Origin of the sequence: Echinicola jeungdonensis (assembly GCF_030409905.1) — a bacterium.
GTDB lineage: Bacteria > Bacteroidota > Bacteroidia > Cytophagales > Cyclobacteriaceae > Echinicola > Echinicola jeungdonensis.
In genome coordinates, this window is sequence record NZ_JAUFQT010000001.1 from 1,099,043 (window position 1) to 1,156,713 (window position 57,671).

A 57,671-nucleotide genomic window follows, 5' to 3' on the forward strand; every position below is an offset into this window, starting at 1 on the left:
GAGGCAAGGCTTTCAAACATTCCACTTATGGGCAATTAGGCAAATTGGAAACCCAGGATCAAATTGCCGGAGCCCGATATTTGGCTGATTTGCCCTATGTGGACAATAACCGAATAGGCATATGGGGTTGGTCCTATGGAGGCTACCTGTCTTCCCTTTCATTAATGTTGGGAAATGACATTTTTAAAACAGCCATTGCCGTAGCTCCGGTGACCAACTGGAGATATTATGACACCATCTACACTGAAAGGTACCTAAAACCCCCACAGCTCAACCCTTCCGGCTATGATGATAATAGCCCGATAAATCATGTCAAAAAACTAAAAGGAGACTTTCTGCTCATCCATGGCACTGGAGATGACAATGTGCATTTTCAAAATTCCGTTGACTTGGTAAATTCCCTAATTGCCGCAGACAAACAGTTTGAAACATTTTATTACCCCAACAGAAACCATGGAATCTATGGAGGTAATACCACCTGGCACCTGTACAGCATGATGACGGATTTTATCAAAAGGAAACTATAAAGTTATTTAGCTTCCATTTCAACCAACCGCCTTTTCCTTGAAAAAGCGGTTGGTTGTCCTTTTTTCCAAAACATTGCTTTTTCAGGTCCTAAGCCCTATATTAATTTCCATAATAACCCAATTAATCATGAAGGAAAGACTAAATACCTCTTTACAATCCATCAGCCTTTTTGGGGTGGTGGGCCTAACTGCCTGGTCAGTATTTTATGGAAATCTTCCTACCAAAGAATTGCTTACTTACCTGATCATTTTTGTTCTGTTAGTGGAGGTTTTCAGCTTGATTTTGATAAGTAAAATCTATCCAGAAAGCCATACCTCTTTCAAAATAGGAATGATGGCAGCTCTTCTTGTCCTTTTGGGGATCAAAAGAGTTATGCCCGACTTTTTCACACCCCTTACCGTCACCGCTTTTGTGATCAATTTCTTTTATAATTTCTATACCAATCAAAAGCGACGTACAGGAAGGTTTAAAAGGAAGCCTAAGAAGAAAATTAAGTTTTGAGGGGAAAAAAGGTGGGAGTTATTAAGTTATTGGGTGTATTGGTATAATAGTATTTGAAAATACAGCATTCATCAATATAAACCCCATTTTTTTATGATTTCTCAGGCTGCGGAGCCGTCGATTTTTTTGGGGTAGGCTGTGACCTGCGGACAGGGTATAGAAATTACAAATTTCGATTAGCATTATCTATCTTTTATATTTTTTGTCTTTTCGCTATTCTTAACTCCTGGGTCTTTAAAAAGAAAACTGGTGTATTATTGATTTCCTTCAATATTAAAAACCCGCTCTCCATTTACATACTAATCCTGTTGATCGGCACGTTATTTGAAGTTGTTCTTGAAAATAAATTACCCATGAAAAAAATAATACTCCTCTTTTGCTTATTAATCCCATTGGTGACCTTTTCCCAACAAAGGTTGGAAAAATTGGTGGATGAAAGAAAACAACTCCATGAGCAGTGGAAAGACTCTGAAACAAAAAAATCCGGGATATTTGGCCACCGCACCAAAAAAGACATGATCGAAACCAACAACTGGTTGGAACGCATCGTCAAAAAGGACAATCAGATCATCGATGAACTGGAGCTATTGAAAAGTATAGAAACCACAGAAATCACCTACGAAAAGGAGGATTACAAATTTATAGCCCAGAAACAGGAACTTGATATTGGAAAGCTCAAAAGGGCATTGGCTGAAAAAGACGAAAAAATTGCTGAAGAAAAATCCAATAAAAGGACTTATGAGTGGACCACATTAATATTTTTTATCTCTACCCTGACATTGGGTTATTTATTTTATAAAACGAAATTTAAAGCTTAATTAGCAAGCCCATATCTTAGGTTCAAACCAAAAACTAAACCCTCAATTCCTTCTTGAAATTGATTAGATTTCCCTATTTTTGCGGCTATGGCAAAGACAGAACAAGCAACTGAAAATACGCAATTAAAGGATATCATCTCCCATGCCAAGGAGTATGGTTTTGTATATCCATCTTCGGAAATATATGATGGTCTTCAGGCCGTTTATGATTACGGAGCTTACGGGGTTGAGCTGAAGAACAATCTAAAGCGACTCTGGTGGGAATCCATGACCCGTCTCAATGACAATATAGTAGGATTGGATTCTGCCATTTTTATGCACCCCACCACCTGGAAGGCATCAGGTCACGTAGACAGTTTCAACGACCCTATGGTCGACAATAAGGACAGCAAAAAAGATACCGTGCTGATGTATTGATTGAGGAAAAAGCAGCTGCCCTTAGGAAAGAGGGAAAAGAGGAAGAAGCTAAATCGCTTTTGGCTGCCATGGGAAAACTTCTTGATGCAGAAGACCTAAGTGGCTTGAGGGACCTGATCATCAACGAAGATATCACCTGCCCTATCAGCGGAACAGCTAACTGGACCGATGTAAGGCAATTTAACTTGATGTTTTCTACTCAAGTGGGTTCAGTAGCTGAAGATGCTTCCACCATTTACTTAAGACCAGAAACTGCCCAGGGAATTTTTGTTAATTTTCTTAATGTGCAAAAAACTGCTAGGATGAAAGTTCCTTTCGGTATTGCACAGATTGGAAAGGCCTTCAGAAATGAAATTGTCGCCAGACAGTTTATCTTCAGGATGAGGGAATTTGAACAAATGGAAATGCAATTCTTTGTTCGCCCCGGCACAGAAATGGAATGGTACCAGGCTTGGGGAGCTAACCGTTTAAAATGGCACAAAGCCCTTGGCATTCCGGATAGCCACATCAGGACTTATGTCCATGATAAATTAGCCCATTATGCCAATGCAGCCATGGACATTGAATTTGAATTCCCATTTGGTTTTAAAGAAGTGGAGGGTATTCACTCCAGAACTGATTTTGATCTTAAAAACCACCAGGAATTCTCCAAAAAGAAACAACAGTACTTCGATCCGGAGGTAAATCAAAATTACATTCCTTATGTAGTGGAGACTTCCATAGGAGCGGACCGGTTGTTCCTGATGGTACTTTGCAATGCCTATACTGAGGAGGAAGTCGCTGGTAAAATGCGTACCTACCTGAAATTCCACCCAGCCATTGCTCCGGTAAAGGCCGCTATCCTTCCGTTGACCAAAAAGGATGGATTGCCTGAAAAAGGAAAAGAAATTTTTGACAGGTTAAAATACGACTTTAACATTGTTTATGAAGAGGCGGCCTCCATTGGGAAGAGATATACACGACAGGATTTAATCGGAACTCCCTTTTGTATCGCCGTGGACCACCAAACTTTGGAGGACAATACGGTTACCATTAGGCATCGGGATACTACCGAACAGGAAAGGGTATCTATCGATGAGTTACATGGAAGACTGGGAGAAGCTACAAGCTTTAAAAATATCTTCGACAAAATATAAAAACTGGATAGGTCCAGAGAACATAAAAAGCCCCGGAATTAATCAAACCGGGGCTTTTTTTTATGCAAATGCATTTTATTACTCACAAATTTCCAAATCCAAATGGATGGCGTATTAACGGTCATCATTAGTATCAATCACCAAGGTATTACTTTTGAGGGGAGCCAATCTAGGGGTGGGGCGCCCATCTTCATACAGTTCCCCATCTGCAAAGCTATACCACTTTGAGGGGAATAGGTCAGCTCTTCTACTAATATGTCAAGACAAATTTCTTCACAATTTACGGCCAATTCACTGGCAAAACCAGTGCTGGGGTAAACTTCGGAGCTTTCTTCGATTTCAAAAGTGTCAATATGGCTGTATGAAAAAACAGCATAAAGGTTTGGATTCCCAAGAACCCATTTTGCATTTTGTGGAACATAATATTTATCGATTGGCATTCTGCCAAAATATTATTTTTAAAACAGAACAGAAAAATGTACGACTTCATTTTGGGTACAAAGCGAAATTTTAAGGATCTAAAATCAAGGATCAACCAATACCCTGTAAGATTCATAAATACTCATTATGTCCTGAACATAGGCCACAGCCAGGTGTCCTTTGGCATAACCACTGCGAACAATAGGGTCACGGTAAACTTCCGGTTGGGATTTTCGGCTAAGATAGTAAGATACATCCCTCCAATTTTGGGTGTCTTTCCCAAATTTCAAGGCTAACCTCCAGGCATCCTCCACATGACCATGGCCAATATTATAGGAAGCTAATATGAATTTTAACCTTTCATTGATTTCAGGTACCCTTTCCAACCAAAATTTATCGAGATACTTAAGATACTGCACACCTCCCATTAGACTGGCAAAGGGATCATTGGGATTCTCCACACCAAATCTCTCAAGGGTAACCGGCATTAACTGCAGCAGTCCTCTTGCACCTGCATAAGAAGTGGCTGTGGTATCAAACCTTGATTCCTTATATACCAATGAGGCAAGCAACCGCCAATCCCAGCCTAACCTTTCGGAGCCGTCCCTGATGATCCCATCATATACGGATATTTGGTCGCCAGAAATTGAGCTAAAAGGACTTATATTTCGGTAATAGCTATTCTTTTTATTCAAAAAATATTTTCCATACAGGATGGCCAAATAGGTGGATTTTTCACTTTTATCTATCCATTGATTGACCTCTTCCAACAATTGGGGGGCATTTTTCCTCACTACCCATGCCACTTGGGAGGGTTCACTGATTTCAAGGCTTACATCTATTTCATTATAATAGGTGGCATTGACCAAGGCTACATCTTCATCCACAACCGTTAAATCTGCTTCTTCCAATACCACCTTATCAATTAAAGATTCCGTGGTCCCATCTTCTTCAATGATATCAATGTAGATCTGAAGACTGTCTTCCAGGTTTTCCAACTGCTTCTTATAAACCGTTGCCTTTTTGACATGGACTTTTTTACCATCCAATTTTTTCAAACTGTCTATTTGATTTTTGCCCCTGCGTTGGACCAAAACAGTAGACATTTCATTGATGGGTGCTGTAAAACTGGCATATTTTTGCCTTTCGGGGGTTTTTTCAAGGTTGATCGCTACTATGTCTGCTTGCCCTTTGTTAAGCTTGTAAAAAGCTTCATCTAGATCCGTCAGGATAATCAACCTAAGTCTTACATCCAGCTTGCGGGCCAGGTTCCTCAAAAGTTCATATTCATAGCCCATCCTTCTTCCACGGTAGATATAATAGCTGGTAGAAGAATTATCTACGATGGCCCGGATAAATCCCCGCTTTTTGATCTCATCAAGATCAAGTTGTACTGGGTTTTCCCAAAATGCCTTTTCCTTTTTTGCCTTCCTTGCTTTACCACAAGAAGCCAATATCAAGAAGCAGGACAATACAACAAAAATAACCGAAAGATTATGCTTCATTGGGTCTTGTCAAAGATCCTTTGACACATTGGTGATAGTCAATTATAGCATAAATATCCCAGATTGACAAAAGAAAAATCAATGGCAGAAATGTGGAAAGGGCAAGCTGAAACCCAGGTTATTTTTCAGCAATCAATTCATTTAACATTTTATACAGTTCAGTCCCCCATTGGTCCCCTTCCTTGGTAAATATCTCCTGAAAGGCGTTTTAACTCAATCTCAGCCTCTTTTATGGAATAAACCGCATCAATGAGCCTTGTTTCTGCCTCCAGGCTGTTAACCTGAGCATCCCGAAACTCCAAATAGGAAGTCAGCCCGGATTTAAATCGATCAAAAGCAATCTTGGTATTTTCCTCCACCACTTCGTAATTTTCCATTTCGATTTCCAAACGTCTTTTGCCGTTGACATATATATTAAAAGCCCTGTAAATGTCAGCCCTTAACTGATTTTCATATTGGTCCAGAACATAAGCTTGATTGGTCTGTTGGAGTTTTGCCCTTTGTATCCTTCGATTTAGGATAAAGCCATTAAAAAGATTGATGCCTATGGTGGCTCCAAAGCTAAGCCCTTCCCTTTTGTTTTGGATCAAAAAACCTGCATCAGATTCTGACACCGATTGCCTGTAAGTTCCATCCAAGGTCAATGTTGGCAGTCGTTGAGCCTGTAATTCCTTTACCTGCAAATAGGCTACATTTTCTTCCCGCTTCCGGATAAGAAGATCTTTATTGTCATCAAATGCCTGATCCAATAAATCACCCAAAACCAAATCCTCTTGCAACTGTAAGGTATCATTGACCACATATTCCTTTGGAGGGTCGACTACCAAAAGCTCATTGAGATTGATCCTGGCATTTTTGATCACTTGTTCCTGGGACAATAAAAGGGAAAGGTCAGAATTATAGTCCACCTGAGCTGCCAGGTAAGCCCTTTTGGAGGCACTTCCCAACTCATATTGGGATTTTGCAATATCCAATCTGGTTTTTGAAAGCTCTAATGTCTTTTGAAGGACTACATAGCGCTGTTTTTCCAGAACCAATCGGTAATAAGCTGAGGAAATGGCCGCCACTGTATTTTCAATCACCACCTTAGCCTGCAATACCCCGATTTCTTCAAGCTTACCCAATCTTTTTATTGCCACCAGGGCATCTGCCCGGAAACCATATATGGCATTCAGGGAAAAATTTTCATTGTCGGATTTAGCCCCATCAATATTACGAGTATCCGAATCGTTGACAAACTGTTGTTCTACATCTTCCCGGCTAGTGGACTGACCGTAACTTGCATCCAGACTAGGCAACAAAGCACCGGTCCCAATTTTCCGGTCCAATACCGCAATTTCCTTCTCCTGCAAGGCAATCTTAACATCATAATTGTTTTCAAGACCTATTATTACAGCCTTCTCAAAAGTAAGTTCTTCCTGGGCAAAAAGCTTTCCCGTTATGCCAACAAGGGCAATGATTAAAACATAAAATCTGATCATACTCTAGCTAATCTTCCCTTTTTGGATGTCAAATAGGTATATACTGCTGGGATCACAAACAGGGTCAAAATGGTAGAAAACATCAATCCTCCAATTACTGCTACTCCCATTGGCATTCGGCTTTCTGAACCCGCTCCCAAAGCAAGTGCAATGGGCAGGATTCCCAAAATGGTTGACAAGCTGGTCATCAGGATTGGTCTGAAACGGGCAGCTGCAGCTCCTACAATGGCCTCATCTACACTCAAACCATGGGCTTTCCTTTGATTGGCAAATTCCACAATCAAGATTCCATTTTTGGTAACCAGCCCAATCAACATAATGATCCCAATTTGGCTGAAAATATTCAATGTAAAGCCCAGTGCCCAAAGGGACAGCAATGCCCCACACAAGGCCAAGGGCACTGTAAACATGATGGTCAATGGATCCAGGAAACTTTCAAATTGTGCAGAAAGCACCAGGTAAATCAGGATCAAAGCAAAGATGAAAGCAAATATCAAACTGTTGGAGCTTTCCCTGTATTCTTTGGAAACTCCATCCAAATCCGTTGTATAGCTTTCATCCAGGACTTCAGCTGCTATCCTGTCCATTTCTTCCAACCCAACCCCAATGGTATTTTTTGACGCAAGGCCTGCAGAAACTGTGGCACTTACAAAGCGGTTAAACCGGTACAATTGAGGAGGAGTGCTTTGTTCCCTGATACTGACCAAATTATCCAATTGGACCAGCCGCCCATTTTCAGCTCTAACATACAGCATCCTCAGGTTGATGGGTTCATCACGGTCCTCCCGCTGCATTTCCCCTACCACCTGATATTGTTTTCCATTCATGATAAAGTAGTCAAACCGCTGACCTGAATAGGAAAGCTGAAGTGTCCTGGCAATTTCCTGAACCGAAACGCCAATATTTCTGGCCTTATCACGATTAATTTCCACCTCAATCTCGGGCTTGGTAAATTTCAGGTTGACATCAGAAAATGAAAACACCGGACTTTGATTGACCTTGTCCATAAATTCTGGAATTACCGTTTTGAGCTTTTCCAGGGTTTGGGCCTGGATCACATACTGAATAGGCAATCCCCCTCTTCTGTCACCAATGGATTGGGGCTGGGAAGCAAATGCCCTCACATCAGTTTTATCCTTTAGAATAGAAGAAACTTCCTCAAAAACCTCCTGTTGGCTTCTTTCCCTTTCATCGGCATCCACCAGGGAAATCCGCATAAAGCCCGAATTCGTGCTGGCTGTCCCAAACCCCGGAGAAGTCACGGAAATAATACTTTCCCTTTCTTCCTCACCAATAGCAGTTTTAAATTCCATGATCAACTCATCGATCACCCTGTCCATATAATCAAAAGTAGCCCCTTCAGGCCCACTCATGCTGATTCGGATTTCCCCGCGGTCCTCAGTTGGAGCTAGCTCAGTAGGGATATTGGTAAACAAAAGGTAAATCCCAAGGCCCATGCAGGCAATGATGATAAAAGAAGTCCATCGGATCTTCATAAAGGCAGAAAGTGCATTTTCATATTTCCGGTTCAACCAGACAAAAAATGGCTCGGTCACTTTATAAAACCAACTATGCACCTCCCTTTGCTTCAGTAACCTGGAGCTGAGCATGGGCGCCATGGTCAAAGCCACAAAGGAGGAAATGATTACCGCACCTGCCACCACAATCCCAAATTCCCGAAACAACCGCCCGGTGGTTCCTGTCAAGAAAATCACGGGCAGGAATACAGCAGCAAGCGCAACAGTTGTTGCCAGCACGGCAAAGAAAATTTCTTCCGCTCCTTTTTCAGCCGATTTTTGGGGGGATTGGCCTTTTTCAACTTTGGCATAAATATTTTCCAACACCACAATGGCATCATCCACCACCAAGCCAATGGAAAGCACAATCCCTAGCAGGGTGAGTACATTGATGGAAAAATCCATCAGGTACATGATAAAGAAAACCCCAACCAATGAAATGGGAATGGTCAACACAGGAATAAAAGTGGTTCTCCAATCCCTTAAAAACAAAAAGATAATGGCCACCACCAACAAGAAGGCCAATAATATGGTTTCCTGAACCTCACTGATGGAGTCCCGGATATATTCGGTAGTGTCAAAACCAATCCCCAGCTTTACATCTTCGGGAAGGTCTTTTTTGATGTACTCCAACCTCCGGTAAAATTCATCTACAATTTCAATATTGTTGGAGCCTGGCAATGGCACCAGCACCACTCCAACCATTGGGATCCCATCCCTTTTCAGCACCGTCCTTTCATTTAATGGCGCCAATTCTGCTTTCCCCACATCCTGGAAACGGACCACATTATTGTCATTTTCCAGGATGATCAGGCCATTAAATTCATCGGGATTGGAAAGGCGGCTTTTTGTCCTTACGGATAATTCAATAGTATTTCCCTCGATTTTCCCTGAAGGCAATTCTACATTTTCACTTTGCACCTTATTCAGCACATCCAGTGGGGTCACACCATAAGCCGCCATTTTGATAGGATCCATCCGTAAGCGCATGGCATACTGCTTTTCACCCCAAATCTGTACCCGGCTGACTCCAGGAATGGTTTGAAGGCGCTCTTTGAAAATATTATCAGCAATGTCGGATAGCTCCAAAAGGCTTTTTTCATCACTTTGGACATTGAGAAAAACAATGGGCTGGGAATCTGCATCTGCCTTGGACACCACAGGCGGCTCCGCATCGGGCGGCAAATTCCGTTGTGCCCCGGCTACCTTATCCCTAACATCATTTGCAGCTGCTTCCAGATCCGCCCCAACATCAAATTCCACAGTAATGTTACTGGTTCCATCATTACTGGTGGAGGTAAGGGTTTTAATTCCCGAAATTCCATTGATGGCCTCTTCTAAAGGCTCCGTGATTTGGGCTTCTATCACATCTGCATTGGCCCCAACATAGGTCGTTCGCACATTGATAATAGGCGGATCCACACTTGGATATTCCCGGACCCCAAGAAAAGTCATCCCAATAATACCAAATAGAACAATGGTAAGGGAAAAAACAATGGCCAATACAGGCCTTCTAATACTAATAGTAGATAAGCTGGCCATAATCAGTTGACTTTATTAATGGCTACTTGCATTCCTTCTTTGACTTGCAAAACTCCGGTGGTCAAAACCAACTCTCCTTCTTGAAGACCATCGATCACCTGGACTTTCTTTTCCGTTCGCCTACCAATAGTCACCTTTCTTTCCTCCACTTTTCCTTCTTTGGCCAGAAACAGTTTATAGCCGTTGAGTTCAGGCACTAAAGCCTCCGAGGGAACCATCAGGGCTTTTTCATCCACGTCCAGGTTAAACTGAATATTGACAAACATGCCTGGCAGAAATTGCCTGTTTTGGTTAGGGCTGATGGCTCTTAATTTCAACGTTCTGGTTTGGGAATCCACAATAGGCTCAAAAGCATAAACTTTTCCAGAAACTTCCCCATCCGTCGCATTATTGGAAAAAGTTATTTGGGATCCCATTTTAACCTTTCCGGCATATCTTTCGGGAATGGAAAACTCTACCTTGATCGGGTCGATATTGACGATATTGACAATAATATCAGAAGTCCCAATTACTGCCCCAACCGAAACCTGTCGAAGTCCAAGCACCCCATCAAAAGGAGCCCGAATCACCATTTTTCTCAGTTGAGCCTTGATGAGTTCGATGTCAGCCAATGTCGTATTATATTGATTGAGGGAGATATCGTATTCCTCCTGACTGATCGCTTCCCGCTCCAACAACTGTTTTTGCCTATTTTCCTGCCCTTCATAAAGCTTTTTGGTATACTCCAATCTATCCAATTGGGCTTTCAATTCATCATCATTCAGATAAACCAAGGGGCTTCCTGCTTTTACAAATTGACCTTCCTCAAAATTGATAGATTCCACTAGGCCCGTAATCTCTGGACGTAGTTCCACCGACTCATTGGGCAAAACATTCCCTGTAATATTCAAGTTATTTTCTAGCCTTTCTGGTTTCACTTCAATCACATCTACAGGGAGTTTGACATTTTCTTGTTGACCAGCAGGATTATCCTTGCTTCCGGAGGAGGCCCCTTTTCCATCTGAAAATATTCCACCCAATTGCGACTGAAAAAGTATCACCGCGATAACCAAAAGGATGACTACAAAAAGGGTTATTTTAATCTGTTTTCTCATGATTTTGTCTATGAATCAATCGGTTATGGCAAGAATATTAAAAAAACACCTACACCATTTATTATCAACGACTTACACCTTAACCATTGGTTTCAAACTGCAAAGTAAAGAAAAATTATTCCAATTTTTCGAAAATTAAATGCAGGAGGCAAATGACAGTTTTCAGTGGCAAATAACTGTCACCATGGCTTTTTCCATCCCAAATAATCCAAAGTTCTCTTCAATTTAGGTCCAGCCTCAAATCGGTAAATAAAGTTGAGCCTGTAATTTCCTGTAGCAATAGAAGGGGAAAGTTGTTGTTGACTGAGCAACCTTACCCTGTCATAAACATAATTGGCATTGATGCTCCATTTCTCGGAGTTATAGCCTATGCTTCCCCTTAAAAAATAATTGGCATTGATGCCCCATTTGATCTCCTTACTATCCCCTCTAATTTGGGTAAATCCAAATCCAAGATTTCCTGAAGCGGAGGCCATTAAAAATATTCTTTTCCAGATCACCAGGGTATAAGCTAAACCCGCATTGGGCCCTAGTTCAAAAAAGCTAACCTGTCTGATCCTTCTTTCCATATCCGACAAAGCCCCAGGGGGAATTAAAGTGGTATCTCCACTAATCTTTCCTCCGTATGCTTCCAATCCTAGCAACAAGGTTCCTGCAGACTTCTTTTGCCATTCATTTTGTAAAAATGCTGCCCGGTAGGAAAATTTATCCCCATTGAATACCTGCTTGACAGAGGCTCCAATTTTGGTCACTTTAATATCTGGCCGGTAATAATAATTATCTCCTGGCGGTGCTTGTCTTCCCTCGGGAATTAAATGATAGCCACTATAAAACTGCAAAAACAAATCAATGATATAATCTTTCTGGTAACTATGGGTTTGCAAGTCAAAATAATCACTATCCCCTTTCCCTTTTTCTGGATTTAAAAACCCAAATCCTGTCGCTAGGTTCAGGGAAATATTATTATATGTTGCCCCTACCCCCATGGTCCGGGAAGTGTTTGGCATATAATTCCAATTTGGGCCGTTTTTCTTATCCTTCAGGTTAAACCCTGTATATTTCTTGGAAAAATAAAACCTGCTGGTGACTTGATTAGGGAAGGATTGATAATAATCCTCATTTTGAGCATATCCACTTGGACAATCCAAAAAGTTCAGGACTAAAAGCCCAAACAAGAAATAAACGACTGAATTTCTATTCCCCATAAAAATGTCCTTAAACAAGCCGGCCACCTAAAATATAAAATGACCTTGACAGGACATGAAAATTAAGGGATTTATTGAATAAAAAAATACATAATGGCAAATGTCAATCCGCCAGCAATGGCCCCGGAAAGGATGTACAATTTCAAAAAGTTGCCTTCCCTACTGTACTTGATAGAAAAAAGGGAAATCACTCCCAAAATATAGGCAGTGAAAAGGGTTAGTGCAGTAGAAAAGGTCACCAACATGGCCTTTTGGATTAATTTATGGATAATTGAGCTTATCTAATTTCCTAAAAATTTTTAACTCACTGGTTACCTAACAGTTAAGGTGAAATTTAAATTACTTAACATTAAGGGGCCACCTTTACTTGCTTCCCTTCCCTGCGGGCAAACTCCCCAATTAGCGCCAATGGGAAATGAGTATCCCATAGAGAGAAACTCTTTTCAAATTCATTTTTATTATCAGGATGTACTGCCACCAAAAGCCCTCCCCCAATTTGAGGGTCACACAATTTTACCATATCCATACCTTTGACCCCTTCAACCTTGGAGCTGTAAGCACTCCAATTTTTCTCCACCATTTTAGGAAAAATATATCGGGCCAAATAATTTTCAGCACTGCTTACTATTGGAACTTCATCTAAATTTAATTTAGCGGTTAGTTCATTGGATTGGGTCATGACCAACAAATGTCCCAATAAGCCAAAACCAGATACATCTGTCATTGCAGTTGCCATACCACTTTTGGCAATGGCTTCACCAACCCGGTTTAAATGGGTTGACAGTTGAATCATTTCCTCATATTCGCTTTCCAATAACAATCCTTTATTCAAAGCTGCAGTCATCACCCCTATTCCCAATGGCTTGGTCAGGTACAGGAGATCCCCAGCTTGGGCGCCAAAATTCCGCATTAAATGATTTTTTTCCACAAATCCATTGACACTTAACCCAAATACTGGCTCCTTAAGGTCCAAACTATGCCCCCCAGCAATGATCACTCCCGCTTGGGAACATACTTCTTTGGCCCCACGCATGACTTCGGAGGCCATCTCAGCAGAAAGTTCCTCCATGGGCCAACCCAAAATTGCCTGAGCAAAGGCAGGACCTCCTCCCATTGCATAAATATTATTCAAAGTGCTGGCAGCTACCAGCTTTCCATAATCTTTTGCCTCATCCACCATAGGGGAAAAAAAATCAGTGGTGCTTAACAAATATTTACCCCCACCTATTTCATATACTGTCGCATCATCCCTGTCTTCAACCCCCAAAACCAATTGTTCATTATGAACTTGGACATGGGCACTTTGAACCAATATCTCTTCCAGTAGGTCAGGTGGAATTTTACTTCCCCCACCCAATTCACTCATATATTGGTGTAGGCTTTTTTCTTCCTCCATCATTTTTTTGAGGTTTAAATTAAATCTACTGAAAAAACATTTTGGCAACAAAAAACCATCCCCTTTCGAGGATGGCATAATATGTTTCTAAACCAGAATTCTCAAAATAAATGGAGGTATTAAAAAATTATTTCCAAAAAAAACCTCCAACTCAATTACACACACTAAAAGTCATTAGTAGAAAAAGTTGCTTAATCACCCAGAACAAATGTACAATAATTTTTACAGATAACACAATACCCTAATCACGGTATTTTTTGATTAATTAACGGAATATTAACAACTGAGGACTGTTCGTAAACTTATTTTATAAAAAAAGTTAATTCAACCAATTTTATTTTAAAAGTACCCTGAAAATTTGATAAAAGCGAAATCGCTTATATCTCAAATTATTTTCAGGTAATAATTTCTTCACAAATGAAAAGGGTCTTTTCGAATTAGATTAGGCAAAATTTCTAAAGAAGGGTAAATCCAAAGGGGCAATTTTGAAAAAACACAGATTCCTAATAAAAAACCTGCTAAATCGGTTCGATAAAAAAATTGACTTCGAGGCTTTGTGATGGGAATGAAGGCCGGCATTTCAAATGCTCCTCCCTCTGGCACTCATGGCAAATGAGAGCTGTATGGTATCATAATAGAATGGCACATTCCAAAATGAAATCATTAAGCCACATTGAAAATTAGGCCAAATTGAAAAACCTGTCTTCCTTTTAGAATAAGTGTTCTATACTTTTTCTCTAATCCAATATTTTTTAATCCATTTGGCTGGCCTCACATACCTATAAAATTTTCCCCATCCTCCTTTGATTGCCTTTGGAGGATTAATTTCACCATGAAATATGATTATTCGAGCTCCATGTGGAATTTTCGGCTTTTTCCAAAATGCAAGAGGAAATTTAGAGACACAATCATATTTAAAACTTGGACACCATCTTTCTGGCCAATAGGACAAAATTCCTTTTTCCTTCATTATTGAAGTCAAGTATTCTTGTTCATTTCTATGTTTTTTTCTTATTTCTTCAAAATTCTTTAAAAAGAAATCAAATATTTCATAATGTCTTCCTAATTCAAACCTAAAAACTGAAGAATTTCCTGTTCCACGCCACTTCTTCCTGTAATCTTTTATTATCCTAAATTCACCTTCCAATTGAAAAAATGGATCCATATTATCAACAATAACAACATCTAAGTCAAGAAAAAGAGCTTCACCTTTTAAACCATATAGATCCTTTTTAAAAACAGTTAGCTTTCTCCACATTCTTTCAGGAAGGCCATCAGGTATATTCACCTCGGGAATTGGAAAACAAACCACCTCTTTGCGAATGCCTTCTTTATTATCTGTAAAACAAATTAATTGGAAAGGGAATCTTAAATTGTTTTTTACCATTTCATAAAGCCTATTGACATACTCGGGGCCATAAAGCTCTCCCCATTTCATACAAAAAACATTCTTCATCAACCTAAAATTTAAACATTAATGAGAGTTTTGAATGAAGTTTCCATAGATTCAAATGCCTTTTTACATTAACTAAGTTTTCAAGCGGAATGTCTTTTGAACCTACCCAAAGTCCTCCATATTCTTTCCTATGATCTGTGATAAACTGTCCAAATTTGAAGTGACTCTGATACTGATGATAATGTTCCCTATTACAGTCATGAAAAATAATTATTCCTTTTGGGGCCAATAAATCTTTTGCTTTCCTCAAGCAGGGGACACGAGCCCTTCCATCAATAATTATTAAATCAAATGGTTTATATTTTTCAGGATAGTTGACATAGGTTTCAAATTCTTCGTATGTACCGTCTATTTTCCAGTCTCCTTGATTATTCCACCCTTCAATTTCACTGGGAACATGATGAATTTCAACATATGGCAACAAGTATTTACCCCCTACAGCCTTCGCCCAATCTTTGTCATGTTCCACAGAAATCCAAAGATCCATTGAATGCAATGATGGAAAATATAGAGTACTAAACCCACTTCCCCATTCCAATACTTTATTTGGTTTTTTTGCTTTTATTATTTCTTCAAAAATATCAAGTTCCTTGTTTTTCATCCAAGGCTTTCGTAACAGCCCAAATCGACGGATCAGACTATTCCAATAATCTCTCCGTAATTGATCAATAAGTGAAAATACTAGCATTCTATTTTAAAATTTCTGAAATTCCATTTGAAACTCTTTTTATTTTCTCCTCCTTCACCTGCTTTATATAGGCTCTGTTTTTTTTTATAACTGCATGATCTGCATATCCCCTCGAATGATCTAAATGGATTGAAACTGTTGAAAACCGAATTATTACTGGTTTAATGCCTATATTTATTAGTCTTTGGCCCATTTCCCTATCCTGACCCCCATATTTAAAACTATTATCAAACCCATTTACTTTAATAATATCTTCCTTCCATCCAGAAGAGTTATTACCATTCCAAGTGGCACTTGCTGGAGTTATTTTATTCATGATTTTGGATAACCATCCATTTGAAACTATTTTCAAATCCTTGAGAGATTCTTTCACACCATTTTTATATAACCATTGTATTTTAAAGCACCTTTGAGATAAAATATCCTCTTTTGTAATTAATTTGCTGGTGGTTAATGGGAGTTTATAATATCCTCCTGAAAGAAATTTCCCCTTTGAGCAATGTTTCAAATGGACATCAACAAAATCATTTCTCGGAATACAGTCCCCATCGGTAAAAATCAAATAATTTCCATTAGCAGCTATAACTGCTTTATTCAAAATTCTAGATTTTTGAAAGCCAACATCCTCCTGCCAAACATGTTGGATAGTCATCTTGGTGACTTTTCTCATTTTTTTTATAACTTCTTCTGTTGAGAGGCCAGAGCCATCATCGGCAATAATAATTTCAAAGTCCTTATTAGATTGGGCATAAAAACCCCATAATACTTTCTCTAGCCAAACAGGGTGATTGTAAGTAGAGACAATAATAGAGACAAAAGTAAAATCTTTTCGCATTTATTTTTAAATTCTCAACTTTTAAGAACAAATTAAAGTCCCTTAATTCGTTATCTTTCAGGAAAGATTATTTCACCCTGTTTGACAACAAATAAAAGGCAAACAACTATTTTCATTATGTGTTTGCCTTTTAAATCAAAGATACATTTTACTTCAATTTGGCAACGGTTTCTTTGATCCGCTTCAACGCTTCTCCCAGTTCATCTTCAGAAGCCGCATAAGAAAGCCTTACACAGTTAGGTGAACCAAAGGCAGCTCCGGTCACCAAAGAAACGTGCGCTTCATTCAGGATGTACAAGCAGAAATCATCCGCATTTTCAATTTTGTAAGATCCATTGGACTTACCAAAGAAGGCGGTTACATCTGGGAAGAAATAGAAAGCTCCTTCAGGAACGTGTGTTTTGATGCCAGGAATATCTCTCAATAGGTCCAAAACGATTCCTCTTCTCTTTAAGTAAGCATCCTCCATTTCTTTGGAAGGAGTCTGGTCACCGGTGATGGCTGCCAAGGCAGCTCTTTGAGCAATGCCGGTACCACCTGAGGTAAATTGTCCCTGGATTTTTTCGCAGGCTTTGGCGATGGTTAGGGGAGCACAGATGTACCCTACTCTCCAACCGGTCATGGCATAGCCCTTAGAGAAACCGTTTACGGTGATGGTTCTTTCAAACATTCCATCCAAAGCAGCGATACTGGCATGTTGTCCGGTGAAGTTGATCAATTCATATATTTCATCGGCAACCACAAAGATATCTTTATGCTTTTTAACAACTTCCGCGATAGCTTTTAGCTCTTCTTTGCTAAATACAGATCCGGTAGGATTGCAGGGAGAAGAATAAATTACCGCCTTGGTTTTATCGGTAATAGCTTCCTCTAATTGCTGGGCTGAAGCTTTGAAGTTATTTTCAAGATTACCTTCAATCAATACAGGAACGCCACCTGCCAATTTAATGATCTCGGCATAACTTACCCAGTAGGGAGAGAAAATCACCACTTCATCACCCTCATTCAACAAACACATAAAAATGTTAGCAATGGAATGCTTGGCCCCGGTAGAAAGGACAATATTTTCTGCTTTGGCCTCAGCGATATGGTTAACATCCCTTAATTTCTGGGCCACTGCTTCCCTCAGGTCCTGATAACCAGAAACCGGAGGATAAGAGAAATATTTTCCCTCATCAATGGCGGACTTGGCTGCCTCTTGGATATGCTTAGGAGTCTTAAAGTCCGGCTCTCCCAAACTTAAGCTGATGATGTCAATTCCCTGGCCTTTTAATTCCCGGGCTTTTTTTGCCATAGCCAGCGTTGCTGACTCTTCCATATTGTTAATACGGTCTGATAGAATAGCGCTCATTTTTATAATTGTTTAACTAGGTCTCTATTTTTATTATCACTTTACATCAATTGTCATCATAAAAAATGGAAATCCAAACCAACAAAAGCCTTAAATTCCTTTGCCAATTTTATTCCCCTTATATCTAAATGATATAATAATTGGGCAAAATTAAGGATTATGCTTGTTAATTCTAAACCTTTCCTTTATTTAGAGTACAGAATATTTATCATATTTCGTTGACTATACAAAAAGCTTGTACTTCTCTTTCTTCAAATTCATGAAAACAACGGTTTTTGGCCTATTGATTTTTTTCATTTGTTCTTGGGGAATTGCCCAGGAATCTGACAGCCTGAACAATGCATCAATCGATTCTTCTGGTGTTGTTAAGGATCGCTTGATGCCTACCACTGCCCCTGTACTCTTATTCGATGTTACCAAACAAAAGGAGGAAATAAAGGAAAAGAAGAAAAAGCGAAAAAAGAAAATCTATTTTGGTGAAAAAACCCGGAGAGGGTTTATCCGACAGGATATCAGGGACCAGACCCAATATCAAATTTTCCATTATACCACTAGAGTCAAGGAAGTGGATCCCTATATCCGGGATATATATTGGTACAATGCAGATGACAAAGTAATCCGGGACTCCAACTTTGATCCTGGGAAGGGGTATTTGTTGCACGGGCCCTATGAAAGAAGGATTGATGATTCCGTAATGGAAAAAGGAATGTATTACTTTGGCACCAAACATGGCCGTTGGATGACTTTCGACAGAAAAAACATTCTCCAAAATAAAGCTTATTTTAATGAAGGCTGGCCGGTAGATTCTCGAATCACCTATTATAACCGCCAGGACCAAAAGCTGGAAAAAATCACTCCTATTTCCTATGACCTGAAAGAAGGATATTATTATCATTTTTATGAAAATGGTCAAATAGCCGTCAAAGGCGAATACCATTATGATGAAAAGGTAGGCCTTTGGACTTCCTATTGGAATACCGATGGAGATCCCCTGGTGCGAAAAAGGGAAATCCAATACCAAGCCAAACCCTTCACCAAAAACTTCAAACCCTATATTCGGGCTGAGTGGGATAGGGAGGGGAATTTGATATATAGATATGAGTAATGGGATTTGAGTCCCCTAAATCCCCCTTTAGAGGGACTTTCGGGTAATGGTAGCGATGGGTTTTTCGGCCTCGTGGAACGCGTTATCCTTTCGGCTAAAATAGTGAGTAGTGAAATTACTTAATACTCAATACTAATCCACAGTCTGGAGATTGTGGGGAAAGGTGGTCACAAATTTAAAAACCTGGATCAATCTCAAATCTCACCTCTACTTTCAATAAAACGCATCTTCAAACTGCTTAAACCGGAACACCCCTTTTTTATCCTTGTACACGCCGACAATGTCAAAGCGGATATCTTTCATCCAGTCTTTTGCATGGATATAGTGGTCCGCTGCCCTGATGATCAGTTGCCGCTTGCGGTAATCCACAAATTCTTCGGCATATCCATAACCTGTCCCACTTCTGAATTTTACCTCTACAAAAATCAGCAGGCCTTTATGCTTCATGATCAGGTCAATTTCTGCGTGTTTGTGGCGGTAATTGGCTACTATTAATTCATAACCTTTGGATATCAACCAGTCTGCGGCAAGCTGCTCTGCCTGTTGGCCAATGTCAAATTGCTGTGCCATCGCAAATAATTTATTAATTTTGAAAAAATTAAAGCTAGAAAACATCTCTACAACCCTTTGAAAAAAGTTTGTAGAACCATCGGCCCTAAAATGCTGTTATAGCGATCATTACAAAGTCATTGCTGTGAATCAAATTATCAATAAAAAAGTAAAATTTATAGATCTGGGGAAAAAAGATTACAAAGAGACCTGGGATTACCAGGAAGAACTCTTTGCCCAGACAGTGGCCATCAAAATCGAAAACCGGAAAAATGGCCCTGATCTACAAAAAATCACTCCCAATTACCTGCTTTTTGTGGAGCATCCGCATGTTTATACTTTAGGCAAAAGCGGAGAACTCACCCATCTATTACTCAATGAAGAAGAGTTAAAGAACCGGCAAGCCACCTTTTATAAGATTAACAGAGGAGGAGATATTACCTACCATGGACCGGGCCAACTTGTGGGATATCCACTTTTGGATCTGGACAATTTCTTTACGGATATCCACAAATACCTACGTTTCCTGGAGGAAGCCATTATCCTGACTTTGACTGATTATGGCATTCCAGCTGGCCGTATTGAGGGGCTTACGGGGGTTTGGCTGGATCATGAAGCCCAAAAAAATCCCCGAAAAATCTGTGCGATGGGTGTTAAATCCAGTAGATGGGTCACCATGCATGGTTTTGCTTTTAACGTCAATGCAGACCTTTCCTATTTTGGACATATTGTACCCTGTGGCATTTCGGACAAGGCAGTTACTTCCCTCCATTTGGAATTGGGAAGACCAGTGGATGAAAAAGAAGTCAAAGGCAAAGTGAAAGACCACCTTGCCAGGTTGTTTGATATGGAATGGGAAATTTAAAACGTTAACGCCCACAAAATTAAACCCTTTTTAGAAAATAACCTTATTGGTAAGCATTGCATGAATTATGGAATAAAAAATTGGATATCCCATAAAAAGGATTGTCATGTATTGATTAAGGAGAGCCACCCTTTAGGGGATTAGGGATAGCTTAAAAACTTCTTTTATCTCCCAATTAAATTTAAAAAACATGGGTAACTGGAACTTTAAATGTTAAGTAATAATTTAAAGTTTTCCTTATTTATTAGGGTTTAACACTTTTTCCTTGATGAAAAAGTGTTAAACCCCGAAAGTTTTCGAGGCAAGGCCTGTGAAGCATCTTTCAAATTGGGTCATTTTCAATTTCGATCGCATTTCTGTTTACCCAATTTGATTTTTGGCCAATGGCTGCGGGCTAAAAATGAATGGATCTCGCTCGTCCACTTCGCGAGCTAATTCATTTTTCTACGCCCTCCACTATCGCCCAAAAACCAGATGCTTCAAGGGCCACCCCAAAGATTATTCTCAATAAATTTCGTTTCGGTTCTTTCGTGCTAGAAATCGGATACTCAGAAAAAATGTAGAATACTCACAATCAAGCCTGCCTCGATCCTTTTTATCCGAAGCCCTATAAATCAATTTAAATAAAATTTAAATTTGATCCCCAAATATACACGAACATGAAAAAAGACATCAAATTCCACCCAGCCACCGGTGTCAAGATGGCCATTGCCAAAGAAGAGGTCAATGGGCAAGCCGAATGGAGCGTTTATATCATCAACCTAAACATGATTGAGCTAAAAAATATCCTGATCACTTCCAAGGGATATGGAGCTGTCAATGGTGAACAAAAAAAGACCAGCATATTGAGGCATATGATTGAGGAATTGGGGCCCCAGAGTATAGCCAAAATAGAACCAATTGACCCTAAATTATTCAAACTCAATAATGAATTTTGGGTAAGTTATTATATATTGGATCAAATATTTGATAAAAAATTCGTCTTTGTAGAGGGCAGTATAGATCAAGAGCATATGCAACATATTCCTGAGCTTGGCCTGGAAGGCGTATTACATTCCTAATGGCCTATGGCAGATTTTTTAACGGATTTAAAAAGCATCCTATTTTTGGACATTGAAACCGCCTCCCTTGAGGCCTCCCTGGAAAAGCTTTCCCCCAGACTTCAGGATGAATGGGATAAAAAAGCCAAGCAAATTACCCTGGACAAAAACATAGACACGGATGTTTTATTCTTTGAAAAAGCGGGGATATATGCAGAATTTGGAAAGGTCATCTGCATCGGGGTGGGCTATTTCCTTTACGATCCGGAAAGGGAACAACTCCAGTTCAGAACCAAAACCTTTGCCCAACCCCAGGAGCATGATACCCTTTTGGAATTCAGGGAATTATTGGAAAAGCGGCAATGGACCCTTTGCGCACATAACGGTAAAGAGTTTGACTTTCCCTATCTTTGCAGACGGATGCTGGCCAACCGGATTCCTTTACCGGAAGTCCTGCAAATGGCCGGAAGAAAACCCTGGGAAATCAGGCACCTGGACACCCTTGAGCTTTGGAAATTTGGGGATTACAAGCATTACACCAGACTGGAATTATTGGCAGTCCTTTTTGATATCCCCACTTCCAAGGATGATATCGATGGCAGCCAGGTCAATGCAACCTATTACCAAGAAAAAAATATTGAAAGCATTCGAAAATACTGTATGAAGGATGTAGAAGTCACTGCTAAAATATACCTTGCATTTCAAGGACTGCCTGGAGACATGGACATTAAAATTATTGATTTGGACCATGATTCTCCCTAAAAATGAATATTTTTCCTATATGAGATAAACCCTAAAGGCCTGTTCATTGTATATACATATAGAAAAGCCGTTCCAAAGGAAATGAAAATAAGCCCATCCCCCTGACCCCATTTCACTTCCAATTACAAAATATTGTACAGCTTAAGCTGTGACACCGAAATAAAAGAATTTTTATGAGCAAAAAATCAAGAAATAAACATAGAGAAAATAAGAAGGGAAGTAAGAGGATGAATGCAGCCCAATTGGCTCAAAAAGTCCTCAATTTTTTAGACAATCATTATGGAAAAGAATTTTCCGTCAAACAGATCATTAAAAACCTGGGGATCCGGGATGCCGTCACCAAAGGCGGAGTGGAACCTGTATTATATAAATTGATAGATGCAGGCTCTGTTTCCAAAAATCCCCGAAACCAATTTTCTTCCACCACTACCCCTGATTTTATAGAAGGAAAAGTGGATTATGTCAATCCGCGGTTTGCCTTTATTGTCCCTGACAAAAAAGAAGAAGGGGAAGAGGATATTCTGGTCAAAGCGGCCAACCTAAAAAATGCCCTCGATGATGACCTGGTAAGGGTTATGGTATTCCCGCAAAAAGGTAAAGGAGAAAGACGGGAGGGCAAAGTCCTGGAAATTGTACACCGCCACCGTTCTGAGTTTGTAGGCAGGGTGGAAATATCCCCAAGGTTTGCCTTTGTGGTGCCGGATTTCAAAAAAATGCACCATGATATTTTTATTAAAAAAGGGGACCTTCTTGGAGCTGAACACAATCAAAAGGTAGTTGTCCAGCTTACTGAATGGAGAGACGAAGACAAAAACCCAACTGGCAAAGTCACCAGAGTGCTTGGAGAGGCCGGAGACCATGAGGTGGAAATTCATTCCATCATGGCGGAATTTGGCTTGCCATTCGAATACCCCAAGGAGCCGGAAGAGGAAGCTGAGCTGATTGCCGACAAAATCTCAAAATCGGATATTAAGGGCAGAAAGGATTTCCGGGATATTACAACTTTTACCATTGACCCGGCGGATGCTAAGGACTTTGATGATGCCATTTCATATCAGAAACTACCCAATGGCCGGATTGAATTAGGAGTCCATATTGCGGATGTCACCCATTATGTAAAACCCAAAACCCAGCTGGAGAAGGAAGCTTACCACCGGGCCACTTCTGTTTACCTGGTGGACAGGACCATCCCCATGCTTCCAGAAAGGCTGAGCAACAACCTTTGTTCATTGAGGCCCAATGAGGACAAACTCACTTTCTCGGTCACCTTTGAACTGGATGAAGAAGGAAATATCCATAAGCATTGGATTGGCCGCTCCATTATCCATTCGGACAGAAGATTTGCTTATGAAGAGGCCCAGGAAAATATAGATAAGCAATCCGGGGATTATTATCAGGAGCTTACCCTGCTGAATGACCTGGCCAAAAAAATCCGGAAAAGAAGATTCCTCCATGGGGCCATCAACTTTGAAACCGTAGAGGTAAAATTCAAGCTGGATGAAAAAGGGACACCGCTGGGGTTGATTGTCAAAGAGCGGAAAGACATTCACAAGATGATTGAGGAGTTTATGCTTTTGGCCAACCGGACGGTAGCTGAATTTGTGTTTAACAAAAACAAGGGCAAGGATACTTTTGTTTACCGGGTCCATAATCATCCGGATTTAGAAAAATTGACTACATTTGCCAACTTCGCCAAGAAATTTGGGCACCAGGTCAAAATTTCCGAAGAAACCCAGGTATCCCATACGCTTAACAAGTTGATGGAGGAAATAGAAGGGAAGCCAGAGCAAAATGTCCTGGAACAGTTGGCCATCCGGAGCATGGCCAAAGCCATTTATTCTACGGAGCCCAAAGGCCATTTTGGATTGGCATTTGCCCATTACAGCCATTTCACCTCCCCTATCCGGAGATATCCTGATATGATGGTGCATCGGCTGTTGCAGCATTACCTGGATGGAGGAAAATCACCTGAGCAAGAGCACTGGGAGGATAAATGTGTTCATTCTTCGGAAAGGGAAAAGAATGCCGCTGATGCCGAAAGGGCTTCCATCAAATACAAACAGGTGGAATATATGACCCTGGCAGAGGACAAAGCTTACAAAGGGCTTATTTCCGGGGTGACCGAATGGGGAATATTTGTAGAAATCACCGAGACCAAATGTGAAGGCATGGTCAGACTTCAGGATATGAAGGACGATTATTACGAATTTGACGAAAAAAACATGAGGCTGATAGGTGCCAAGAACAAAAAAATGATCACCCTGGGTGACAAAGTAACCGTTAGGGTGGTCAACACCGATATTGACCGAAGAACCATAGATCTGGAATTTGCCGATGACAATGACTAAGACGGATAATACCACAGCAATTTTTCAAAGCCTGGAAAAACATATCCAGGGTATCAATTATGGGACTTCTCCCAAAGAGCTCTATGATCCCATTTCCTATATCATGAATTTGGGAGGCAAAAGGATAAGGCCTTTATTGACCCTTTTGGCCTATGGGCTATACCGGGAAGATTATGAGAAAGCATTGACCCCGGCAAGTGCGGTAGAAGTCTTTCATAATTTCACCTTGATGCATGATGATATTATGGATGAGGCCCCATTGAGAAGGGGTAAAACCACGGTCCATGAAAGATGGAATACCAATACGGCCATTTTATCCGGAGATGTGATGCTGGTAAAAGCCTATGATCTTTTGCTGGATGTCCCCGGGGATAAACTGGCCCAATGTCTTCAGCTTTTCAATCAAACCGCTTTGGACGTTTGTGAAGGCCAGCAGCAGGATATGAATTTTGAAACCCGGGAGGCTGTCCAGGAGGTAGAATACCTGGAAATGATCCGGAAAAAAACCGCCATTTTACTGGGCTTTTCCCTGCAATTTGGGGCGATACTGGGAGGTGCATCCCAGGAAGATGCCCAAAGGCTTTTTAATTTTGGAGAAAGCATTGGCATTGGTTTTCAGCTTAAAGATGACCTGCTGGATGTCTATGCCGATCAAAATAAATTTGGCAAGCAGGTCGGCGGTGACATTATTTCCAACAAAAAGACCTTCCTATTGATCAAAGCCAGAGAACTGGCAACAGGAGAGGATAAGGAAAAACTGGAAGAATGGTTGGAGGCCAGGGACTTTGATAAAGAAGAAAAAGTAAATGCTGTCACTGAAATTTATGATAAGCTGAACATCCAAGCCATCACCGAAGAAAAGATGACTTCCTTCTTTGACCATGGATTTGCCCAACTTAATGAGCTGGAGGTCAAAAACCAGGACAATTTATTGGCCTTAAAGGCCCTAGCTGAAGATTTGATCAACCGGGAAAAATAATTTCCCGGTCTAACCTTTAGATGACAATCCCAATATGGAATTATCTGCCACGGTAGTCCTAATAATTATTACTTGTATAAGTTCTTACTACGCCTGGAAATCACCGGCTTTTTTGGAAAGGAGCCTGTTTTCTCCCTACCAAATTCATAAAAAAGGGGAATATGGACGGTTTATCCTTTCCGGGTTTATTCACAGGGACAGCATCCACCTGCTGTTCAATATGTTCACCTTTTACTTTTTCGGGGGACTTGTCGAACAGTTTCTCACTTATCGACTTGGGATAATTCCCGGCATTGCTGTCTTTGTAACCTTTTACCTGGCAGCCATTGTGGTAGCCGACATCCCCACATTTATCAAGCATAAGGAAAATTACCATTACAATGCCCTGGGGGCCTCTGGCGGTGTTGCTGCAGCCGTATTTGCCAGCATTATCTTAATGCCCTTGGCAGACATCTGCCTTTTTGGCCTGATCTGTCTTCCGGGTTTTGTGCTGGGCTTTCTATTTTTGATCTATTCCATATATAAAAGCAAACAGGAAACCGATGGCATCAACCATGATGCCCACTTGTATGGTGCCCTATTTGGCATTGTATTTATCCTGATCCTCTCCCCCAGCAGCGCCATTCACTTTATCGACCAGATCAAGGATTTTAGGTTGTTTTAGTTGCTCGTTTTCCTCATCGCTTTATCCGGTAAGGGATACTTGGGTTGGTTTTAGAGATTCCTGTCTTTCGTTTAATTGATTAACCGATTAATTGGTTAATTGAATCCTTCTAAAAAGCATCAAAGTAAACTCGAAACCGAAATTGTCTGTGACCCTGTAAGGGTCAAATATAATTAACCCCGGGTAGAGGCTTTTTAGCCGTCACCCGGGGAATAAATGCCGTATAGAAAGTTGCATTAGCAGCCAGGCAGTATCCAAAGACTACCCTTTTCCGCTAATGCCTTTGCCTATTAATAGTGAGTTCCTCAATATGAGACTGCCACCGTTGTCCTTCGTCCTCCCTCGCAGTGACGGTTAGCGAATAGAACTGTTGGTTTCCCAAATTTTGTATAATGGATTAACTGTTTAATTGGTTAACTGAAAACCGGGATTCGGGATTTGATAATAGTAACTAAAGCACCCCAGAGGGATGCAATAAAAATAACCACGGGTAAGCCTAAAAGGCGCCACCCGGGGAATAAAGCAATAACCTTATCCAGCATTAGCCACCAACAATCTCAATGTTGCAAACCCTTTTCCGCTAATGCCCAGGGCTTTTAATAGAGATTTTAACCTCTCGCGGTGACGTATTTCGAGTCGAGCCTGTTTTCTTCAATACCCAAACAGAACCCGCCTATCAACTCTTTCACAAATTATTATACCGTTAAAATACTTACTAAAAGATTTTTACTACACCAAAAGCACATATCACCCGATTATTTTGTAAATTTGCATTGGTTATCCCCATGGATAGAAAAGGATTTAAATGCAAATCAATCCATGAATACAACAGATTATAAACAACTGATCAGGGACTCCTATCAGGTCTTTACAAGCGGGGATGTCAGTGTGTTGGATACCTATTTCAACAGGGACGTGGTCAATCATACACCTGACCACAATGTCCCATCAGTTAAAAAAGGAATTGACTATTTTAAAGAGCAACTGAGTTTTTACTTCAGTGCTTTTTCCAATATGTCAGTCGATATTAAAGAAATCCTTGGGGAAGGTGACACCGTAATTTCCTATGTCACTGTTAAAGGTAAACATACCGGTGAACTTCTGGGTACCCCACCTACCAACCGGGAAATCAATGTAGATTTGTGCGAAATGTTCAAGTTCAGAAACGGCAAAATTTCCGAATACTGGGGCGTATTTGACAATTTGGCCTTTTTGATGCAGCTTGGCGTAATTACCGAAGAAGACCTTCACAAAAAAGGAGGCGCTTTAATCTAAATCTTATTAGTTGATCCGGAATGGCTTTTAAGGTTTTCACTTTAAAGGCTAGCAGGTATTACAATTTAAATGAATGGGGATAACCAATGTTTCAATTCAGCCAAATTTGGCTGAATTGAAACAACTGTTTAACCTCCAATTTATATTTCTTCTTTATTTTTCATATTACTTTTTTGCTTCAGGTCAAAAAAGTAATCAAAAAACCCCGCCGCTGTGCATCTTTTGGCTAAATTTTAAGCCTCCCCACGCACAGCCAAACTCCTCCTTTGTGTGAAGCATCTATTGTCTTTTTGCAGCATCACCGTCAGACATGCCTGTGCCCTTTGCATCCCACTTCTTAAATTTCTTAACGCCAAAACCTGCAAGGCGGAAAAACAACCTACTATCCCGATAAATACGCAAAAGTTGATTTTTGAAGTCAACAGTTGACGGTCCACTGTCCACAGCCGTTTTTCGTTTTAAATTTCAGCAATTCGATTAATAAAGGCGTCACTCCGAGGCTTAGGACAGGATGGAGCGGGGAAAGCCGTGGGAGTCTCGCAATTTGGTCACTGGCCGTTTCTAAGATTATGCCCTAACGGAAAGGCTGGAATTCTTCTTTTAGAAGGTTCAAATTCTGTATAAAACAAATAGGAATGACATTTAGCAAAATAGATTATATTTCCTTCTTACTTTTTCCATTGATGAAAAAGTAAGCATCCCGATAGCCATCGGGACTAGGCTGTGGGCTATGCTTCAAATTGGGCCAATCATCTTGGCGATAGCATTTGCGGATACCCCAATTTGATTTTAGGCCAATTGTTCCGGACTAAAAATAGGTGGATCTTGCTCGCCCACTTCGCAAGCTAACCTATTTTCTTAACGTCCTCCTCAATTTCCCTAAAACCGCATACCCCAAGGCCGATCAAGGGGATTGCGAACAGGAGCTCGGCGGAGTGTATACATTATTCCTACTCTAAAAGGCATCATCAAATATTATTTACGTCAATTCGAATAAATTAAAACGTCACTCCGAGGCTTAGGGCTGGATGGAGCGGAGAAAGCCGTGGGAGTCTCGAAATTTGGTTACTGCCCGATTCTATGCTTATGTCCAAACCGAAAACCTCTGGAAGGCCTGACATTATTCTTTTAGAAGGTTCCAGTTCTGTATAAAACGAATTGACATTTAAAAAATTAATTATATTGCCTTCTTACTTTTTCACTTTAGGGCAGTCTCGTTTACTTAAGCTTTACCGTCCCCGACGAATTTCCTATTGCATAGGAAACCACCTTGAGACTTGTTTATGCTTCAGGAAAATACTCCCGCACAAAGCTTCTTTCACCCTCTAGAATATTTTGGTATCTTCGATACCTGATACCCATGCTGGGCTCTCAAATTGGATATAGCCCCTAGAGGGTAACACCCAAAATTCAATTTATTCTCCTAGGGTAAGTTTTTTTTTAATAAAAAGAATAGAGGTTCATAAACCGCCTTATACCATATGCATTACCGATGTGCTTAATTCTAAACAAGAAAAATATGAATGATATTAAAGAAATAACAGATGCACTGATTAAGTTCAGGAATGAAAGGGATTGGGAACAATTTCATAATCCCAAAGACCTTTCTTTAGGTATCAGCATTGAAGCTGGCGAATTACTTGAGCAGTTTCTTTGGAAAGATTCTCCTAATGCAAATACAGAAAAGGTCAAGGAGGAGCTTGCAGATGTTTTAGCCTATGCTTTTCTTTTGGCTGAAAAGTATGATTTCGATGTTAAAAAAATTGTACTTGAGAAGATCAGGAAAAATTCGGAAAAATACCCAGTAGATAAAGCGAAAGGAACAGCTAAGAAGTATAATGAGTTATGACGGGGTTTTCAATTCAACATCATACCTTTAACACAGGACTTTTTGATCAGTTAAAAACAGATCACTATGCTAAAAATCTTTGGCCAATCGTTTACATTCTTTCTGATATTAACATTAAGGAGGCTTATGTTGGCGAAACTACCGACACTTTTGCAAGAATGAATTCTCACCTAAAAAACAAATCAAAGAAAAAACTTACTTCTGTCCACTTAATAGGTAGTCCCAAATTCAATAAGTCAGCAACATTGGATATTGAATCCAATCTCATTAAATACATGTCAGGTGACGGTAATTTCCAGCTAATCAATGGGAATTTAGGCCTTGCAAATCACAACTACTATCAAAAGCCTGAAGTTTATTGGAATCTCTTCAAATCAATTTGGGATGAGCTCAGGACGGTAGGTTTAGCAAAACATTCTCTGGAGCACATTGACAATTCAGATTTATTCAAATATTCTCCCTATAAAAGCTTGCGTAATGAGCAAGTTTACGCATTATACAAGATGTTGGAGAGCATTTTATACGATAAATATGAGATTGTCCTTATGGAAGGTGGCGCAGGAACCGGCAAGACTATACTGGCAATTTATCTCTTCAAACTGCTTGCAAAAGACAATGAAGATTTTAACTATGGTGATTTTGGTGACCATGAATTCGAATTCTTGAATCTAGTAAAACAGATCAAAAAGAAATACCCTAATCTCAAAATGGGATTTGTCGTACCCATGTCTTCATTTAGAGGAACAATGAAGCAAGTTTTTAAAAATATTAAAGGTCTCAAAGCAAATATGGTTATTGGGCCGGCCGCAGTCAGTCGTGAAACATTTGATATACTGATAGTTGATGAATCACACCGGCTGAGAAAGAAAAAAAGCATAGGTGCTTACATTGGTGCCTTCAATAAAGCAGCTAAACGATTACAGTTAGACCCTAATGAAACGAATGAACTTGAATGGGTCACTTTACAATCAAAAAAAACTATACTTTTCTATGATGAGAATCAGTCAATAAAACCTTCCGATGTTAATAAGGAAGATTTTAAGAAATTAAAAAAGAGCTCAAAAACCACCATTAAAAAACTTAAATCACAATTCAGAGTATTGGGAGGTAATGATTATGTTGATTTTATTGACAAATTATTGGGATGTAAATTCCCAAAGGAAGGGAAGAAGTTTAATACTAAAGCTTATGAATTACTTCTGTTTGACTCTGTAAGTGACCTGGTATCCGAGGTAAAACAACGTGATAATGAATTTGGCCTATCAAGGACTTTAGCTGGTTTTTCATGGGAATGGATTTCCAACAAAGAAGGGCAAAAACATTTTAAAGACATTAAGATTGGTGAAACTGAATTAAGATGGAATGCAGTCACTGAGGATTGGATTAACTCTAGTAATGCAGTTAATGAGGTAGAATGTATACATACAACCCAAGGGTATGACTTAAATTATGCGGGCATCATTTTGGGACATGAGATTTCCTATGATAAGAAAAATGGTAGGATTGTTATTATTAAAGAAAATTACAAGGATTCTACAGGAAGACAAGCCGATTCTCCAGAACAATTAAAAGAATACATTGTAAACATCTACAAAACTATGATGCTTAGAGGGATTAAAGGGACATATTTGTATGCCTGTGACCCTGACCTGAAGGATTATTTGTCAAAGTTTATCCCATTAAAATTATCTAAACCATCAACTCCAATGGTGGAATTTCTCCAACATGACGAAGTAATCCCCTTTGAGAATGCTATTCCTGCATATAGACTTGATGTAGCTGCCGGTCAATTTGGTGAAAATCAAAAAGTGGATGAGGTTGATTGGGTAAAACCTCCCCAATCTGTGCGGATAACTAAAGACCATTTTGCTTGTAGGATTGTAGGAGAATCTATGAACAAAGTTATTCCAAATGGTTCCTATGTCATTTTTAAAAAGTATAGCGGAGGCTCGAGAAACGGCAAAATAGTACTTGTTGAACACTCAGACTTACAAGATCCAGAATTTGGTTCATGCTATACCGTAAAAGAATATGAAAGCAAAAAACATATAAGTGAGGATGGTTGGAAACATGAATCCATAATTCTAAAACCAATTTCTAATGACGATGGATACGAAAATATTATCCTTTCAGATGATCAAACTTCGTATTTTAAAGTTATTGGGATTTTTGAATGTGTAATAAAATAGAACTAATTTACATCAAAGGATGTAAACCTATGGTAAAAAAAGATTTCAGAAAGTTTATTACTCCTAATAAACTTTCTACTCAGCTGGCAGAAAAGGTTTCCAAAAGCCCTGCATTTTTTTAGGCATAATGCTAAAATTCTGGTTCTTCAAAAAAATCCCCCCCCAACCAAAAAAAGGTCAGACCCCTTAACCTGACCTTTTTTCCATTGTTAATTTTCCTCAAAAACCTTAATCCCTTTCATAAGGCAACCAAACCATCATTTCACCTTTGCCGCGGTTGGCCCAGCTGTAGTAAGGGACCAATCGGATGGCTCCTTTTTCATAGGGGTTTTTACTTATCTCTTTATACAATTGCTTGTCCCAATCGCCTTCTTTTTGGTAATATACCTCTCCGGTAAGGCTGATCATTTCACTGTTGCCGATATTGAATTTTTCCGGGCTTAGCTTTTCATCCAAATCGATGATAATATCATCCACCGTTTTTCCTGCTGGCAAATCCATGGATTCTACACAGTACACTACCGGGCCTCTTTTGATGGCTACCTGGCCTTTAGCCTGCTCCACCAAAGGATTGGCGGCCATATATTTTACCGGCATCTCCAAAACCAATTTTACCTGGTCTCCTTTTTTCCATTTTCTATTAACCTCGGCATACTTTCCGGAAACCAGTTCGATGGCCTGCTTTTCCCCATTGATTTCCAAAGCTGCATCATCACACCAGCCTGGAATTCTAAAGAAAAGCGAAAATGCTTTATTAGGCACTTTTTCCATCTTCAAAGTAACCGTTTCATCCCAGGGGTATTCGGAAGTTTGCTTAATCTCTACTTTCTTTCCATTCAAAAGCTCAGTTTCTAAGTGGTTGGTACCATAGAGATTGACATAAAGTCCTTCTTCATCCACACTGTAGGCATAATTATTTACCTCCGCCAAAGTCCGGGTTACATTGGGTGCACAACAGTTGGAGATAGAAATATATCCTTCCCGCACATTCGGCCAACGCAGTTGGTAAGGCAGGTCATCCTTGGCACTTAGCGGATTGGTGTAGAAAAACTCAGTTCCTTGCAGGCTGACCCCGGAAAGCACACTATTATACAGGGACTGCTCCAGGACATCCACATACTTGGCATCTCCGGTCACTTGCAACATTCTCCAGTTCCACAGCATATTGCCGATATTGGCGCAAGTCTCGTTATGGGCTGCTGCATGGGGAAGTTGATAAGGCTTGCCATAGGCTTGATGGATTTTCTGTACCACGGTAGGGTTATAAGAAGTACCATTTGGCGAAACCCCATCATACAAAGCACCACAACCACCGGTGATGTACATTTTGCGGTGCACCACATCATCCCAGATGGATTCCAGGTTTTGGAGCAATTTTTCCTCACCGGTTTCTGCATACAAATCCGCTACCCCGGCATAAAGATAATTGGCCCGAACCGCATGGCCCATGGCTTCGGTTTGATCCCTGAAAGGCACCCTGTCTTGGTTATCATCGGTGCCATCATCGGTCTTACCGCGAATATCGATCAGGTTTTGGGCCAGTTCCAGGTACCTTTTATCACCTGTAGTACGGTACATTTCCACCACACCCATATAGTGGCTGGGGCAAATGGCATTTCTGGCCAGTTGTGGGGAAGCCTTTTTATAGAAGTCATAAAGGAAGTTGGCGACTCCTTTGGCCACATTCAGGAAATTGTCCTTTCCGGTAGCCCGGTGGTGCACACAGGCCGCGGTCATCAGGTGACCCATATTGTATTTTTCAAAGCCCAACTGCTTTTGGAGTTCTTCCTCTCCTAAAGTCCCCCATCTTTCCTCAATCAAAACAGGGGTATGCAGGTAACCATCTTTCCTTTGGGCCTTTTCAATCAATGCAATGGCCTTATCCATTTTGGCATCGATTTCCGGATCCTGCGTTTCCGCATAAAGGGCGGCCATACCTTCAAAAATTTTATAGAAATCCCCGTCATGGAAAGAAGGGCCATCAAATTCCCCCTTCATCAGTCCTGCGGCAATCTCAAAATTGCGCACCGCATGAGTTTCCTCTGCATCATGGTAGAGATCCCACATAAAAGGAAGGGTATTTTCCTGACTCATTTTAAACTTTTCACCCCAAAAGCCACCTGTCCAGGTGACATCCTGCATGTCCACACTTTTCAACTTGGCATAGGGACTTTGGGAAGTATTGACCAGGGCTTTTTCCTGGGCATTGGCTGAAATGGCTGTTAGCCCTATTCCAATGCCTGTGATTAAATATTTTAGGTTCATATTTTTTATTAGTATTTAGTAGCTAGTCTTGAGTATTTAGAATTTGGTTTGGTGTCTTTTAATGGGTTTAGTTTTATGATTTAAGTTCTTTTTTCTTAACCGTCACTGCGAGGCTTTGTAGGGAATTGAGGGGAGGAAGCCGTGGCAGTCTCATATATTAAATACGAAATTGCCTGCCTACCGCAGGCAGGCTTCATTCCGTTTCTCTCCATTCGCAATAACGGTGGAGACCTTAATCCTTTCCTTTTTTTATCTACGTCAGTAATATTGTATTGCGTCCAGCGTCTTGAGTGAGCGTACTCACTACTAACAATAAAATCTCCTTTCTCACATCTCAAATCTACTCCCCCAACATGATTTTCTCCTGCAAACTCCATCCTAACAAATTCACCACATCCATCTCTCTTTCCTTTGGCGTAACCTTTAAGCTTTTCAATTGCCCGTCTTTTAATTCCCCTTCGATGGTGGTTTGGTAAGGGGCATGAAGCTTGAACTGCACATCCCAATTTTTGGGCCAGGCGGGGAAGAGGTAGATTTTTTGATCATCGGTTTGCAAAAGCATTTCCTGCATTCCGATCATACCTGATCCGCCCCAATTATGGTCCGGTACCCAGTCAAATCCAGGACCCCAGAATGCCGGAAACCGCCGTCCGGAATCCCCCATTTTCTTTAATGTCAAGCGGGCAGCTTCCTCTGTCAAGCCCATTCGTGCAGCGAAAATATTGTCCTGCTTCCAGCCCACATGGCTTCTAAATTCAAGCGCATCGGGATCATATTGATAGGTATTGATGGCAGTCTGCAAATCTGGTCTTCCAAGGCCATAAATGCCCCAGGGATAAACCGGGTAAAGCTGCGGGGTTTCGGTATTATTCACCCTTTCCCAAAGCTTTGCGGGGGCAATCACCTTATGTCCATCAATTTCCCTATAACTCAATGGTGGCAACCGGTCCAACATGCCTTCCCAGTGGTTGACCTGGGTACTGTCCAGATAAGGCAATTCCAAAAGGCTTTCAAGGATAGTTCTTAAGCCCGCAATGGTTGAAGTGGCATTATAGGCCATCTTGTAGGTTTCATTAGCTGAGCCAGGGTAAAGCACCAAATCTCCATTTTGATCCAGGGTCTTGGCGCCCCTGTTTTCGGCAAGGTATTGATAATGCTCATCAAAAAACCGGAGGCAACTTTCAATAAAAGGCAAATATTCTTTGATAGATTTACCGGAGTATTTTTCGGTTTCCAGCATCATCTTGCAAAACTCCAACACGGTATCCCATTGGTATTCCAGCCAGGCATTGTACTGCATGCCAGGATCATAATCTTCAGGCCGGTCCCATCCATATTCTGCCGGGTTGGGCAAGCCAAAGTTTTCCAGTTGTTCGGTAAAGCTGGCCCCATCATGCCCCCAATACAACTGGCTTCGCAGTTTGGCAATTTTCCAGGACCTGAGGTAAAAGTCAAACTGGGGTTTCATCATGTCAAAATCCCCTGTCCTGACCATGGGAAAATAAACCAGGCGTTGGTTTTGAGCCGTCATGGTGCCTCCACCCCAATTTCTGTGGTCAGGAGTAAAGGGCATATCTTCTTTGGTATGAACCGGGTCAACGGTAAACAAGCCGCCGTTAAATTTGGTCGGATAGCTTCCATAGGCATTACAACCCAGCATATAGCGGAAAAGCTGATAATTCTTGCCTATCTGCCAAACGGTATCATTTTCCATCTTATTGCCCGGATCGGTAATCAAATAACTCTTTTCCCAATATGTTTTCCACCAGGCCTGGGTATTAGCTTTGGCATATTTGGTTGAGCGGACTTGGTTTTGAATCAAGCTGTCCAAACCAGACTGCCATGTATCTTGATCAGGGGTCTGCTTAGTGTGGAGATAAATTTCCAGAGAATGTTTTTGGGCTGGTTCTTGGCTGGCCAGTTTCCAGGATTTAAAATCAGTATCTTGGTAAACACCTTGTTGATTTCCGGAAGGTTCCAGATTATCCCCTTTTATCCAGCCCCCAAAGGTCAAATTCCCAATGGGATCCATCATCTGGTCTTTGACTGTTTCCATGCCTTGCTGCCTGACAGCCACATCAAAGACGGTGTTCTCATCCCGGTTATGGTGGTAAAACAACACCCCACTATTAGAGAACTGAATGCTATCCTGAAAGGTAATGGTTTCGCCCTGTGGGGCCCATTTATAGGAATTGGCATTATTGGCCGCTCCTTTGACCGGCCTGTTTTTATAGCGCCAGCTTTCATAAGCGGCTTCCAGATTTATCTTTTGCGCACTTTCAACCTCCACATGGATCACGGGCTGAAAAACATCCACCCAAAGGTCAATGGCGGTTTTTCGGTTGCCTTCCCCAGCTTCAATATGGATGGATCCTTTTTCCAAATCCAATTCCTGGCGGAAATGGCCATTGGTTTTAAAAGGGTTGGGGGAAAGTTTCATCCTTACCCGGCCCAGCTTCAAAAAGGTATTGTGCTCATCAAAAGTCCCACTGCGGGAAAAGTAAAACAGTAAATCGCCATTCTCCACCCAGACATTGAGGCCAATATCACCCCCACCCAAAGGCATGGATTCACTGGAATTTTCACTCATGGAAGTCCAAACAGGGTTATAAACCTTCAAATCCTGGGCATAAAGCAAATTGCCCGGCAACAATAAAAAACTAGTCAGTAAATAAAATACAATCTTCATTTTTCCTCCAATATGCTTTCAAATTAAAAAAATCAAGGCGAGTGACTTTCCTGTGCTATGCTGTTGAGTCTAGATGGGAGATATAAGTATTGAGTTGTGAGATTGGTCAATGTTGACGATTTCGAGCGGGACCTTCGTTCTGTGGCTTACGTTTGGAAGATCGGTAATGGAAAGGTTAGGGAGGGTGATCGGGGCTGGACATATTGGGTTAAGGATGCTGGTCGGGATTTGAAATCCTTCTCGAGCCTTTTTTCACTTCACCAAAATGATCATAAACTTTTACCCCTGAAATAAAAAAGTCCTGAAAACTGAAAGTTATCAAGATTGGCGGGCTACTTTATAGGCATCTGTTTGATCGCACATGAGTAAATAAACTAAGAATTTGGCTTTATTTTAAGATTCTTACTTTTTCCATTGATGAAAAAGTAAGCAAAAAATCTAGGCTGTGGGGTATGCTTCAAATTGGGTCACTCATCCATGCGATTTCAAATTTTGAGGCCCCAATTTGATTTTAGGCTAATTGTTCCGGACTAAAAATAAGTGGATCTTGCTCGTCCACTTCGCAAGCTAACTTATTTTTTTAACGTCCTCCTCAATTTTCCTAAAACCACATACCCCAAGGCCGATCCAAGCGTTTGAAACTCCAACCTGAACAGGATTTGCAATTCCTTTTTGCTCAATAAAAAAGTCCCGCTGCTATACTGACGGGACTATAATTCAATATTTGATAAAAACACTGATCGATTAAATTTAAGGTCACTGCGAAAGCCAAAATTACTTGAATACAAAAGAGCTGAATGACGAAGCTTTCGTAGGGTTGTCATTCCGACAAAGGAGGAATCTCTTATTTAAACGTTATTGGGTGAGATCCCTCGTTACCTCGGGATGACAAATACGATTCATTTCACTACGTGGGAGTTTGACAGCCCAAATTTTTAAAGCGAGATTGCTTCTCTCCCCGTCGCGGCGGATCGATCGCAATGACGTTTTTAATTTGTGGTTCCGCCTTCGTTATTCGTCACTGCCTGCCTGGCCGGTAGGCAGGCGAGGCTTGGGGGTGTGTTGTGGGGAGAAAGCCGCGGCAGTCTCGATTTTTGAAGACGGGATTGCCACACCCTTTTCCCCACTTTCACCACCACGCATAAGGGTTCGCAATGACGTTTTTAGATTATATTCCTGTCCATTTTAACCGAACTTTTGATAGGATTCCCCCTACCAATCATCCGTCCTAAAGGAACTCAAGGGCAATCCTCCGGTGCTGAAAACTTCGCCTACTACAAAGTCCTTGAAAGCATAGCGGATGGCAACCGGATCGCTTACATGGGGAGAGGAAAGCAAAATGGATTTTCTTCTTAACTCAGCTGTTGCTGGATAAAAACGCTTATCTTCACCTGCTATTTCAAAACTTTTTACTTCCTTCCCATAGGAAGTAATACCGTTGGGAACATTGTCAAAGGCAACTACTACCGTACTTCCTTTGATTTCCATGGCCTCAAAGGTTGGGCTGGAATACTCAAACCCTTCCAAACCATAGGTTTTGGCCAGGGCCCAATAGGCCAAACGGTGCCCACCGGCTTTTTTATCTGCAGGGTGGATATTGTTTTTCTCCCCGATATCCATCAAAACCGCCATACCGCTGTTGGGTATACGCTTGCCGGCTTTTTGTTGGGCTTCCCTGAGATAAGCAGAATTGTTCTTTTCGATCACCCGGTCAGGAGTAAACATGCCGTAATTGAATGGTGCAATTTGGGCATAGTAAAAAGGAAATTCACCCATGCCCCATTCTTTTCTCCATTCATCCACCATGGTCACCATCAATTCTTCATATTGAAAGGGACGGTCATAATTGGATTCCCCTTGATACCAAATGGCACCTTTGATCCCATAGCCAATGACTGGGTGAAGCATCCCATTGTACAAAGCAGTAGCTGTCCTGTTGGGATCCCCAAAGTCTTCCTTGGTTTCGGGAATCTCAATTTCGTCTTTAAAATCTTCCAGCATTTCCTTGCTCATCCAGGCTTCAATATTGGATCCTCCATAGGAAACATGCACCAAACCAATAGGCACATCCAATGCCCTGTAAAGCTGGGTCCCAAAAAACCAGGCCGTGGCACTGAATTCCGAAACCGTGGAAGGCTTGGCCACTTCCCATTGGCCTTCAAAATCCTGGGTGGTTTCTATGGTGGCGTTTCGAGGAACGGTAATCAGGCGAACGGATGAATTTTTGCCATTGACGATAGCTTCATTGCCACCTTTCACAGGCTGGGCTGGAAATCCTTTTAATGGCATTTCCATATTGGACTGCCCGGAACAAAGCCAAACCTCTCCAATCAGGACATTGTCCAAAGTCAGGGCTTCCCCATCATTGATCTCAATTTGAAAGGGACCGCCTGCCTCTGGGGTAGCCACTTTAATTTTCCATTCTCCCTCCTTATTGGCAGTGGTTGAATAACTTTTGCCATTCCAGGAAGTGGTTACCTCCACACTGGCACCACCTTTAGCCCAACCCCAAATGGGGGCGTCTATCTGCTGCTGTAAAACCATATTGTCGGAAAAAATGGCGGGCAATTTTACTGCTGCTTTTGCAGAAAAAGCCACTAAGAAAATCACGAGTAGTGCGAAAATATTTTTCATGGTTATTAATATATTTTTAGTTTTTCAATTTTTGATTTAATGGTTTGCTTCAGATTTTCCGGTTGCTGAGCGGAGTCGAAGCACCGATAAATCCTAAGCATCCGAAAATTGGATAACAATTGCACTCGCTATACGTCACTGCGATCCCGAACCCTGTGGAAACAGGGAGCGGGAGATGCAATCTTGTCTTAAAATAAACGAGATTGCCAAACCCTTTGCAAAAGGCAAATTACCGACATCAATTTTTTACATCGCATAGTAAATGGCCAAATGCATTAGCGGAAAGTAGAATTCTATAGTCACATTATTGGCTGCTAATGCTTAAAACCTTAACCAATTACACCCAGGGTTGCACCTCCTACGTCGGCTTACCCTGGGCTATTTTTGTTGCACCCCTCTGGGGTGCGTTTTCGATTTTTGATTTCTCCAAATGGCTTGGCCTTGCTTGAATTCCACCAGGCATTGTCTTTGCCCAAACAAAACTAAGGTCATTAATATTGGGCTCAATCACCCTCCTTTTCCAAAATCCTCACAGGCCCCAACAAACCGGCTTCCAGGGGTTCTCTGCCTTCCATCCTATCCAAATCGGCAATGGTCTGGGTAAACCTTTGATCTTGGGGTAACTTCAAATCCCCAATGATGCGGTTGGCCCAGGTATTGGTCACCCTAATTTCCAATTTATTTTCTCCTTCTCTAAGTGCCTTGGAAATATCTACCTGATATGGGAAAGTCCAGGCCACGCCACAAGGCTTATCATTCACTTTTACCGAGGCAATATTGGCCACTTTTCCTAAATGAAGCCAAATTTCACTGTCCTTATCCCCTATCCAGTCAAAAGTGGTGGAATAAGCTGCTGTACCGGAATAATACTTCACACTGTCATTGGAATGCTGGCTCCAGTCCTGGAGAGCTGTCATCTTGATGGGGTTTTGAGGGCCTCTTTGGGCAGAATCAAAAGAAACAGTCCATCCACCTTCAATTTCGCTTAGCACTTCATATTCCGGCCAATTGGTACCTTCTTCTTTTTCTTTCTGTTCTGTTTCCTCTTTGAATATCACAAATAAGGAACCATTTGCAGGAAGTTTTACAGGAATAATAGTTCTTCCTGATTCCATTTTCCAGTTATTTACTGGATATTCTCTATCCCAAACAGGATCATAAAAAACAGGTTTCCTTCCGCTTAGCCTGAATGATAATTCCAGTTCTCTTTCAATTTCTTTTTGATTGGAAATAAAATAGACCTCTTCTTCTGCACTTTTTCTATGGGCAAAGGCTAAGTCTTCATTTCGATTTCCTTCTTTATCCCTGGCAATTACATCCGGAGAAATCCCCAAAGCTTCAAAAGTACTTTGTTCATAGGGCAATTGCACCACTTTTCCTTTACCCACTTTCCAGCTTTTGATTTGCGGTTTGGTGTCGGCATTTGCTGAATACCCAGCCCATAATTCATCTGTGAATTGGGCCAAGTCTTCTGCACTGCTTTCCATCCCCCAGGTTTCTGTTGGCTTTTCATCTACCAATACAGTAGCACCTGCTTTGACCAATTCCAATATCCTCTGGGCTACCTCCACTGACATCAACTCCCCACTGGGGTTCATTTTTCTGCTTCCAGGGAAAACCAATACGGAATAGCTTGCCCCTCCGGGGAAGACCACTTTCCCCTCTTTTACCTCAGCCAATCGTAATAAGGCATCAGCACTAAAGGAGTCATAATGATAACCCCTCAATGGATCTGTCCAATCCTCCGCATCCGCCATATTAGCCGAATGTTTTACCCCTGCGGGAATCACCCTTGTAGGCTGCCCTTGATTTTCCCATCGGATCCTTTCGGCCTTCACCCTTTCTTCACCAACAATTCCTGGTAAAAACGGCACCAATCTCTCCGGCAAAACGGAACGGCTGGGAAGTTCTTCCCCTGAAAAAACTGCAATATCCACCACTGGTTTTCCCTTTTGAAGTTGGTATTGGGTGCGTTGGGCATAATCCACCCAGGCTCTTCCAGGCTCCCACCAGGTTTGATCTCTTTGGAAATAAAGCCCAATACCATCCAGGGTCATGCCTGGCTTTCTATCCAGCCAAGGGTTGTGTACAAAAACATGGTAAAAAAAGCGGTTGATTCCCAAAGCGTAATTCCGGTCTCCCAGGGTTTTTAACATGCCTGGATATTCATCCCAATCCATACGCAATTGGGTAAAGGCCTCTGCCTGGATGATCTGTTTTCCATAAATATGGCCTCCGGAAATGGCATCCCGCATATCATTGGGTTTGTCATGCGTTGGGCTGTTGAGCCAAAATTCCCCGGAAGGATAATCGATGTATTTGAAATGCTCAATACCATGACTCACCATAGTAGGGGCCACATTTTCAGAGCTGAATTTCATACCGTTTTTCTCCACCTCCTCTTTTAAGGTGCCAAAGAAATTGTCCATGATCAATTCAGAAATGGTCTTCCGCAAATCATAAAGCACCTTTTCGGAAGTTGTTGCATCCACCATGGGAACCCCGGCCATCAAGGGTAGGTAGGGCAAAATATCATAGCCCCTTCTCTTCTTGAATTCTTCCCGGAAAACAGGGGACCAATTTTGGCTACCTGCTTCCCAGCTGTCGATGTGAAAAATCTTGAGCACCTTCTCTGCCATTTCCGGTCCAGCAGTTCTGATGGCCTCCCCAAACCATTCGTCAAATTGTAGCTTCACCGCTTCTGCATTGAACTTATCCACTTCCAGTCCTTTGGCACCGCCACCGGTATAATTGGTATGTCCGGTTGAGGTGTAACCAAAACGCATGATTTTCCATTTTCCCTCAGGAGCTTCCCAGTTTAATTGTCCATTTTCATCCATAAATTCGGACACATTGACCATTTCATCCCTAGAGATACAAGTTCCTTCAGGCAATAATTCTTTATCGGCCCTTTCACTGATTCTCCAAACTGCCGCAGACTTTCCCTCATATTGATTGATTTTGGGACTGGAAGAAAGGGTAATGGTTTTGACTTTTAAAGAAGGCTTCCACTTGGCTGCATCCAAATCTTCCGCGCCGGGTTCCGTTCCTTCTTTGTCATAGATAAAGCGGAAATATTTAGCAGTGGTAACAGGAATGCTGTGGGTATACCCATAATCCCAATCCTGCCAACCATGGCGGGGTGGTTTCAACCGGGTCACTTCCCGGAAGTTTTTACCATCATCACTTACCGTAATTTTAAGCCTGTGGGCCTGATAGCTGTTTCCACTGGTTTTGATACGAATGGATCTGCAAGTAAATGGCTCATCAAATGCATATTGGATCCAAGCCTCATCATTGGTCCCAAAACGTTTGTCATTTTCCTGATCCACCAATAAAAAGTCCAATTCCTCTTCATCCAAACTGCTGCTCACCATGGGCTGCTTTTCTGCAGAATTGACCTCAAACCCCGACTTTACAGGATAGGCAAATACCGCCAAATCCTTGTAATAATCTTTATAGCTTTCGGGTTGGGCCAAATCCAGGTTTAAGCTTTTTCCTCCCTGAACCAAGGTATCGGACCAAACCACTTTTTGCATGGAAATATCGGGGGTAATCCAGGGGCCACCGGCAACAGCAAAGCCATCGCAAGCATGCATGGCCAATCTTAAATCCAAGCGGTCAGCTTCCTCCATTGCATGCCGGACCATCTCCCACCATTCCTCAGAACCTTGTAAAACAGGGCTGTCGGTCAATGGTGGATCAGCTGGACCTTTGATGGACATCAAAAATGCCCCGGCAATGCCTGCTTCTTTCATTGCCTCAAGGTCTGCTGTAATCCCCTCTTTGGAATAGGTGGAATACATCCAGTACCAATAAACCCAGGGCTGTGAACTTTCATAGCTAGGTTCAAAGGTATCCATTTGAGACTCCTGTCCCTGCTTTTGACAGGATATCAAAAGGGTTCCTACTAATAGAAAAATCAAAAGATTACTGCGGGCCATATTTTTAGATATGAGATGTGAGAAATTAGACTTTAGACGTTTTTAGAAAATAGCCCTCGTTTGAAACGAGGGCTATAAGCTTTGAGAAAATAACGAGAGCTATTTCCCTCTTTATTCTTTACTCTTGATGCTTTGTTCTTTCCAGTTATTTGATTTCCAAATAAAACGTATAGCGGTAAGGTTTGGCTGGGATTTGATATTGCTCCAGTGGTGCTGCAACTTCTGACCAACTGTCATTACCGCCCACCCCCATTTGAATTAGATCAATATTGACGGTAATGAAACCTGCATCTTCCAATTCATAAGTATGCTTGGCTTCATTGATATTTTCTTCGGTATAAGGCCAGGCACTCATGCTCAAAAGACTGTCTGCGGTAATGGTAATTCCATCCTTTTTATCAGGGGTAGTCAATTCCATCCAGCGAACATCCGTACGGTTGCCGTTTTCTTGGGGCATAACATAAGGCTCCATAAACTTTTCTATTGGCTGGCTGTAAATCCCCGCCAAAAAGCCGTGGTTCTTATCTATATAATTTTCTACGGGTCCTCTGCCATACCAGGTGATCTGATCATATTCTCTTTTAATGCCCATTGACATGCCCACTTTTGGAATATTGGGCATGTCATAAAGTGGAATCAAGGTATAATCCACTTTGACCTGGCCTGAGGGGTAAACGGTGTAATTAATGTCCACCATTGCCTTTCCTTGGACCAGGGAATATTGGCTTTTTATCTTTACTGCTCCATCTTCCAATTTGGAAGATTTCAAGTCAGTCAATTTAGGCTCCGCTTCATACCACTCTTTTAGCTTTTCATGAGGTTTCCAGCCTTTTCGGTCATTATCAGTCAATGGCCGGGTAAATAAGGGCATCAATGGACTATAAACCTGCTCCTCACCTTCCACCAAATAACTCAGAAGGCTGCCATTATCCTTTCCAAAACCTATCTGGAAATCTTCACCTTTCACCAAAATGGAATTCCCCTCTTCTTCCAAAACCAAAGTTCCATCTCCTTTTATTACTTCAGGAGCACTCCCTGGTTGTAGTCGAAACTGCTGTTGGGCAATCACATGACCTTGTTTGGCCCATAATTGATCCTCTGGCAAGGTGAAAGTAAGATTGGCCAGGTATTCTTTTCCTTTCACTTTTTCCTCGAAATATTCATTTAGGTTCAAAACACTGTCCTTGCCGGCTTTCAGCTCCAGATTTCCCAAATTACGGATATCCATAATTTTTCCTTCCTCCAATATCTCCAGGTTCAATTGATAACCTTCCAAAGACTTATCCGCATGTCTATTCAGAATTTTCACTTTGAATGCTGTTGTATCCACCAGGGTCATTTCGGCAGGTTGATACACCCATTTGCATTCATAGATGGCGGATTTGGGCCTTCCATCTGCGGCAACAATTCCATTGATACAGAAATTTCCATCATGGAGCTCCTCTCCAAAGTCACCACCATAAGCGTAAAATTCCTCCCCATCCTCGTTGGTCTTCAACAATGCCTGATCTTTAAAATCCCAAATACAGCCTCCAATCACTTGGGGAAGAGAGCGGAACTTGTCCCACAGCTCCTTCATATTTCCAGTGCTGTTGCCCATGGAATGGGAATATTCGATAAAGACAATTGGCCTATTATCGGCATGTTGATTGACCAGTAACTCAGGGGTAAATATTCCGGGATAAAACCGGCTAACCATATCCACATAAGGTTGGTCGGTAGGCACCTGAATCCTGTGCGAATGGTCTTTAGGGTAATCGGGATGGTTGGGTGGGATATAGCCATCTACCCTGTGATTTCCCTGTGCAGGTTCATAATGCACGGGACGGGTAATGTCAAAGTCATGAATCCATTCGGCCATTGCTGCATGGTTGGGGCCACGGCCGGCTTCATTTCCGAGGCTCCAGAAAATAATGCTGGGATGGTTTTTATCCCTTTGCACCATGCGGGTAACCCTTTCCATAAAGGCATGTGTCCACTGGGTGTCATTGCTGAGTTTCCCTCCTATCCCATGGGTTTCATGGTTGGCCTCATCGATGACCAAAATCCCATATTCATCACATAATTCATACAAATATGGATCATTAGGATAGTGACTGGTCCTGATCGTATTAAAGTTAAATTGCTTGATGGTTTTTACATCTTCTTCAATATCCTTCCTGGTGAGGGCCTTGCCCCTTACCGGATGGTGATCATGTCGGTTGATACCATATATATAGGTTTCCTTTCCATTGATCAAAAGTTTGCTATCATCTTCAGCAAATTCAATGGACCTGAAACCCACTTTACAACTTTTTGCTTCTAAAATCTTTCCGGATACATCCTCCAAACTTAACACCAGGGTATAGAGGTAAGGATGCTCGTCGCTCCATAAATGCGGAGACTTCACTTCTTTTTCAAAAAGGCCAAATTTCACATTGTCCAAGCGGGGATAACTTTCATTCAGAATTTCCTCCACCTCTTTGGTCAAAGGCTTATCAAAAACAGGATTATTCTCCTGGTCAAAAAGTTGAACTTTAAGTTGGCTATCAGGCACCCTTTCCCCGGTCAGGTTTTCTATTTTTGGCCGGAGGCTAAAGGTGGCATCCTTGTATTCTTCATCCAGCTCCGCCTGCCAATGGAAATCAAAAATCCGCAGTTGAGGTTCAGCCATCAGGAAGACTTCCCGTTGGATTCCGCTTAATCGCCAGTGGTCCTGGTCTTCCAAATAGGAAGCATCGCTCCAGCGAAGGACCTGGACAGAAAGGACATTTTTACCTTTTTTAAGGTAAGGACTGATATTAAACTCGGAAGGCAAAAAACTGTCTTCCCCATAGCCTACAAACTCTCCGTTGAGCCAAACCTGAAAGGAAGAACTTACCGCCCCAAAATGAAGGGTGACATTCATTTCCTCCCAATTGGCAGGTACTTCAAAAGTCCTTTGATAGGAACCAACCCCATTATAGTCATCAGGAACATAAGGGGGATTGATGGGCCTAAAAGGATAAACCGCACTTTTATAGATGGGCTTATCATAGCCTTTCAATTCCCAATTGGAGGGAACCTCGATTTTATCCCAGCCTTGAACCCTGGATTGATAAAAATCCTTGGGTGCTTCATATAGGTTTTGGGAAAACTGAAAGTCCCAATCGCCATTGAGCATAAGGATCCGGCTGGTTTCCCTATCCCCTTCCAGGGCATCCTCTAGACTTTTGAAAGAATAAGCAGTGGCCCGGGCAGGTTCCCTGTTGATGCTCGTCACCAGGGGATTTTCCCAAGGGGCAAAATGATATTTCACCGGCTTTTCAGGTACAGCAGCCGGGTCCCCTGTGACAGTTTGGGCTGACAGCGGCAAAATACTGCCCAAAATGCCAGCCCAAAATGCCAAAGCAATTTGAATCTGCTTATTCCTCATGCCTGATAAAAGTCAATTCGCTTTTTCCTAAATCTTTAGAAGTAGCAACGGCAATGCCCCTTTGGTGCTTTTCGTTTACCGCACAGTAATAATGATAAACCACGCCATCATGCTTGACTACGAAAGATTTATGGGCAAATACAGCATCATAATCTTCAGAAGGCTGGATCAGGTCTTCACCTTCCCAGTCTACCCAATCAATCAGGTTATTGGAAACAGCAAATCGGTTAAATGCACCATCACCTTCCCTGTCCGGCCAAAATGCTCCAAAGTAAAACATCACATAAAGGCCATTCATTTTTTGGATATAGGCATCACCGGATATTCCCTTGTGGTGATTGATCAAAGGACCATCACCATATCGTTCCCAGTTTTTCATATCATCAGAAACAGCCATGGCAATTCTTTCGGCCCCTTTACCTGGATTGATACTGTCTCCCCTGGCATTGTAATACATGATAAATGGATGTCCGGTGTATTCCTCCTTATCACGAATTACTGAATTCTTATACATGGTACTGTTGTCATACCAACGGGCGCTTTCTTCCGTTGGTGTCAGCACTGGTTCTTCCAGTCTTTCCCATTCATGGGCAGTAGTTGGATCTTTTTCGGTATAAGCCATACCAATGGAAAGGATTCCTGCTTCATAACCTCTTGAGTTTCCGCCAAAATAACTCATCCAGTATTTGTCATCATACTTATTCAGCTCATAGCTACCTCCCCATTCCATATCCTGCAAGGCGATGTAACCTGCTTTTTGGTTCATATCCCAATCAGTGGTATCAGAAAAGGACATGATTTTACCTTTATCTTCCCAGTGCAAAAGATCATTACTTTCTGCCAAATAGGTTTCATAACCTCTTCCTCCATATATCAGGTAGGTCATGTACCATTTGCCATCTTTCTTGAAGATGCTGGGGCAATCCATTTTGAGGTCATTGCTGGGCGGAACTTTTACAAGTCCGTATTTATAAGGAGTTTTGATTTCTTCATAAACTTCCTCCATTACCTCATCTGTAATTTCTCTGGAGGCCTCCTTTTTGGCATTTTCTCCTGATTCACTTTTGCTACCTGAACAGGCACTTGCCAGACCAATCAAAATGGCCAGGCCCATAAAATATTGTATAGATCGCATCATATTTAATAAAATTCACGCAGCCCTGTTGCTGACTATTTATTCTCAGTATTTAAAATTACTAAATGCTGAATATTTACTTTCCTGTGGTTTCATGGGAATGGATAGATGGGGAATTAAAGGAAAGTATTAGAAGACAGTTTTTTCAAAAAAATTGAGAGGGGGGTTGGGGATTGCAAATCCCTTGAATTCTAAAGGTCCCTTGTCGGCAAACCAGGATCAGCTTTGCCGACAAGGGACCACCTTAGTGGAGCCGGCCTAGGAGGCTTATCATAAAAATTTGCAAAAAAATTAATCTCTAAAAGAAGCCTGCCAAGGCTTCAACTGCAATAACCCTGGGTAATACCTGTGGAAGCTTTAACCTGGAATGCACACCAACCCCTTTGGGGGTTGAACAAATCTAACCGTATGAGAAACTCAAAATTTATTTGAAAACTATTATTGCAAATCCCCTTATTCGAAAGGCCAGCTCTGTCGACTAGTGACCAACCAAGATTTCCATTAACCTTAAAAAACAAAAAAGGCTGGCTCAAATAAATGAGACAGCCTTTTTTTATCAATTATCTTTAAACCTTATGCTTCAGCGGGAATTACGCTTACATAAGATCTACCATCATGCTTTTTCCTGAATTTTACATTACCATCCACGGTAGCAAAAATAGTGTGATCTTTTCCAAGCTTCACATTATCACCTGGATGATGTTTTGTCCCTCTTTGTCTAACAAGGATATTTCCGGCAACAACAGCTTCACCACCGAACTTTTTAATACCTAGTCTTTTACTATGGGATTCTCTACCGTTTTTGGAACTACCGACACCTTTCTTGTGAGCCATAACTTTAAATGTTTTAGGGTTATCTAAAAGAAAACCTTATAGTTTAATATCTTCAATTAGTAATTTGGTGAATTCTTGTCTGTGACCATTTTTCTTTTTGTAACCTTTTCTTCTTTTCTTCTTGAAGACGATTACCTTGTCACCTTTTACATGATCAAGAATTTTACCTGATACCTTAGCGCCATCTACGGTTGGGGCGCCTACCGATACTGTACCGTCATTTTCTGCCAACAGTACTTCATCGAACTCAACGGAAGCGTCAATATCGCCTTGCAATTTAGGAGCATAGACATATTGATCTTTTGTTACTTTGAACTGCTTTCCTGCTATGTTAACTATTGCGTACATATAAGAACTTTTATCGAAATTTGAGGTGCAAATATAAACACCTTTTTGATAAGTAAAAAACCTGCCCAAAAATAAATTAAAAATCCTAGTAGTTAATCCTCTCTGGCCTCCTAAATTAAAGTAAAAACCACCTACTTATTAGGTCCCTCTATTCAACCTTAAGGTTACAAATATTAAAAAAGTAAAAGAAATTTCTATCTGCTTGCCACAATTCCCTTTTAATGATTTACCAAATGTTGGCTGCCCATTAAATTTTAAAGAAAATTTATCCATTTTTGCTTGTGTATTTTTACAATTTGAGAATCAATCAGTTGAATACATATTCCAACATCCCAAGGCCAAAATGGGCAATAACCTTCTGAAATCAAGCATTTTGCACCACTCACCAAAACTTGACCATCGGTCAATTTTGTCTTGAATTTAGGTTTGAATTTTTTTTTTAATTTTTTTCAAAAAACTTTAACCCGCCTGTTTTGAGGGATAAAAATAAAAGTATCACTTTAACTAAAATATTATTACAATCTTTTTTACAGTCACTTACATCATTTTTGACTATCGGTCAATTTTTGGCTATTTTGGGATGTATGCGATTTTGTTTTTAAAAATTGTTAAGGATATTTGTTCAGAGGCTCTTCGAGAAAATATGAATAACCACTAACCATTTCACCCTACAAAGTGTTTATAGAAGGAAGCCAAAGAACCTATAGAAGTTAAAAACAAATAAAACATAAGTGATGCAGAAACCAGAACCCATATTAGAACAAGGAGACAATAGCCGATTTGTACTTTTCCCAATCCAACATGATGATATCTGGGAATTCTATAAAAAAGCAGAAGCCAGTTTCTGGACAGCAGAAGAAATTGACCTAAGCCAGGATCTGAAAGACTGGAAAAGCTTGGCTGATGGGGAACGGCACTTTATTTCTCATGTCTTGGCCTTCTTTGCTGCCAGTGACGGAATCGTCAATGAAAACCTGGCGGAACACTTTGTTGCAGAAGTTCAATACACAGAGGCAAAATTCTTCTATGGGTTTCAGATTGCTATGGAAAACATCCACTCTGAAACTTACAGCTTGTTGATTGACACTTATATCAAAGATGCTGCGGAAAGGGATAAACTTTTCAACGCCATCGAACATTTGGATTGTGTCAAGAAAAAAGCCGAATGGGCATTGAGATGGATCGACAAAGGAAACTTTCAGGAAAGGCTGATTGCCTTTGCTGCAGTTGAAGGTATTTTCTTCTCCGGGTCTTTCTGCTCAATATTCTGGTTAAAGAAAAGAGGTTTAATGCCAGGCTTGACCTTCTCCAACGAGCTGATCTCCAGAGATGAAGGCCTGCACTGTGATTTTGCCTGCCACCTTTACAACAACCATGTGGCCAATCAACTTCCCAAAGAAACCGTATCTGAAATTATACAGGATGCTGTGACTATTGAAAAGGAATTCGTAACTGATGCACTTCCGGTAAGATTGATTGGAATGAATGCAGATCTTATGTGTCAATATATTGAGTTTGTAGCCGACAGGCTTTTGGTGGAATTAGGCTGTGAAAAAGTTTGGAACAGTACTAATCCTTTTGACTTTATGGACATGATTTCCCTGCAAGGCAAAACCAACTTTTTTGAAAAAAGAGTGGGAGACTATCAAAAAGCAGGCGTAATGAAGGGTAAAGATTCATCTGATTCCGCCAAGTTCTCTGTAGAAGAGGATTTTTAAAATTTCTTTCTCCACCTAAACCTAAAAGAGCATGTTAGTAATTAAAAGAGATGGCCGTAGAGAATCGGTAAGATTCGACAAAATCACATTAAGGATTGAAAACCTTTGTGATGGCCTGGATTCCCGTTATATCCAACCCATCGAGGTAGCTAAAAAGGTGATTGATGGTCTTTATGATGGTGTGACCACTTCCGAACTGGACAATCTGGCAGCGGAAGTATGTGCTTCTATGACCGTAAAGCACCCGGAATACGCCATTCTTGCTGCAAGGATCGCTATTTCCAATTTGCACAAGACTACAAGTAAGTCTTTCTCCAATACCATGAAGCGGCTTTACACTTATGTAAACCCAAAAACTGGAGACAATGCTGCTTTGATTGCCCCTGATGTATACGGAATCGTCAAAAAACATGCTGCCAGACTGGATGAGGTAATTGAATACTCCAGAGATTTTAATTATGATTTCTTCGGGTTCAAAACCTTGGAAAAAAGTTACCTGATCAAGCTTGATGATAAAGTGGTGGAAAGACCTCAACACATGCTCATGAGGGTTGCCATTGGAATTCACAAGGAAGATATCGATTCGGCCATCGAAACCTATAACTATCTTTCCGAAAAATGGTTTACCCATGCCACCCCTACTCTTTTCAATGCGGGTACGCCTAAACCTCAATTGTCTTCCTGCTTCTTACTCAACATGAAGGAGGATAGTATTGATGGTATTTATGATACCTTGAAGCAATGTGCTAAAATCTCCCAATCTGCAGGAGGCATTGGACTTTCCATACACCACGTTAGGGCAAAGGGCTCGTATATCCGTGGCACTAATGGGGTGTCCAATGGAATTGTACCTATGCTTAGAAATTTTGACATGACAGCCAGATATGTCGATCAGGGAGGTGGAAAAAGAAAGGGAAGTTTTGCCATTTACCTGGAGCCCTGGCATGCAGATATCAAGGATTTCCTTGAACTGAAAAAGAACCACGGAAAAGAAGAAATGCGTGCAAGGGATCTCTTTTATGCCCTCTGGATTTCAGACCTCTTTATGAAACGGGTAGAAGCCAATGAAGAATGGTCTCTTTTCTGCCCCAATGAAGCTCCAGGGCTTTCCGATTGCTATGGAGAGGAATTCGAAAAACTTTATGAAAAATACGAAAAGGAAGGAAGGGCGAGAGAAACGGTCAAGGCTCAGGAATTGTGGTTTGAGGTTTTAGAATCCCAGATCGAAACTGGCACCCCTTATATGCTTTATAAGGATGCTGCCAATAAAAAATCCAATCAGCAAAACCTGGGTACCATCAAGTCTTCCAACTTGTGTACCGAGATCATGGAGTACACCTCTTCTGATGAAGTGGCGGTATGTAACTTAGCTTCCATAGCGCTTCCTAAATTCGTACAGACTGATGGCCAGGGCAAAAAGTACTTTGACCACCAAAAACTGTATGAAATCACCAAGGTGGTCACCAAAAACCTGAATAAGGTCATCGACATCAACTACTACCCAGTAGAAGAGGCAAGAAGATCCAATTTCAGACACCGTCCTATTGGAATTGGGGTTCAAGGTTTGGCTGATGCTTTTATCATGCTGAGAATGCCTTTTGACTCTGAGGAAGCCAGAGGCCTGAACAAGGATATTTTTGAAACCATTTATTATGCATCCATGGAAACTTCCATGGAGCTGGCTAAAGTTCAAGGTACTTATGAAACTTATGAAGGCTCACCGGTTTCCAAAGGCCAATTCCAGTTTGACCTGTGGGGCGTATCTCCAAAATCAGGAAGATGGGCCTGGGATGAACTGAAACAAAAAGTATCCAAATATGGTGTCAGGAACTCCTTATTAGTAGCTCCTATGCCAACTGCATCCACCTCACAAATTTTGGGTAACAATGAGTGCTTTGAGCCTTATACTTCCAATATCTATACAAGAAGAACCCTTTCTGGAGAATTTGTAGTAGTCAACAAGCACCTGATGAAAGACTTGATCAGGCTTGGGCTTTGGAATGACAATATGAAAAACAGGTTGATTGCTGCCAATGGTTCTATCCAGGATTTCCCTGAGGTTCCTCAAAATATCAAAGACCTTTATAAAACTGTTTGGGAAATTTCCCAAAAGGTAGTCATCAATATGGCGGCTGACAGAGGTGCTTATATTTGTCAGTCCCAAAGTATGAACATCTTCATGCAGGAGCCTAACTTTGGTAAACTGACTTCCATGCATTTCTATGCTTGGAAAAAAGGGCTCAAAACCGGCATGTACTACTTGAGATCCAAAGCTGCAACCAGCGCCATTCAGTTTACGGTGGACAAGTCCAATCTGGAAAGCTCCGCACCACAACCTTCCGGAGAACAACAAAAATCCCAAAACCAGGATGCCATAGCTTGTTCTTTGGACAACCCAGATGACTGCGAAATGTGCGGAAGTTAAAATTATTAAATGATAGATTGTTTTATTGGAAAAAGTGCCTAAGCTGTTTGGGCACTTTTTTTATGCCCTTTCCTCCACCAATTAAATTCACAGCGGAATTTAAATTCATATCAACCAGAGAGTTAAATAACACATCTATTCTCCAAAAAAGGATCCTCCTTTACCTCTGGGGATTTAAATAATAAATCAAATTGGCCCCTTAGCCTACCATACAATATTTTTATCGATCCCAAGGATTAAAGAAAGGCACTCCTCAGGTTTAGTGAAAAGATTTTGGAGTAGAAAGCTGTGGGAATTTCATTTATTATGGCGATTGCAGGCCCTTTTCACCTCTCATATCCTGCCTCAAGCATAAAGTTAGTGCCATACCAAAGGCATCCCGATGGGGTAATTATACCCATGGGTTGAAGAGGGTAGTATCCTTAATTCATCATTAATTAACCGAATCCAGGTTAGGATAAAAAATCGCCACCAACCCATAATTATTTGAATACAAAAAAGTTAACTTAGATAAAAGTCAGGCAATTTCTTTTGCAAAGAAATTGCCTGAAATTAATTTTCCCAGATTAAATATTGAACTTAGCCCAACTCCTAATGGTTTAATCCCTATATGAAAAACAAAAAGTTACTTGTCCTCCCATTTTTTTTCCTGCTGATTACCTTTGGGCTTTCCTCAGCACAGGACACAACCAGGGTATTCAAACCATTTAAGGTCGATGTAGGTATCAACCTAACCTTTCCTTCAGATTCCAAACTGGCTGCGGGAGGAGGCTTATTTGTTGAGCCACGTTATGGCATTAACGACCAGTTCCACATCGGTTTAAACATAGCGAGTAATATCATTGGAGAAGGTGATTTTATTTTTAATAATACCGAGGCAACGATCAAAGCTCAGGCCATCAGTAATCTTTCATTTATTACTGAATACCATTTTAATAAGGAAAATGTAAGGCCCTTTCTTGGCTTTATGGCCGGCATGTACCGAAGAAGCGACTACGAGATCGTGGACAATGATGATGGTACAGTTATTACAAGAAGGAATAATTCAGTGCATTTTGGCCTGGCACCCCGAATAGGGCTTATAGCAGGTAAGTTCCGTTTAAATACTACTTACCACTTTACAGGAAAAAACATTACAGATTTCCTTAGTATTGGCATGGGAATACAATTTGGGGGTGGAAAAATAAACAAGCCCAAAAGGAATTATGAAAGCAATTGGTGATTGCTGTTATTATTTTGCATTCGAAGTAGTTGGTATTTGAGTTTTTTCCTGAAAAAACAAACTTTTAACCGCTCTTGGAGCACAAAACTCGGTTTAAATCTCTTGATAATAGAAACCTCCTTGCTTTTTTAACCCGGTTTCTAATGTTTATTTTTTGACACCCTTGTGGTTTGCAGTCACATTTCTGGGGCTATCAACCCACATCTGAGGATGTCTCTTTAGATTTGGTTTGTTTCTCGTAGAGTTCTGCATATACCCCTTTCTGGTCCATAAGCAAATCATGAGACCCTTCCTCCACTAATACTCCATCATCCAATACGATGATCTTATCAGCCAGTTTTGCTGATGAAACCCTGTGGGAAATAATGATGGATGTTCGACCTTCCATGATGTTTTTCAGGGCATTGAGAATTACATTTTCCGTTTTGGTATCCACCGCAGATAAACAGTCATCCAATAACAAAATTTTGGGGTTTTTAGCAATAGCGCGGGCAATGGAGACCCTTTGCTTTTGGCCACCGGATAAGGTAATCCCCCTTTCTCCCAATCTGGTTTCAAACCCTTTGGGGAAATCAAGAATATTCTGGTAAACATCAGCATCCTTCGCGGCTTTTTCCACGACCCCTTGGGGTATACCATCCAGTCCAAACCCAATATTATTAGCAATAGAGTCACTGAAAAGGAAAACATCTTGGGGGACATACCCTATTTGTTTTCTCAATAGTGAAATATTAAAAGACCTAATATCCTTGTTATCAATCAGGATTCTACCTTCCGATGCATCATACATTCTTGTCATTAAATTGGCAATGGTAGATTTACCCGATCCTGTGGTTCCAATGATCGCTAGGGATTGCCCTGCAGGAATGCTAAAACTGACATTTTTCAAGGCCTGGATACCAGAATCAGGATATTTGAATGATAAATTTTGAACTTCCACATCCCCAACCAATTCTTGTTCCAAATTATCTTTGCTGACAATGTCATTTTTCTCATCCAAAAACTCATTGATCCTGGCTTGGGAAGCAGCCGCCCTTTGGACAATACTGGTCACCCAACCCAAAGAAGTTACCGGCCAGGTAAGCATATTCACATAAAGAATAAATTCTGCGATCACTCCATATCCAATGGCTCCTTCTATAACTTGTATCCCTCCAACATAAACCGTAACAATGGTACTTACTCCAATAAGTCCCATTATCAAAGGGAAAAAAAGTGCCTGAACCCTGGTAAGGTCTATGGATTTATCCTTATAATCATCACTAGCTTTTTGAAAATCTTTTCCACTGTCATCCTCACGGACAAAGGCTTTCAATACCCTGATTCCTGAAAAAGATTCCTGAACAAAAGTACTCAATCCAGAAAGGCTTCTTTGAATTTTTTCTGATCGCACATTGATCAGGTTATTAACAAAATAAATACTCAAGGACAGTACTGGAAGCGGCAAAAGGGAATATATGGTCAATGGAACATTTACGGTTAACATGTACCCTATTACCAAAGGAAAAAGCACCACCAGGTTGATTCCATACATCATAGCAGGTCCAAAATACATCCTCACCCGGCTAACATCCTCGGTAATTCTGGCCATCAAATCCCCTGTGCTGTTCTTTCTATAAAAACTTAGGGGTAAATTTTGATAGTGATCAAAGATTTCATTTTTGAGGTCATATTCTATCAGACGGGACATCACTATGATGGTTTGCCGGATCAAAAAAAGGAAGAATCCTCGCAATAAGGCCATGGCCAGGATTAAAATCCCGAAAACAAAAATAAACTCCAGAAATGCTTCTTTGATGATTTCACTGGCTCCCCCATTTTCAAACATTTGGTAAAAACTGAAGCTTTCAACCACATAATCTATTGCCACTCGCACCAGCTGGGCAGGAACCATTACGAATATGTTGGAAATGATGGTAAACAGAATTCCCAACAACAGATATCCCTTATATTTATAGAGGTATTTATTTAATCTCCAAAGCGGACTCACAAAATAAAACTTTTTATTTCCCTTGTTTTCTTTTATAATAATCGTTTACTTAGTTAAGAGGCGGGGTTCAAAAGTATTTAATTCTGAACACTCCATTAACCAAATAAGGTGCCCAAATATAACATAATCTAATCGGCAAAGTTCATATGTTAGAGATTAAAACCAAGGAAAAAGTCCAGGAGGGATCCATATACGGCCAAATTACATCTTTGGGTCATGAACAATTGGTGATCTGTTATGATGAGGCTACTGGCCTGAAGGCCATAATTGGAATCCATAATACCGTTTTGGGACCTGCATTGGGAGGCACTCGGATGTGGCCCTACCAATCGGAATCAGAGGCTATTACAGATGTCCTGAGATTATCAAGAGGAATGACCTTTAAAGCAGCCATTTCAGGTTTGAATATTGGAGGAGGGAAAGCGGTAATTATAGGCCATCCCCGACAAAAAAATGAAGCTTTTCTTCGTCGTTTTGGGCGATTTATAGAAAGTTTGGGGGGCAGGTATACTACTGCAGAGGATGTCAATATGAACACCCGTGACATGGAATATATTGCCATGGAAACATCCCATGTTACCGGGCTTCCGGAAGTCAAGGGGGGAGGCGGTGACCCAAGTCCAGTGACCGCTTTTGGCACCTATTTAGGCATGAAAGCAGCTGCCAAAAAAGCCTTTGGCTCTGATTCCCTTTGCGGAAAAAAGATTGCAGTTCAGGGAGTAGGGCAGGTTGGAAGTCATTTGATCCAATACTTGGTCAAAGAAGATGCTAAAGTATTTGTTACGGATATCGATGAAGAAAGGCTTCAAAAAGTAGCCCAGAAAACAGGAGCCAAGACTGTCAGCTCAGAAGGTTTCTATGATATTGACATGGACATTTATGCCCCATGCGCCTTGGGAGCGACATTGAATGATGATACCTTAGAGAGACTCCAGTGTCAGGTGGTAGCTGGAGCTGCCAATAACCAACTGGACAGTGAGGAAAAACATGGAAAGCTTCTGCTCAAAAAAGGGATTCTCTATGCTCCTGATTTTTTGATCAATGCAGGTGGCCTGATCAATGTTTACGCAGAGTACCTGGGCAAATACAACAGGGATTTGGCTTACCAGCAGGCAGAAAAAATATACGACACCTGCCTGGCGATTCTTAACAAATCAGAAAAGGAAAAAATCCCCACCCAACAAGCTGCCATTGAGATTGCATGGAACAGAGTACAGCAAATCGGAAAGGTAAAACTTTCTCATTAGTTCAATAAAAGATTAAAAACCAAATGGAATGGAGCTTAAAATCCGTGCATTTGGTTTTTTTATTATATAACTTTGGGGCTGGAAAGCGGTGAAATCACCAAAACTTCTAACCATCGCTTAATTAATTCTAACAGAACGTTCTTTATATTCCGGCAATAATGTTAAACAGACGAATACTCCGAGTTAAGGCTTTTCAAAACCTATATGCATTCCAGCAATGTAAATCATCAAATTTAAACCTGGCAAAGGATTTCATACATGATTCCTTCCAGCCTGATTTGGATAGCATGGAAGTGCAGGATAAATCAAAA

At 41.1% G+C, this 57,671-nt stretch carries 41 protein-coding genes and 1 pseudogene (2 of these 42 running past the window's edge); 19 read left to right on the forward strand and 23 right to left on the reverse strand.

The features are described 5' to 3' along the window. The 4 genes and pseudogenes from QWY93_RS04695 to QWY93_RS04710 form a co-directional block, all read left to right on the forward strand. Positions 1-527, forward strand: the 3' portion of a protein-coding gene (locus QWY93_RS04695; protein ID WP_290247018.1) for a S9 family peptidase. Its footprint begins 1,651 nt before the window's first position; only the last 527 of its 2,178 coding nucleotides appear in the window; its start codon lies off the left edge, out of view; its stop codon occupies positions 525-527. A 127-nt stretch (positions 528-654) separates the two neighbouring features. Continuing rightward, positions 655-1,029, forward strand: a complete 375-nt coding sequence (locus QWY93_RS04700; protein WP_290247019.1) for a hypothetical protein — start codon at positions 655-657, stop codon at positions 1,027-1,029. A 353-nt stretch (positions 1,030-1,382) separates the two neighbouring features. Beyond that, positions 1,383-1,847 carry a Clp protease ClpB gene (locus tag QWY93_RS04705; protein WP_290247020.1) on the forward strand — a complete coding sequence of 155 codons (465 nt, stop codon included), beginning with the start codon at positions 1,383-1,385 and terminating at the stop codon, positions 1,845-1,847. An 87-nt stretch (positions 1,848-1,934) separates the two neighbouring features. Next, positions 1,935-3,400, forward strand: a pseudogene (locus QWY93_RS04710) (glycine--tRNA ligase). 137 nt (positions 3,401-3,537) lie between these two features. Here the strand turns inward: QWY93_RS04710 and QWY93_RS04715 are convergent. The 12 genes from QWY93_RS04715 to QWY93_RS04770 all read right to left on the reverse strand — a co-directional run bounded on the left by QWY93_RS04715 (position 3,538) and on the right by QWY93_RS04770 (position 17,890). Continuing rightward, positions 3,538-3,840: a hypothetical protein gene (locus QWY93_RS04715; protein ID WP_290247021.1), complete on the reverse strand. Its 303-nt coding sequence runs from the start codon at positions 3,838-3,840 to the stop codon at positions 3,538-3,540. An 84-nt stretch (positions 3,841-3,924) separates the two neighbouring features. Next, positions 3,925-5,325, reverse strand: a complete 1,401-nt coding sequence (locus QWY93_RS04720) for an MltF family protein (RefSeq protein WP_290247022.1) — start codon at positions 5,323-5,325, stop codon at positions 3,925-3,927. A gap of 158 nt (positions 5,326-5,483) precedes the next feature. Further along, on the reverse strand, positions 5,484-6,806 hold the full coding sequence (locus QWY93_RS04725) for a TolC family protein (protein WP_290247023.1): 1,323 nt from the start codon (positions 6,804-6,806) through the stop codon (positions 5,484-5,486). Beyond that, the gene (locus tag QWY93_RS04730) at positions 6,803-9,865 is read right to left on the reverse strand and encodes an efflux RND transporter permease subunit (protein WP_290247024.1); all 3,063 of its coding nucleotides are present in this window, start codon (positions 9,863-9,865) and stop codon (positions 6,803-6,805) included. The genes QWY93_RS04725 and QWY93_RS04730 overlap by 4 nt, the downstream gene beginning before the upstream one ends. Before the next feature lie 2 nt (positions 9,866-9,867). Further along, complete coding sequence (locus QWY93_RS04735) at positions 9,868-10,959, reverse strand: efflux RND transporter periplasmic adaptor subunit (protein ID WP_290247025.1); 1,092 nt, start codon at positions 10,957-10,959, stop codon at positions 9,868-9,870. A 179-nt stretch (positions 10,960-11,138) separates the two neighbouring features. Further along, the gene (locus QWY93_RS04740; protein ID WP_290247026.1) at positions 11,139-12,164 is read right to left on the reverse strand and encodes a DUF4421 domain-containing protein; all 1,026 of its coding nucleotides are present in this window, start codon (positions 12,162-12,164) and stop codon (positions 11,139-11,141) included. Positions 12,165-12,235: 71 nt separating this feature from the next. After that, on the reverse strand, positions 12,236-12,409 hold the full coding sequence (locus QWY93_RS04745; protein WP_290247027.1) for a hypothetical protein: 174 nt from the start codon (positions 12,407-12,409) through the stop codon (positions 12,236-12,238). Positions 12,410-12,513: 104 nt separating this feature from the next. Beyond that, positions 12,514-13,563 carry a selenide, water dikinase SelD gene (gene selD, locus QWY93_RS04750; protein WP_290247028.1) on the reverse strand — a complete coding sequence of 350 codons (1,050 nt, stop codon included), beginning with the start codon at positions 13,561-13,563 and terminating at the stop codon, positions 12,514-12,516. A gap of 721 nt (positions 13,564-14,284) precedes the next feature. Further along, entirely contained in the window at positions 14,285-15,016 is a 732-nt protein-coding gene (locus QWY93_RS04755; protein ID WP_290247029.1) for a hypothetical protein, read from the reverse strand. 4 nt (positions 15,017-15,020) lie between these two features. Continuing rightward, on the reverse strand, positions 15,021-15,617 hold the full coding sequence (locus tag QWY93_RS04760; protein WP_290247030.1) for a class I SAM-dependent methyltransferase: 597 nt from the start codon (positions 15,615-15,617) through the stop codon (positions 15,021-15,023). 88 nt (positions 15,618-15,705) lie between these two features. Next, complete coding sequence (locus QWY93_RS04765) at positions 15,706-16,539, reverse strand: glycosyltransferase (RefSeq protein WP_290247031.1); 834 nt, start codon at positions 16,537-16,539, stop codon at positions 15,706-15,708. Positions 16,540-16,687: 148 nt separating this feature from the next. Continuing rightward, positions 16,688-17,890, reverse strand: coding sequence for a pyridoxal phosphate-dependent aminotransferase (locus tag QWY93_RS04770; RefSeq protein WP_290247032.1), 1,203 nt, complete (start codon positions 17,888-17,890; stop codon positions 16,688-16,690). Between the two features lie 259 nt (positions 17,891-18,149). On the opposite strand from QWY93_RS04770, the gene QWY93_RS04775 reads away from it, so the two are divergent. Beyond that, positions 18,150-18,995 (forward strand): toxin-antitoxin system YwqK family antitoxin, encoded by an 846-nt coding sequence (locus QWY93_RS04775; protein ID WP_290247033.1) that lies wholly within the window; start codon positions 18,150-18,152, stop codon positions 18,993-18,995. Positions 18,996-19,208: 213 nt separating this feature from the next. Here the strand turns inward: QWY93_RS04775 and QWY93_RS04780 are convergent, their stop codons facing one another. Beyond that, positions 19,209-19,565 (reverse strand): YraN family protein, encoded by a 357-nt coding sequence (locus QWY93_RS04780; RefSeq protein ID WP_290247034.1) that lies wholly within the window; start codon positions 19,563-19,565, stop codon positions 19,209-19,211. A 124-nt stretch (positions 19,566-19,689) separates the two neighbouring features. On the opposite strand from QWY93_RS04780, the gene lipB reads away from it, so the two are divergent. The 7 genes from lipB to QWY93_RS04815 all read left to right on the forward strand — a co-directional run bounded on the left by lipB (position 19,690) and on the right by QWY93_RS04815 (position 27,477). Beyond that, positions 19,690-20,409, forward strand: coding sequence for a lipoyl(octanoyl) transferase LipB (gene lipB, locus QWY93_RS04785; protein WP_290247035.1), 720 nt, complete (start codon positions 19,690-19,692; stop codon positions 20,407-20,409). A gap of 659 nt (positions 20,410-21,068) precedes the next feature. Then, positions 21,069-21,470: a hypothetical protein gene (locus QWY93_RS04790; RefSeq protein WP_290247036.1), complete on the forward strand. Its 402-nt coding sequence runs from the start codon at positions 21,069-21,071 to the stop codon at positions 21,468-21,470. Between the two features lie 6 nt (positions 21,471-21,476). Next, positions 21,477-22,211 (forward strand): 3'-5' exonuclease, encoded by a 735-nt coding sequence (locus QWY93_RS04795; RefSeq protein WP_290247037.1) that lies wholly within the window; start codon positions 21,477-21,479, stop codon positions 22,209-22,211. Between the two features lie 173 nt (positions 22,212-22,384). Further along, the gene (gene rnr, locus QWY93_RS04800; RefSeq protein WP_290247038.1) at positions 22,385-24,559 is read left to right on the forward strand and encodes a ribonuclease R; all 2,175 of its coding nucleotides are present in this window, start codon (positions 22,385-22,387) and stop codon (positions 24,557-24,559) included. Continuing rightward, positions 24,546-25,538 carry a polyprenyl synthetase family protein gene (locus QWY93_RS04805; RefSeq protein WP_379945405.1) on the forward strand — a complete coding sequence of 331 codons (993 nt, stop codon included), beginning with the start codon at positions 24,546-24,548 and terminating at the stop codon, positions 25,536-25,538. The genes rnr and QWY93_RS04805 overlap by 14 nt, the downstream gene beginning before the upstream one ends. Positions 25,539-25,572: 34 nt before the next feature. Next, entirely contained in the window at positions 25,573-26,202 is a 630-nt protein-coding gene (locus QWY93_RS04810; protein WP_290247040.1) for a rhomboid family intramembrane serine protease, read from the forward strand. A gap of 819 nt (positions 26,203-27,021) precedes the next feature. Continuing rightward, the gene (locus QWY93_RS04815) at positions 27,022-27,477 is read left to right on the forward strand and encodes an ester cyclase (RefSeq protein ID WP_290247041.1); all 456 of its coding nucleotides are present in this window, start codon (positions 27,022-27,024) and stop codon (positions 27,475-27,477) included. 279 nt (positions 27,478-27,756) lie between these two features. Here the strand turns inward: QWY93_RS04815 and QWY93_RS04820 are convergent, their stop codons facing one another. After that, positions 27,757-27,921, reverse strand: coding sequence for a hypothetical protein (locus QWY93_RS04820; RefSeq protein WP_290247042.1), 165 nt, complete (start codon positions 27,919-27,921; stop codon positions 27,757-27,759). 1,075 nt (positions 27,922-28,996) lie between these two features. On the opposite strand from QWY93_RS04820, the gene QWY93_RS04825 reads away from it, so the two are divergent. Both QWY93_RS04825 and QWY93_RS04830 read left to right on the forward strand, forming a co-directional pair. Beyond that, the gene (locus tag QWY93_RS04825) at positions 28,997-29,326 is read left to right on the forward strand and encodes a nucleotide pyrophosphohydrolase (RefSeq protein ID WP_290247043.1); all 330 of its coding nucleotides are present in this window, start codon (positions 28,997-28,999) and stop codon (positions 29,324-29,326) included. After that, on the forward strand, positions 29,323-31,515 hold the full coding sequence (locus tag QWY93_RS04830; RefSeq protein ID WP_290247044.1) for a DNA/RNA helicase domain-containing protein: 2,193 nt from the start codon (positions 29,323-29,325) through the stop codon (positions 31,513-31,515). The genes QWY93_RS04825 and QWY93_RS04830 overlap by 4 nt, the downstream gene beginning before the upstream one ends. Positions 31,516-31,743: 228 nt before the next feature. Here the strand turns inward: QWY93_RS04830 and QWY93_RS04835 are convergent, their stop codons facing one another. The 8 genes from QWY93_RS04835 to rplU form a co-directional block, all read right to left on the reverse strand. Beyond that, positions 31,744-33,780, reverse strand: a complete 2,037-nt coding sequence (locus QWY93_RS04835) for an aceric acid hydrolase (protein ID WP_290247045.1) — start codon at positions 33,778-33,780, stop codon at positions 31,744-31,746. 340 nt (positions 33,781-34,120) lie between these two features. Beyond that, positions 34,121-36,469, reverse strand: coding sequence for a DUF5703 domain-containing protein (locus tag QWY93_RS04840; RefSeq protein ID WP_290247046.1), 2,349 nt, complete (start codon positions 36,467-36,469; stop codon positions 34,121-34,123). Between the two features lie 1,212 nt (positions 36,470-37,681). Then, positions 37,682-39,103 carry a sialate O-acetylesterase gene (locus QWY93_RS04845; protein WP_290247047.1) on the reverse strand — a complete coding sequence of 474 codons (1,422 nt, stop codon included), beginning with the start codon at positions 39,101-39,103 and terminating at the stop codon, positions 37,682-37,684. 503 nt (positions 39,104-39,606) lie between these two features. After that, positions 39,607-43,047, reverse strand: a complete 3,441-nt coding sequence (locus QWY93_RS04850; RefSeq protein WP_290247048.1) for a glycosyl hydrolase — start codon at positions 43,045-43,047, stop codon at positions 39,607-39,609. Positions 43,048-43,192: 145 nt separating this feature from the next. Further along, positions 43,193-46,441 (reverse strand): glycoside hydrolase family 2 TIM barrel-domain containing protein, encoded by a 3,249-nt coding sequence (locus tag QWY93_RS04855; protein ID WP_290247049.1) that lies wholly within the window; start codon positions 46,439-46,441, stop codon positions 43,193-43,195. After that, a complete protein-coding gene (locus QWY93_RS04860; protein WP_290247050.1) occupies positions 46,431-47,579 on the reverse strand; it encodes a glycoside hydrolase family protein in 1,149 nt (382 codons plus the stop codon). Before QWY93_RS04860 ends, QWY93_RS04855 begins: the two co-directional genes overlap by 11 nt. Positions 47,580-48,149: 570 nt before the next feature. Further along, positions 48,150-48,410 (reverse strand): 50S ribosomal protein L27, encoded by a 261-nt coding sequence (gene rpmA, locus QWY93_RS04865; protein WP_290247051.1) that lies wholly within the window; start codon positions 48,408-48,410, stop codon positions 48,150-48,152. Between the two features lie 36 nt (positions 48,411-48,446). Continuing rightward, the gene (gene rplU / locus QWY93_RS04870; protein WP_290247052.1) at positions 48,447-48,758 is read right to left on the reverse strand and encodes a 50S ribosomal protein L21; all 312 of its coding nucleotides are present in this window, start codon (positions 48,756-48,758) and stop codon (positions 48,447-48,449) included. Between the two features lie 734 nt (positions 48,759-49,492). On the opposite strand from rplU, the gene QWY93_RS04875 reads away from it, so the two are divergent. The 3 genes from QWY93_RS04875 (at position 49,493) to QWY93_RS04885 (ending at position 54,123) form a co-directional block, all read left to right on the forward strand. After that, positions 49,493-50,476, forward strand: coding sequence for a ribonucleotide-diphosphate reductase subunit beta (locus tag QWY93_RS04875; RefSeq protein WP_290247053.1), 984 nt, complete (start codon positions 49,493-49,495; stop codon positions 50,474-50,476). 31 nt (positions 50,477-50,507) lie between these two features. Continuing rightward, the gene (locus QWY93_RS04880; RefSeq protein WP_290247054.1) at positions 50,508-52,901 is read left to right on the forward strand and encodes a ribonucleoside-diphosphate reductase subunit alpha; all 2,394 of its coding nucleotides are present in this window, start codon (positions 50,508-50,510) and stop codon (positions 52,899-52,901) included. Between the two features lie 610 nt (positions 52,902-53,511). Further along, the gene (locus QWY93_RS04885) at positions 53,512-54,123 is read left to right on the forward strand and encodes a hypothetical protein (RefSeq protein WP_290247055.1); all 612 of its coding nucleotides are present in this window, start codon (positions 53,512-53,514) and stop codon (positions 54,121-54,123) included. Between the two features lie 193 nt (positions 54,124-54,316). On the opposite strand, the gene QWY93_RS04890 is transcribed toward QWY93_RS04885, so the two are convergent. Next, positions 54,317-56,113 carry an ABC transporter ATP-binding protein gene (locus tag QWY93_RS04890; RefSeq protein ID WP_290247056.1) on the reverse strand — a complete coding sequence of 599 codons (1,797 nt, stop codon included), beginning with the start codon at positions 56,111-56,113 and terminating at the stop codon, positions 54,317-54,319. A 146-nt stretch (positions 56,114-56,259) separates the two neighbouring features. Between QWY93_RS04890 and QWY93_RS04895 the strand changes: the two genes are divergently transcribed. Then, positions 56,260-57,360, forward strand: a complete 1,101-nt coding sequence (locus QWY93_RS04895) for a Glu/Leu/Phe/Val dehydrogenase dimerization domain-containing protein (protein ID WP_290247057.1) — start codon at positions 56,260-56,262, stop codon at positions 57,358-57,360. 158 nt (positions 57,361-57,518) lie between these two features. Then, positions 57,519-57,671 carry the beginning of a transcription antitermination factor NusB gene (gene nusB / locus QWY93_RS04900; RefSeq protein ID WP_290247058.1) on the forward strand. 1,032 nt of this gene lie beyond the right edge of the window, so 153 of the gene's 1,185 nt are visible here — the first part of the coding sequence; its start codon is at positions 57,519-57,521; its stop codon lies off the right edge, out of view.

Coding starts and splice junctions, on each gene's coding strand:
- QWY93_RS04700 (WP_290247019.1), top strand. CDS start 655: ATGAAGGAAAGACTAAATACCTCTTTACAATCCATCAGCCTTTTTGGG.
- QWY93_RS04705 (WP_290247020.1), top strand. CDS start 1,383: ATGAAAAAAATAATACTCCTCTTTTGCTTATTAATCCCATTGGTGACC.
- QWY93_RS04715 (WP_290247021.1), bottom strand. CDS start 3,840: ATGCCAATCGATAAATATTATGTTCCACAAAATGCAAAATGGGTTCTT.
- QWY93_RS04720 (WP_290247022.1), bottom strand. CDS start 5,325: ATGAAGCATAATCTTTCGGTTATTTTTGTTGTATTGTCCTGCTTCTTG.
- QWY93_RS04725 (WP_290247023.1), bottom strand. CDS start 6,806: ATGATCAGATTTTATGTTTTAATCATTGCCCTTGTTGGCATAACGGGA.
- QWY93_RS04730 (WP_290247024.1), bottom strand. CDS start 9,865: ATGGCCAGCTTATCTACTATTAGTATTAGAAGGCCTGTATTGGCCATT.
- QWY93_RS04735 (WP_290247025.1), bottom strand. CDS start 10,959: ATGAGAAAACAGATTAAAATAACCCTTTTTGTAGTCATCCTTTTGGTT.
- QWY93_RS04740 (WP_290247026.1), bottom strand. CDS start 12,164: ATGGGGAATAGAAATTCAGTCGTTTATTTCTTGTTTGGGCTTTTAGTC.
- QWY93_RS04745 (WP_290247027.1), bottom strand. CDS start 12,409: ATGTTGGTGACCTTTTCTACTGCACTAACCCTTTTCACTGCCTATATT.
- selD (WP_290247028.1), bottom strand. CDS start 13,563: ATGATGGAGGAAGAAAAAAGCCTACACCAATATATGAGTGAATTGGGT.
- QWY93_RS04755 (WP_290247029.1), bottom strand. CDS start 15,016: ATGAAGAATGTTTTTTGTATGAAATGGGGAGAGCTTTATGGCCCCGAG.
- QWY93_RS04760 (WP_290247030.1), bottom strand. CDS start 15,617: ATGAAAAACAAGGAACTTGATATTTTTGAAGAAATAATAAAAGCAAAA.
- QWY93_RS04765 (WP_290247031.1), bottom strand. CDS start 16,539: ATGCGAAAAGATTTTACTTTTGTCTCTATTATTGTCTCTACTTACAAT.
- QWY93_RS04770 (WP_290247032.1), bottom strand. CDS start 17,890: ATGAGCGCTATTCTATCAGACCGTATTAACAATATGGAAGAGTCAGCA.
- QWY93_RS04775 (WP_290247033.1), top strand. CDS start 18,150: ATGAAAACAACGGTTTTTGGCCTATTGATTTTTTTCATTTGTTCTTGG.
- QWY93_RS04780 (WP_290247034.1), bottom strand. CDS start 19,565: ATGGCACAGCAATTTGACATTGGCCAACAGGCAGAGCAGCTTGCCGCA.
- QWY93_RS04790 (WP_290247036.1), top strand. CDS start 21,069: ATGAAAAAAGACATCAAATTCCACCCAGCCACCGGTGTCAAGATGGCC.
- QWY93_RS04795 (WP_290247037.1), top strand. CDS start 21,477: ATGGCAGATTTTTTAACGGATTTAAAAAGCATCCTATTTTTGGACATT.
- rnr (WP_290247038.1), top strand. CDS start 22,385: ATGAGCAAAAAATCAAGAAATAAACATAGAGAAAATAAGAAGGGAAGT.
- QWY93_RS04805 (WP_379945405.1), top strand. CDS start 24,546: ATGACAATGACTAAGACGGATAATACCACAGCAATTTTTCAAAGCCTG.
- QWY93_RS04810 (WP_290247040.1), top strand. CDS start 25,573: ATGGAATTATCTGCCACGGTAGTCCTAATAATTATTACTTGTATAAGT.
- QWY93_RS04815 (WP_290247041.1), top strand. CDS start 27,022: ATGAATACAACAGATTATAAACAACTGATCAGGGACTCCTATCAGGTC.
- QWY93_RS04825 (WP_290247043.1), top strand. CDS start 28,997: ATGAATGATATTAAAGAAATAACAGATGCACTGATTAAGTTCAGGAAT.
- QWY93_RS04830 (WP_290247044.1), top strand. CDS start 29,323: ATGACGGGGTTTTCAATTCAACATCATACCTTTAACACAGGACTTTTT.
- QWY93_RS04835 (WP_290247045.1), bottom strand. CDS start 33,780: ATGAACCTAAAATATTTAATCACAGGCATTGGAATAGGGCTAACAGCC.
- QWY93_RS04840 (WP_290247046.1), bottom strand. CDS start 36,469: ATGAAGATTGTATTTTATTTACTGACTAGTTTTTTATTGTTGCCGGGC.
- QWY93_RS04845 (WP_290247047.1), bottom strand. CDS start 39,103: ATGAAAAATATTTTCGCACTACTCGTGATTTTCTTAGTGGCTTTTTCT.
- QWY93_RS04850 (WP_290247048.1), bottom strand. CDS start 43,047: ATGGCCCGCAGTAATCTTTTGATTTTTCTATTAGTAGGAACCCTTTTG.
- QWY93_RS04855 (WP_290247049.1), bottom strand. CDS start 46,441: ATGAGGAATAAGCAGATTCAAATTGCTTTGGCATTTTGGGCTGGCATT.
- QWY93_RS04860 (WP_290247050.1), bottom strand. CDS start 47,579: ATGATGCGATCTATACAATATTTTATGGGCCTGGCCATTTTGATTGGT.
- rpmA (WP_290247051.1), bottom strand. CDS start 48,410: ATGGCTCACAAGAAAGGTGTCGGTAGTTCCAAAAACGGTAGAGAATCC.
- rplU (WP_290247052.1), bottom strand. CDS start 48,758: ATGTACGCAATAGTTAACATAGCAGGAAAGCAGTTCAAAGTAACAAAA.
- QWY93_RS04875 (WP_290247053.1), top strand. CDS start 49,493: ATGCAGAAACCAGAACCCATATTAGAACAAGGAGACAATAGCCGATTT.
- QWY93_RS04880 (WP_290247054.1), top strand. CDS start 50,508: ATGTTAGTAATTAAAAGAGATGGCCGTAGAGAATCGGTAAGATTCGAC.
- QWY93_RS04885 (WP_290247055.1), top strand. CDS start 53,512: ATGAAAAACAAAAAGTTACTTGTCCTCCCATTTTTTTTCCTGCTGATT.
- QWY93_RS04895 (WP_290247057.1), top strand. CDS start 56,260: ATGTTAGAGATTAAAACCAAGGAAAAAGTCCAGGAGGGATCCATATAC.